56 protein-coding genes and 1 tRNA gene (2 of these 57 running past the window's edge) are annotated in these 56,066 nt (G+C 66.4%); 26 read left to right on the top strand and 31 right to left on the bottom strand.

From position 1 onward, the window contains the following. Positions 1-722, top strand: the 3' portion of a protein-coding gene (locus DI605_RS01970; protein WP_293968437.1) for a Bax inhibitor-1/YccA family protein. The gene continues 34 nt to the left of window position 1, outside the view; only the last 722 of its 756 coding nucleotides appear in the window; its start codon lies beyond the left edge, outside the window; it ends in the stop codon at positions 720-722. 102 nt (positions 723-824) lie between these two features. Here the strand turns inward: DI605_RS01970 and ruvB are convergent, their stop codons facing one another. Next, positions 825-1,850 carry a Holliday junction branch migration DNA helicase RuvB gene (gene ruvB, locus DI605_RS01965; protein WP_293968435.1) on the bottom strand — a complete coding sequence of 342 codons (1,026 nt, stop codon included), beginning with the start codon at positions 1,848-1,850 and terminating at the stop codon, positions 825-827. A gap of 153 nt (positions 1,851-2,003) precedes the next feature. On the opposite strand from ruvB, the gene DI605_RS01960 reads away from it, so the two are divergent. Next, positions 2,004-3,404 (top strand): pyridoxal-dependent decarboxylase, encoded by a 1,401-nt coding sequence (locus tag DI605_RS01960; RefSeq protein WP_293968433.1) that lies wholly within the window; start codon positions 2,004-2,006, stop codon positions 3,402-3,404. On the opposite strand, the gene ruvA is transcribed toward DI605_RS01960, so the two are convergent. From ruvA to DI605_RS01945, 3 genes are read right to left on the bottom strand one after another with little or no spacing between them, the layout of a single operon-like run. Beyond that, a complete protein-coding gene (gene ruvA, locus DI605_RS01955; protein WP_293968431.1) occupies positions 3,385-3,984 on the bottom strand; it encodes a Holliday junction branch migration protein RuvA in 600 nt (199 codons plus the stop codon). The genes DI605_RS01960 and ruvA overlap by 20 nt on opposite strands. Before the next feature lie 18 nt (positions 3,985-4,002). Beyond that, positions 4,003-4,500 (bottom strand): crossover junction endodeoxyribonuclease RuvC, encoded by a 498-nt coding sequence (ruvC, locus tag DI605_RS01950; RefSeq protein WP_293968429.1) that lies wholly within the window; start codon positions 4,498-4,500, stop codon positions 4,003-4,005. A 25-nt stretch (positions 4,501-4,525) separates the two neighbouring features. Next, positions 4,526-5,269, bottom strand: a complete 744-nt coding sequence (locus DI605_RS01945; protein ID WP_293968427.1) for a YebC/PmpR family DNA-binding transcriptional regulator — start codon at positions 5,267-5,269, stop codon at positions 4,526-4,528. A gap of 216 nt (positions 5,270-5,485) precedes the next feature. On the opposite strand from DI605_RS01945, the gene DI605_RS01940 reads away from it, so the two are divergent. The 8 genes from DI605_RS01940 to tgt all read left to right on the top strand — a co-directional run bounded on the left by DI605_RS01940 (position 5,486) and on the right by tgt (position 12,056). Further along, positions 5,486-6,148 (top strand): DUF1013 domain-containing protein, encoded by a 663-nt coding sequence (locus DI605_RS01940; RefSeq protein WP_293968425.1) that lies wholly within the window; start codon positions 5,486-5,488, stop codon positions 6,146-6,148. Positions 6,149-6,206: 58 nt separating this feature from the next. Then, the gene (locus tag DI605_RS01935) at positions 6,207-6,452 is read left to right on the top strand and encodes an exodeoxyribonuclease VII small subunit (RefSeq protein ID WP_293968423.1); all 246 of its coding nucleotides are present in this window, start codon (positions 6,207-6,209) and stop codon (positions 6,450-6,452) included. 19 nt (positions 6,453-6,471) lie between these two features. Next, positions 6,472-7,362 (top strand): polyprenyl synthetase family protein, encoded by an 891-nt coding sequence (locus DI605_RS01930; RefSeq protein WP_293968421.1) that lies wholly within the window; start codon positions 6,472-6,474, stop codon positions 7,360-7,362. Further along, on the top strand, positions 7,359-7,844 hold the full coding sequence (gene coaD / locus DI605_RS01925; protein ID WP_293968419.1) for a pantetheine-phosphate adenylyltransferase: 486 nt from the start codon (positions 7,359-7,361) through the stop codon (positions 7,842-7,844). The genes DI605_RS01930 and coaD overlap by 4 nt, the downstream gene beginning before the upstream one ends. 21 nt (positions 7,845-7,865) lie before the next feature. Next, complete coding sequence (locus DI605_RS01920; RefSeq protein WP_293968417.1) at positions 7,866-8,594, top strand: peptidylprolyl isomerase; 729 nt, start codon at positions 7,866-7,868, stop codon at positions 8,592-8,594. A gap of 23 nt (positions 8,595-8,617) precedes the next feature. Continuing rightward, on the top strand, positions 8,618-9,643 hold the full coding sequence (queA, locus tag DI605_RS01915) for a tRNA preQ1(34) S-adenosylmethionine ribosyltransferase-isomerase QueA (RefSeq protein ID WP_293968415.1): 1,026 nt from the start codon (positions 8,618-8,620) through the stop codon (positions 9,641-9,643). A 266-nt stretch (positions 9,644-9,909) separates the two neighbouring features. Beyond that, complete coding sequence (locus DI605_RS01910) at positions 9,910-10,818, top strand: helix-turn-helix domain-containing GNAT family N-acetyltransferase (protein ID WP_293968413.1); 909 nt, start codon at positions 9,910-9,912, stop codon at positions 10,816-10,818. 119 nt (positions 10,819-10,937) lie between these two features. Further along, positions 10,938-12,056: a tRNA guanosine(34) transglycosylase Tgt gene (gene tgt, locus DI605_RS01905; protein ID WP_293968411.1), complete on the top strand. Its 1,119-nt coding sequence runs from the start codon at positions 10,938-10,940 to the stop codon at positions 12,054-12,056. Here tgt and DI605_RS01900 read toward each other — a convergent pair. Continuing rightward, entirely contained in the window at positions 12,047-13,069 is a 1,023-nt protein-coding gene (locus tag DI605_RS01900) for a phosphatase PAP2 family protein (RefSeq protein ID WP_293968409.1), read from the bottom strand. The genes tgt and DI605_RS01900 overlap by 10 nt on opposite strands. A gap of 184 nt (positions 13,070-13,253) precedes the next feature. Between DI605_RS01900 and DI605_RS01895 the strand changes: the two genes are divergently transcribed. Next, the gene (locus tag DI605_RS01895; protein WP_293968407.1) at positions 13,254-15,116 is read left to right on the top strand and encodes an ABC-F family ATP-binding cassette domain-containing protein; all 1,863 of its coding nucleotides are present in this window, start codon (positions 13,254-13,256) and stop codon (positions 15,114-15,116) included. Between the two features lie 20 nt (positions 15,117-15,136). Here DI605_RS01895 and DI605_RS01890 read toward each other — a convergent pair. Next, positions 15,137-15,213: transfer RNA gene (locus tag DI605_RS01890), tRNA-Met, on the bottom strand. A 121-nt stretch (positions 15,214-15,334) separates the two neighbouring features. Here DI605_RS01890 and DI605_RS01885 point away from each other — a divergent pair. After that, positions 15,335-15,742 carry a DUF3775 domain-containing protein gene (locus tag DI605_RS01885; protein WP_293968405.1) on the top strand — a complete coding sequence of 136 codons (408 nt, stop codon included), beginning with the start codon at positions 15,335-15,337 and terminating at the stop codon, positions 15,740-15,742. Positions 15,743-15,766: 24 nt separating this feature from the next. Here the strand turns inward: DI605_RS01885 and DI605_RS01880 are convergent, their stop codons facing one another. The 3 genes from DI605_RS01880 to DI605_RS01870 form a co-directional block, all read right to left on the bottom strand. After that, a complete protein-coding gene (locus DI605_RS01880; protein ID WP_293968874.1) occupies positions 15,767-16,285 on the bottom strand; it encodes a 2'-5' RNA ligase family protein in 519 nt (172 codons plus the stop codon). Positions 16,286-16,310: 25 nt separating this feature from the next. After that, positions 16,311-18,257 carry a potassium transporter Kup gene (locus DI605_RS01875; RefSeq protein WP_293968403.1) on the bottom strand — a complete coding sequence of 649 codons (1,947 nt, stop codon included), beginning with the start codon at positions 18,255-18,257 and terminating at the stop codon, positions 16,311-16,313. 165 nt (positions 18,258-18,422) lie between these two features. After that, positions 18,423-19,796, bottom strand: coding sequence for an L-serine ammonia-lyase (locus DI605_RS01870; protein ID WP_293968872.1), 1,374 nt, complete (start codon positions 19,794-19,796; stop codon positions 18,423-18,425). A 341-nt stretch (positions 19,797-20,137) separates the two neighbouring features. Between DI605_RS01870 and DI605_RS01865 the strand changes: the two genes are divergently transcribed. Beyond that, the gene (locus DI605_RS01865) at positions 20,138-20,377 is read left to right on the top strand and encodes a DUF2312 domain-containing protein (protein ID WP_293968401.1); all 240 of its coding nucleotides are present in this window, start codon (positions 20,138-20,140) and stop codon (positions 20,375-20,377) included. A 90-nt stretch (positions 20,378-20,467) separates the two neighbouring features. On the opposite strand, the gene DI605_RS01860 is transcribed toward DI605_RS01865, so the two are convergent. Further along, positions 20,468-20,866, bottom strand: a complete 399-nt coding sequence (locus DI605_RS01860) for a rhodanese-like domain-containing protein (protein WP_293968399.1) — start codon at positions 20,864-20,866, stop codon at positions 20,468-20,470. Positions 20,867-20,909: 43 nt separating this feature from the next. Continuing rightward, complete coding sequence (locus tag DI605_RS01855; protein ID WP_293968397.1) at positions 20,910-22,346, bottom strand: MATE family efflux transporter; 1,437 nt, start codon at positions 22,344-22,346, stop codon at positions 20,910-20,912. A gap of 128 nt (positions 22,347-22,474) precedes the next feature. Between DI605_RS01855 and DI605_RS01850 the strand changes: the two genes are divergently transcribed. Further along, positions 22,475-23,233, top strand: a complete 759-nt coding sequence (locus DI605_RS01850; RefSeq protein ID WP_293968395.1) for an SIMPL domain-containing protein — start codon at positions 22,475-22,477, stop codon at positions 23,231-23,233. A 4-nt stretch (positions 23,234-23,237) separates the two neighbouring features. Here the strand turns inward: DI605_RS01850 and DI605_RS01845 are convergent, their stop codons facing one another. Further along, the gene (locus DI605_RS01845) at positions 23,238-23,498 is read right to left on the bottom strand and encodes a hypothetical protein (RefSeq protein ID WP_293968393.1); all 261 of its coding nucleotides are present in this window, start codon (positions 23,496-23,498) and stop codon (positions 23,238-23,240) included. 75 nt (positions 23,499-23,573) lie between these two features. Between DI605_RS01845 and DI605_RS01840 the strand changes: the two genes are divergently transcribed. Then, positions 23,574-24,089 (top strand): biliverdin-producing heme oxygenase, encoded by a 516-nt coding sequence (locus tag DI605_RS01840; protein WP_293968391.1) that lies wholly within the window; start codon positions 23,574-23,576, stop codon positions 24,087-24,089. 13 nt (positions 24,090-24,102) lie between these two features. On the opposite strand, the gene DI605_RS01835 is transcribed toward DI605_RS01840, so the two are convergent. Then, complete coding sequence (locus tag DI605_RS01835) at positions 24,103-26,271, bottom strand: histidine kinase dimerization/phosphoacceptor domain -containing protein (protein ID WP_293968389.1); 2,169 nt, start codon at positions 26,269-26,271, stop codon at positions 24,103-24,105. A 431-nt stretch (positions 26,272-26,702) separates the two neighbouring features. On the opposite strand from DI605_RS01835, the gene DI605_RS01830 reads away from it, so the two are divergent. Then, entirely contained in the window at positions 26,703-27,311 is a 609-nt protein-coding gene (locus DI605_RS01830; RefSeq protein WP_293968387.1) for a YoaK family protein, read from the top strand. 211 nt (positions 27,312-27,522) lie between these two features. Here the strand turns inward: DI605_RS01830 and DI605_RS01825 are convergent, their stop codons facing one another. Beyond that, the gene (locus DI605_RS01825; protein ID WP_293968385.1) at positions 27,523-28,614 is read right to left on the bottom strand and encodes an acyltransferase; all 1,092 of its coding nucleotides are present in this window, start codon (positions 28,612-28,614) and stop codon (positions 27,523-27,525) included. A gap of 237 nt (positions 28,615-28,851) precedes the next feature. On the opposite strand from DI605_RS01825, the gene DI605_RS01820 reads away from it, so the two are divergent. After that, entirely contained in the window at positions 28,852-30,186 is a 1,335-nt protein-coding gene (locus DI605_RS01820; RefSeq protein ID WP_293968383.1) for an acetyl-CoA hydrolase/transferase C-terminal domain-containing protein, read from the top strand. A gap of 105 nt (positions 30,187-30,291) precedes the next feature. Continuing rightward, complete coding sequence (locus DI605_RS01815; RefSeq protein ID WP_293968871.1) at positions 30,292-30,723, top strand: nucleoside deaminase; 432 nt, start codon at positions 30,292-30,294, stop codon at positions 30,721-30,723. Positions 30,724-30,736: 13 nt separating this feature from the next. Here DI605_RS01815 and DI605_RS01810 read toward each other — a convergent pair whose 3' ends face one another. The 9 genes from DI605_RS01810 to ctrA form a co-directional block, all read right to left on the bottom strand. Further along, positions 30,737-31,126, bottom strand: coding sequence for a response regulator (locus DI605_RS01810; RefSeq protein ID WP_293968381.1), 390 nt, complete (start codon positions 31,124-31,126; stop codon positions 30,737-30,739). Between the two features lie 19 nt (positions 31,127-31,145). After that, entirely contained in the window at positions 31,146-33,590 is a 2,445-nt protein-coding gene (locus DI605_RS01805; protein ID WP_293968379.1) for an ATP-binding protein, read from the bottom strand. Between the two features lie 350 nt (positions 33,591-33,940). After that, the gene (locus DI605_RS01800; RefSeq protein ID WP_293968870.1) at positions 33,941-34,969 is read right to left on the bottom strand and encodes an EAL domain-containing protein; all 1,029 of its coding nucleotides are present in this window, start codon (positions 34,967-34,969) and stop codon (positions 33,941-33,943) included. A gap of 247 nt (positions 34,970-35,216) precedes the next feature. Further along, positions 35,217-36,833 (bottom strand): M20/M25/M40 family metallo-hydrolase, encoded by a 1,617-nt coding sequence (locus tag DI605_RS01795; RefSeq protein ID WP_293968377.1) that lies wholly within the window; start codon positions 36,831-36,833, stop codon positions 35,217-35,219. A 115-nt stretch (positions 36,834-36,948) separates the two neighbouring features. Continuing rightward, positions 36,949-37,764 carry a transglutaminase family protein gene (locus DI605_RS01790; protein ID WP_293968374.1) on the bottom strand — a complete coding sequence of 272 codons (816 nt, stop codon included), beginning with the start codon at positions 37,762-37,764 and terminating at the stop codon, positions 36,949-36,951. A gap of 111 nt (positions 37,765-37,875) precedes the next feature. Further along, positions 37,876-38,811, bottom strand: coding sequence for an alpha-E domain-containing protein (locus tag DI605_RS01785; protein ID WP_293968371.1), 936 nt, complete (start codon positions 38,809-38,811; stop codon positions 37,876-37,878). Beyond that, the gene (locus DI605_RS01780) at positions 38,811-40,292 is read right to left on the bottom strand and encodes a circularly permuted type 2 ATP-grasp protein (protein ID WP_293968369.1); all 1,482 of its coding nucleotides are present in this window, start codon (positions 40,290-40,292) and stop codon (positions 38,811-38,813) included. Before DI605_RS01780 ends, DI605_RS01785 begins: the two co-directional genes overlap by 1 nt. Before the next feature lie 166 nt (positions 40,293-40,458). Next, complete coding sequence (locus DI605_RS01775; RefSeq protein WP_293968366.1) at positions 40,459-42,930, bottom strand: PhoX family phosphatase; 2,472 nt, start codon at positions 42,928-42,930, stop codon at positions 40,459-40,461. A 237-nt stretch (positions 42,931-43,167) separates the two neighbouring features. After that, a complete protein-coding gene (gene ctrA, locus DI605_RS01770) occupies positions 43,168-43,863 on the bottom strand; it encodes a response regulator transcription factor CtrA (RefSeq protein WP_293968363.1) in 696 nt (231 codons plus the stop codon). Between the two features lie 147 nt (positions 43,864-44,010). Here ctrA and DI605_RS01765 point away from each other — a divergent pair, with 147 nt between their 5' ends. Genes DI605_RS01765 through DI605_RS01750 form a run of 4 tightly spaced genes read left to right on the top strand, consistent with a single transcriptional unit; the run spans position 44,011 to position 45,825 of the window. Beyond that, the gene (locus DI605_RS01765; RefSeq protein ID WP_293968359.1) at positions 44,011-44,706 is read left to right on the top strand and encodes an RluA family pseudouridine synthase; all 696 of its coding nucleotides are present in this window, start codon (positions 44,011-44,013) and stop codon (positions 44,704-44,706) included. Continuing rightward, positions 44,693-45,103, top strand: a complete 411-nt coding sequence (gene arfB / locus DI605_RS01760) for an alternative ribosome rescue aminoacyl-tRNA hydrolase ArfB (protein WP_293968356.1) — start codon at positions 44,693-44,695, stop codon at positions 45,101-45,103. The genes DI605_RS01765 and arfB overlap by 14 nt, the downstream gene beginning before the upstream one ends. 11 nt (positions 45,104-45,114) lie before the next feature. After that, positions 45,115-45,603, top strand: a complete 489-nt coding sequence (locus DI605_RS01755; protein ID WP_293968353.1) for a GAF domain-containing protein — start codon at positions 45,115-45,117, stop codon at positions 45,601-45,603. 45 nt (positions 45,604-45,648) lie between these two features. Continuing rightward, positions 45,649-45,825, top strand: coding sequence for a hypothetical protein (locus DI605_RS01750; RefSeq protein WP_293968351.1), 177 nt, complete (start codon positions 45,649-45,651; stop codon positions 45,823-45,825). A gap of 45 nt (positions 45,826-45,870) precedes the next feature. Here the strand turns inward: DI605_RS01750 and DI605_RS01745 are convergent, their stop codons facing one another. The 3 genes from DI605_RS01745 to DI605_RS01735 all read right to left on the bottom strand — a co-directional run bounded on the left by DI605_RS01745 (position 45,871) and on the right by DI605_RS01735 (position 48,229). After that, positions 45,871-46,542, bottom strand: coding sequence for a glutathione S-transferase family protein (locus DI605_RS01745; protein ID WP_293968348.1), 672 nt, complete (start codon positions 46,540-46,542; stop codon positions 45,871-45,873). 118 nt (positions 46,543-46,660) lie between these two features. After that, positions 46,661-46,846, bottom strand: a complete 186-nt coding sequence (locus DI605_RS01740; RefSeq protein ID WP_293968346.1) for a hypothetical protein — start codon at positions 46,844-46,846, stop codon at positions 46,661-46,663. A gap of 195 nt (positions 46,847-47,041) precedes the next feature. Then, the gene (locus DI605_RS01735) at positions 47,042-48,229 is read right to left on the bottom strand and encodes a phosphatidylserine/phosphatidylglycerophosphate/cardiolipin synthase family protein (protein WP_293968343.1); all 1,188 of its coding nucleotides are present in this window, start codon (positions 48,227-48,229) and stop codon (positions 47,042-47,044) included. Positions 48,230-48,280: 51 nt separating this feature from the next. On the opposite strand from DI605_RS01735, the gene rpoZ reads away from it, so the two are divergent. The 3 genes from rpoZ (at position 48,281) to DI605_RS01720 (ending at position 52,040) form a co-directional block, all read left to right on the top strand. Further along, the gene (rpoZ, locus tag DI605_RS01730; protein WP_293968340.1) at positions 48,281-48,622 is read left to right on the top strand and encodes a DNA-directed RNA polymerase subunit omega; all 342 of its coding nucleotides are present in this window, start codon (positions 48,281-48,283) and stop codon (positions 48,620-48,622) included. Positions 48,623-48,825: 203 nt separating this feature from the next. Further along, the gene (locus DI605_RS01725; protein ID WP_293968338.1) at positions 48,826-50,949 is read left to right on the top strand and encodes a bifunctional (p)ppGpp synthetase/guanosine-3',5'-bis(diphosphate) 3'-pyrophosphohydrolase; all 2,124 of its coding nucleotides are present in this window, start codon (positions 48,826-48,828) and stop codon (positions 50,947-50,949) included. Further along, entirely contained in the window at positions 50,946-52,040 is a 1,095-nt protein-coding gene (locus DI605_RS01720; RefSeq protein WP_293968335.1) for an MBL fold metallo-hydrolase, read from the top strand. Before DI605_RS01725 ends, DI605_RS01720 begins: the two co-directional genes overlap by 4 nt. On the opposite strand, the gene nusB is transcribed toward DI605_RS01720, so the two are convergent. From nusB to hisG, 3 genes are read right to left on the bottom strand one after another with little or no spacing between them, the layout of a single operon-like run. Next, positions 52,041-52,499, bottom strand: a complete 459-nt coding sequence (gene nusB, locus DI605_RS01715) for a transcription antitermination factor NusB (RefSeq protein WP_293968332.1) — start codon at positions 52,497-52,499, stop codon at positions 52,041-52,043. Next, on the bottom strand, positions 52,496-53,782 hold the full coding sequence (gene hisD / locus DI605_RS01710; RefSeq protein ID WP_293968329.1) for a histidinol dehydrogenase: 1,287 nt from the start codon (positions 53,780-53,782) through the stop codon (positions 52,496-52,498). Before hisD ends, nusB begins: the two co-directional genes overlap by 4 nt. Next, positions 53,772-54,437: an ATP phosphoribosyltransferase gene (gene hisG / locus DI605_RS01705; RefSeq protein WP_293968326.1), complete on the bottom strand. Its 666-nt coding sequence runs from the start codon at positions 54,435-54,437 to the stop codon at positions 53,772-53,774. The genes hisD and hisG overlap by 11 nt, the downstream gene beginning before the upstream one ends. Before the next feature lie 48 nt (positions 54,438-54,485). Between hisG and DI605_RS01700 the strand changes: the two genes are divergently transcribed. Next, positions 54,486-55,553: a DUF2332 family protein gene (locus tag DI605_RS01700; RefSeq protein ID WP_293968323.1), complete on the top strand. Its 1,068-nt coding sequence runs from the start codon at positions 54,486-54,488 to the stop codon at positions 55,551-55,553. Between the two features lie 21 nt (positions 55,554-55,574). Here DI605_RS01700 and DI605_RS01695 read toward each other — a convergent pair whose 3' ends face one another. Both DI605_RS01695 and DI605_RS01690 read right to left on the bottom strand, forming a co-directional pair. Beyond that, positions 55,575-56,024, bottom strand: coding sequence for an NUDIX domain-containing protein (locus tag DI605_RS01695; protein ID WP_293968320.1), 450 nt, complete (start codon positions 56,022-56,024; stop codon positions 55,575-55,577). Continuing rightward, positions 56,021-56,066: the final stretch of a BolA family transcriptional regulator gene (locus tag DI605_RS01690; RefSeq protein WP_293968318.1), read on the bottom strand. It continues 242 nt past the right edge of the window; 46 of the gene's 288 nt are visible here — the last part of the coding sequence; the start codon falls outside the window, past its right edge; its stop codon occupies positions 56,021-56,023. The genes DI605_RS01695 and DI605_RS01690 overlap by 4 nt, the downstream gene beginning before the upstream one ends.

The following is a 56,066-nucleotide window of genomic DNA, read 5'->3' as shown; positions in this document are numbered from 1 at the left end:
CCCAGTCGACCAGTGTCGGCATCGGCGCAGGCGCGCGCGACGCGGGTCTTCGGTCGTACATGCTTTCGGTCTACAACTATATGTCGTCGGCGGTGCTGCTGACCGGCATCGTTGCCCTGCTGTTCGCGTATAACACCGCGACCGACGGCGGGAACAACAGCTATGCCGCCCAGATGGTGATCAACGGCGGCCCGCTGAAGTGGATCGTCATGCTTGCCCCGCTCGGCCTGGTGATGTGGCTGAGCTTTGGCATCAACCGGATCACCGAGAGCACGGCAAAGGCCCTGTTCTGGGGTTATTCGGTGCTGATGGGCCTGTCGCTCTCGACGATCCTGCTCGTCTACACCGGCACCTCGATAGCGCAGGCCTTTTTCGCGACGGCCGCCGCCTTCGCGGGGCTCAGCCTGTTCGGCTACACGACAAAGAAGGATCTGTCCGGTTTCGGCACCTTCCTGATCATGGGTGTGGTTGGCCTCGTCGTCGCGAGCCTGATCAACCTCTTTCTGAAGTCGTCCGCGCTCGATCTGGTGGTGAGCTTCGTCGGTGTCCTGCTGTTCGCGGGCCTGACCGCTTATGACACCCAGCGCATCAAGAGCATGTACTTCCAGGTGCAGGGCTCGGAGATGATCGGCAAGACCGTGATCATGGGCGCGTTGCAGCTCTATCTGGACTTCATCAACCTGTTCCTGTTCCTGCTGCGCTTCATGGGCGATCGCCGCTGAGCGAGGCAGCCTTCGGGGCTGAAACGAGAAAGGCCCGGCGGAGCGATCCGCCGGGCCTTTTCCTTTGTCACTTCGTCATGTCGGCGAAGGCAGGCATCCATTTCAACCGTCGAACAAACCGTCCTGCGCGCCCGTCGGAGGGGGCAGGCCCAGATGCGTCCAGGCCCGGCCCGTGAGGCAGCGGCCACGCGCAGTGCGCGCGACGAGGCCGAGCTGGATCAGATAGGGCTCGATCACTTCCTCAATCGTGTCGCGCGGCTCGCCCAGTCCGGCGGCGAGCGTTTCCACGCCGACAGGGCCGCCGCGATAGATATCCGCGATCATCAGCAGGTAGCGCCGGTCCATCGCGTCGAGGCCGAGCGCGTCCACCTCCATCCGCGTGAGCGCGGCATCGGCGGCAGGCGCGTCGACCGTCTTGTTGCCTGCGGCGTGCGCGAAATCGCGGACGCGCCGGAGCAGGCGGCCGGCGATGCGCGGCGTGCCGCGCGACCGACGCGCCACTTCGTGCGCGCCATCCGAGGTGAGGGGCAGGCCGAGCAGACGCGCGGCGCGGGAGACGACCTGCTCCAGTTCATCGACATCGTAGAATTGCAGGCGGACGGGAATTCCGAAGCGATCGCGCAGCGGCGTGGTCAACAGGCCCTGGCGCGTGGTGGCGCCGACGAGCGTGAAATGCGGCAGATCGATCCGCACGGATCGGGCCGAGGGGCCTTCGCCGATCATGATATCCAGCGCACGATCCTCCATCGCCGGATACAGCACCTCCTCCACCGCAGGCGCGAGCCGGTGAATCTCGTCGATGAAGAGGACATCGCCTTCCTCGAGATTGGTGAGCAGGGCAGCGAGATCGCCGGACTTGGCGATCACCGGGCCGGAGGTTGCGCGAAAACCCACCCCCAGTTCGCGCGCGATGATCTGGGCGAGCGTGGTCTTGCCGAGCCCGGGAGGACCGAAGAAGAGCACATGATCGAGCGCTTCGCCACGCGCCTTGGCGGCATCGAGAAAGACGCGAAGATTGTCGCGCGCCGCCTTCTGCCCCACGAATTCGGCGAGCGTTTTCGGGCGGAGAGCCGCGTCGGCATCGTCGGCCAGGCGCGCGGGGGTGAGCAGGCAATCTTCGTCCGACATTTGTTCCGTCTATCGCCGGATCGTTCGGGGTGGAAGCGCTTCGCGTGCTCGGCCCCGAGGCACGCGTCTTTTTCAGCGCAAGCGGCGGGATGCGCCATGCTTTCGCCACGCTAGAGCGCAGAAAGGAGCAACGGCGGACGGAAGGTGGGCGCGATGGGCAGCGAGACGGGGTGGGATGCGATGGGCAAGGCGGCGGAGGCGGCGATCGCCTATCGTCGCGCGATCGCGGCGGCGGAGACGACGCCCACCGTCGGTTATGGCGAGATGCTCGCGGCGTTTGCGGCGCCCTTGCCGGACAAGGGCGCCGAGGCTTCGGCCATCCTCGAGGAACTGGTGGCGAAAGCCACGCCGGGAATTCGTGCCTCCACCGCGCCGCGCTTCTACGGCTGGGTGATCGGTAATTCGCATCCGACCGGCGTGGCGGCCGACTGGCTGACGGCGGCCTGGGGCCAGAATGCGGGCAATCTGCTGGCGGCGCCTGCCGCGTCCGCCGTCGAGGCGGTCGCGGCCGGGTGGCTGCTCGATCTGCTGGGGCTTCCGGGTGACGCATCGATGGGCTTCGTGACGGGCGCCACGATCGCCAATTTCGTCTGCCTGGCGGCCGCGCGCAGCGAGGTGCTGCGGCGTGCGGGCTGGGATGTCGAGGCGGATGGCCTGTTCGGTGCGCCCGTCATCAACGTGCTGATCGGTGCCGATGCGCATGCGACGGTGTTTTCGGGCCTGAAGTTTCTCGGGCTGGGGGCGCAACGCGTCACCACGATCGCGACCGATGCGGCGGGGCGGATGCGGCCGGATGCGCTGGCCGAGGCCCTGTTCGTGGCCAAGGGCCCGACGATCGTGATCGCGCAGGCGGGCCAGATCAATACGGGCGCCAGCGATCCTTTCGCCGAGATCGTGCCGCTCGCGCGGGCGGCGGATGCCTGGCTGCATGTCGACGGCGCCTTTGGCCTCTGGGCGCAGGCGAGCCCTTCGCTCCGCCATCTGACGGCGGGCGTCGAGGGGGCGGACAGCTGGGCGACGGACGGGCACAAATGGCTGCAGACGCCCTATGATTGCGGCTATGCGATCGTGCGCGATACGGCCGCGCATCAGCGCGCCATGGCCTTTTCCGCCAGCTATCTGCCGCCTGCCGCCGATAGCGAGCGGGAACCTTCCGCCTTCGTGCCCGAACTGTCCCGTCGTGCGCGCGGCTTTGCCACCTGGGCGATGATCCGCCAGTTCGGCCGGAGCGGGATCGCGGAAATGGTGCAGCGTTGCTGCGCGGTGGCGGGCCGGATCGGCGAGCGTTTGGAGGCCACGCCCGGCATTACGATCGTCGCGCCGATCGAGCTCAACCAGCTTCTCCTCCGCTTCGGCAACGATGATGCCGCCACTCTGGCCACGATCGCGCAGATTCAGGAGGATGCGGTGCTGTTCGCCGGCGCATCGAGCTGGCGGGGCGAATGGGTGATGCGGATCTCGGTCAGTTCGTCCGCGACGACGCTGGAGGATGCGGACATCACGGCCGATGCGATTGCGGCCGCCTGGGAGAAAGTCAGCGCGCGGCTTTCCTGAGTGCGAGGCGGACGAGCGCATCGAGGCTGGCGCCCTCGCCCAGCTCCTCGATCGCGGCATCGACCGCGCGCGAGGCATCGGCCGGGCGGAAGCCAAGATTGGAAAGGGCGGACAGCGCATCCGCGGCAGCGCTTCCTTTCGGTGCGGGCGACGTGGAAGCCGCTCCTCCCAGCGCCGGCGTGCCGGCCTTGTCCTTCAACTCCATCACGATGCGCTGGGCAAGCTTGGGGCCGACGCCATTGGCGCGCGCGACCATGGCCTTGTCGCCCGCCGCGATCGCCCGCGACAATTCGGCCGGATCCAGCACCGAGAGTATCGCCAGCGCGACGCGTCCGCCGACTCCCTGAACCGAAGTAAGCAGGCGGAACCAGTCGCGTTCGGCCGCCGATCCGAACCCAAACAGGGTGATCGCATCCTCGCGCACCTGCATTTCGGTGAAGAGGATGACGTGGCCGCCGTGAGGGGGCAGGGCCGACAATGTCCGGGTGGAGGCCTGCACGAGATAGCCGACGCCGCCGACATCGAGGACTGCGGCGTCGGCTGTGGATTCGACGAGGGATCCGGCGAGGCGTGCGATCATCCGTCCGACCTACGGGAATCAGGAGCGGCTGGGAATGAGGCGACGTGCCGTTGCGACGTGATGCGCGTGGGTGATGGCCACCGCCAACGCGTCCGCCGCGTCCGCTCCGGTCAGCTTCACGCCCGGCAGAAGCCGCGCGACCATCGCCTGCACCTGCTTCTTTTCCGCCCCGCCCGTGCCGACCACCGCTTTCTTGACGATGCTGGGATGATATTCGCCGATGACGAGATCGGCCTGCGCGGCGGCGAGCAGGGCCATGCCGCGCGCCTGACCCAGCTTCAGCGTGGATTGCGCGTTGGAATTGCCGAGCACTTCCTCCACCGCCGCACCTTCGGGCCGGTGCGCCCGCACCACCTCGACGATCGCGCCATGCAGCAGGGCAAGCCGGCGAGGCAGCGCCATGGAGGCATCGGTGCGGATCTGCCCGTTGGCGATGTGCGTCAGCCGGTTGCCATCGGCGCGGATGACGCCCCAGCCAGTGGTGCCAAGGCCCGGATCGAGGCCGAGGATCAGCATCGCCGCTTCCGGGCGTCCGGCTGGATCAGCCCAGCTTCTCCATGATCTCGTCGGGCACGTCATAATTGCCCCACACGGTCTGGACGTCGTCATCGTCCTCGAGCGCGTCGATCAGCTTCATCAGCGTGCCGGCGGCATCCTCGTCCACCGTGACCTGCGTCTGCGGGCGCCAGGCGAGCTTGATGCCTTCCGGTTCACCCAGAACGGGCTCGATCGCCTTGGCGACTTCGTGGAGCGCATCGGTCGAGGTCCAGATGGAATGGCCATCGTCATTGCTCTCGACATCATCGGCACCGGCTTCCAGCGCCGCTTCGAACACCTTTTCGGCATCGCCGGCGGACACGGGATAGTTGATCAGGCCCAGCCGATCGAAGCCGTGGCTCACGGCATTCGGCGCGCCCAGATTGCCGCCATTCTTGGAGAAAGCGAGGCGCACATTGGTGGCGGTGCGGTTGCGATTGTCCGTCAGCGTCTCGACGATCAGCGCGACACCGCCCGGGCCGAAGCCTTCATAGCGGATCTCTTCGTAATTCTCGCCCTCGCCGCCGGCCGCCTTGTTGATGGCGCGCTCGATATTGTCCTTGGGCATGCCATCCTTGCGCGCGGCGATCACGGCCGAACGCAGGCGCGCATTCATGTTGATGTCGGGCAGGCCCGCGCGCGCCGCCACCGTGATTTCGCGGCTGAGCTTGGAGAAGAGAACGGCACGCTTCTTATCCTGCGCGCCCTTCCGGTGCATGATGTTCTTGAATTTGGAATGGCCGGCCATGGCGGCTGCGTCTCGCTTGTCTCGCTGATGGGATCGGCGTCCCTCTAGCGTGGTTCGTTGCCCGTCGCCAGCCGGCGCATTCGGGGGCGTGGCGGCGTTGCCGATCCGGTCCGTCCCGCCAGAGACTTGCCTGCAAGCCCCGCTCCATCTACATCTGATGCCATATTCAGGCCGCTCCGTTGGGGCGGCCCTTTCTTTATCTGGAGGATGCCGCTCGTGGCTCAGCCGCTCATGCCCCATGCGACCGCCTCGTGGCTGGTCGACAATACGTCCCTCAGCTTTCAGCAGATCGCCGAATTCTGCGGGCTCCACATCCTGGAAGTCCAGGCCATCGCCGATGACATGGCCGCCACCAAGCTCACCGGGCGCGATCCGCTCCGCGCGCACGAACTGACGATGGAGGAGATCGAGAAGGGCCAGAAGGACCCGAACTATCGTCTCCAGATCCTGAAGGGACCGGAGCAGCAGCGCCGCACCAAGGGGCCGCGCTACACGCCGGTCTCCAAGCGGCAGGACAAGCCGGACGGCATCGCCTGGATCATCCGCAATCATCCGGAAGTGTCGGACGGCCAGATCTCGCTGCTGATCGGCACGACGCGCACCACGATCGCCGCGATCCGCGATCGCAGCCACTGGAACATCGCCAACATCACGCCGAAGGACCCGGTGACCCTGGGCCTGACCAGCCAGCGGGAGCTGGATGCCGTCGTCGCCAAGGCCGCGAAGGCCGCCGGCATCGAGGCGCCCACCGACACGCGCCTGGAGGGTGATCGCGAGGCGCTGATCGAGCAGCTGCGCAACGAGCGCGACAATGTGCACACGGGCGGCACGGATTCGGTGATATCCGACGTCGACGCCCTTTTCGGCAAGCGGAGCTGAGCGGGGGTCCGGATCGCTTGACCCCCAAGCGGCCCCTCGCCACAACCCGGCCCGCCCGATGACCGATCCCGCCACTCTCGCCGATCTTTCCTTCGAGGATGCGCTCAAGCGCCTGGAGGCGATCGTGCATCGCCTCGAAAGCGGCGAGGCGAGCCTCGAGGAATCGATCTCGCTCTATACGGAGGGCGCGACGCTTCGAGCGAAATGCGAGGAGCGGCTGCAATCCGCGCAGGCCCGCATCGAGAAGATCACGCTTGGCCCCGATGGCGCGCCGCGCGGCACCGCCGCCTTCGACGCCGGCTGAGTTGGGGATGGGAGCGGGCATGGAGCTTGGTCTGAAAGCGGCGATGAACCAGGTCGCTGAGGATGTCGACCGGGCGTTTGATCGCCTGCTGGCGATTCCGGCCGATCCGCGCCGCAGCCTTTATGAGGCGATGCGCCATGCCGCGATCGGCGGCGGCAAGAGATTGCGCCCGCTGCTCGTTCGGGCCTCTGCCGATCTGTTCAAGGTGGATCCCGCCTGCTCTCTGCGCGTCGGCCTCGCGATCGAATGCGTCCACGTCTACAGCCTGATCCACGACGACATGCCGTGCATGGACGATGACGACATGCGCCGCGGCCGCCCCACCGTGCACCGCGCCTTTGACGAGGCGACGGCGGTGCTGGCCGGTGATTCGCTGCACGCGCTCGCCTTCGAGGTTCTCGCCGAGCCGGAAACACACGCCGATCCCTTCATCCGTGCCGAGCTGGTGAGCGAGCTTGCGCGGGCGAGCGGCCCGGCCGGCATGGCCGGCGGGCAGATGATGGATCTCGTCGCGGAAACCGAAACCTTCGATCTGCCGACCGTCACGAAGCTCCAGCAACTGAAGACCGGCGCGCTGATCAGCTTCTGTTTGGAAGCGGGGGCGATCCTCGGCCATGTTCCGCCGGAAGGCCGTCGCCCCTTGCGCGGCTATGCCCGTGATATCGGCCTTGCTTTCCAGATCGCGGATGATCTGCTCGATGTGGAAGGCCAGGAAGAGCTGACCGGCAAGGCTGTCGGCAAGGATGCGAATGCCGGGAAGGCGACGTTCGTTTCGCTGCTCGGCATCGATCGGGCGCGCTCCCAGGCGCGGATGTTGGTCGATCAGGCGATCGGCCATCTCGCCAGTTTCGGTGCGGAAGCGGATCTGCTTCGCGCTATTGCCCGCTACGTCGTCGAGCGTGACCGGTGAGCCGCATCGCGGTTTATCCCGGCACCTTCGATCCTCCAACGCTCGGCCATATGGACATTATCGGGCGGGCGGCCCTGCTGTTCGATCGGCTGGTAGTCGGCGTCTTCACCAACGCTGCGAAATCCCCGCTGTTCACGCTGGAGGAGCGGTTGGCACTGCTCGCGCGCGAGGTGGCGTCGCTGCCGGGGGCGATCGAAGTCATCGCCTGTTCAGGCCTGCTCGTGGATGTCGCGGCGGATGTGGGGGCGAGCGCGATCGTGCGCGGACTGCGCAGCGGCACGGATTTCGATTATGAGGCGCCGATGGCGGGCATGAACCGGCGGCTGGTCGCGAATGTCGATACGGTGTTTCTCGTCGCGGAGCCGGCCTTGCAGCCCATCTCCTCGACGCTCGTCAAGGAGATTGCGCGCGGCGGCGGCGACATATCCGGCTTCGTCACGCCCGCCGTCCGTGCCGAGACGCTCGCGCGTATCGGTCGCTGATCATCTGAAGAGGTTCCTCGCATGCGCGTGTTGGTGAAATGGATAGCCTGTGCGGTCGCGATGATGTCCGCCGGCCCCCTGCTGGCGCAGGCGACCGGGCCGTCGGGCCTCGCCGAGCCCAAGGCGCCGCCCGTCACCAGCGTGAACGCGGCCGCGCCGAAGGCCGATCCGGCCAATATCCTCAACATCCAGCTTTCCACCGGTGGCGTCGTCTCGATCCTGCTGCGCCCGGACAAGGCGCCGCTTGCCGTGGAGCGGCTGAAGACGCTGGCCGAGCGTCATTTCTATGATGGGCTGACTTTCCATCGCGTGATTGACGGCTTCATGGCGCAGGGCGGCGATCCCAAGGGCACGGGCGAGGGCGGCTCCGACCTCCCCGATATCAAGGCCGAATTCAACGATCTGCCGCATGTGCGCGGCGTGATGGCAATGGCGCGCGCCAGCGATCCGGATAGTGCGAACAGCCAGTTCTACATTATGCTTTCGCCTAATCTGACGCTCGACATGAAATATACGATCGTCGGCCGTGTCTTTCAGGGCATGGCCTATGCCGACGGGATCGAGAAGGGCGAGCCGCCGGCGAACCCCACCAGGATGGTGCGCGTCTGGGTCGGCGCGCCGCCGGAAGACCCCGCCACGCCGCCCGTGGCCTCGGCGCCCGCGCCTGATCTCGCGGCCAAGCTTGGCCTGCCGACCACGCTGCCTTCCAAGGGCACCCCGCCTGCCAAGGCGCCCGCCCGCCAGCAGTGACGGCCGCACGCCGGGCGTAGCGGATGCGCGTCGACCTCTTCGATTTCGATCTTCCCAATGATCGCATCGCCCTGCGTCCCGCTTCTCCGCGGGATGCGGCGCGGATGCTGGTGCTCGATGGCGCCGGAACGGCTGATGCGATCGTGCGCGATCTGCCCGGCCTGCTCCAGCCCGGCGATTGCCTGATCTTCAATGATACGCGCGTGATTCCCGCCCAGCTGGAGGGGCGTCGAGGGGATGCGCGGATCGGGGCCACGCTCCACAAGCGCGAAGGGCCGCGCAGCTGGATCGCCTTCGTTCGCAACGCCAAGCGCGTCCGCATTGGTGACCGGATCGAATTTGGCGAAGGCGTCGCGGCCATTGCCGAGGCGCGTCACGCGGATGGCTCGATCCTGCTGCATTTCGAAGGCGATGAGCCGGTGGAGCTTCTGCTCGGCCGCGCCGGTCGGATGCCGCTGCCGCCCTATATCGCCGCCAAGCGGCCGACCGATGCGCGCGATGCGGATGATTATCAGACGATGTTCGCCAACGAGCCCGGCGCCGTCGCCGCGCCGACCGCGGCGCTGCACTTCACGCCCGCGCTGATGGCGGCGCTGGAGGCGCGGGGGATCGGCCATGCCACGCTGACGCTGCATGTCGGCGCGGGCACGTTCCTGCCGGTAAAGGCAGAGGATACGGGCGATCATGCGATGCACGCCGAATGGGGCCGGATCGACGCCGCCACCGCCGATCGCCTCAATACGGCCCGCGCCGGTGGCGGCCGCCTGATCGCCGTCGGCACGACCAGCCTTCGCCTGATCGAAAGCGCGGCCGGCGAGGACGGGATCATCCGGCCGTTCGAGGGCGACACAGCCATCTTCATCACGCCGGGTTATCGCTTTCGCGGCATCGATGGCCTGATGACCAATTTCCACCTGCCCAAGTCCACGCTTTTCATGCTCGTGTCCGCGCTGATGGGGCTGGATCGGATGCAGGCCGCTTATGCCCATGCGATCGCGCAGGAATATCGCTTCTATTCTTACGGAGACGCGTCTCTGCTGCTGCCGTGAGGCAAGCAGGCCAGTCGCCAAACGGAGCCGACTGGAACCGTTTTTTCGGAAAATGATGCCCATGTGCTCCGGCTGTCGCCGGGCATGGGTGGCAATATGCTATCGAGATGGGCACGGGGCGAGCGATGGCCGGTCGTCGGATCGGCAGAATGGGTGGAGCACGGGTTCAATCCCCATCATCATCCCGCCGATGGCCATCACGGCAAGCCGATGAATGAACGATAATATTTGACTAAATCAACTATTATCGTTCATTCATCGGCCTCATGGATCAGATCGAAACCGTTCGCGCCTTCAGCCGCTTCTACACCCAGCGCATCGGCGCGCTGGCACCGCGCTTTCTGGATAGCGAGATGGGGCTGCCCGAGGCGAGGCTCCTGTTCGAGATCGCGCACGCTGCCCGGGCGCCACTGGCGACCGATCTCGGTGCGGCACTGGGCATGGATGCGGGCTATCTCAGCCGGGTTCTCGCGCGCTTCGAAAGCCGCGGCTGGATCGAGCGGTCGCGCGATGCGGTGGATGCGCGCCGCCGGCCCATCGTGTTGACCGAGGTGGGGCGCGCCACCTTCGCCGATCTGGATCGGCGCCAGCGGGATGCCGTGCTCGCCATGCTGGAGCCGCTGGCGCCGGCGGCGCGGACGATCGCGACCGATGCGCTGGGGCAGGCGCAGGCGCTGTTGGTGGCCCCTCGCCCCTCTGCCACACTCCGCGCCTTTCGCCCGGGAGACATGGGGATGATCGCCGCGCGACAGGCGATTCTCTACGACGAGGGATGGGGTTGGGGCCGCCCGATGGAGGTGCTGCTGGGCGAGGTGACGACCGGCTTCCTGCGCGATTTCCGGCCCGGCCGCCAGCAATGCTGGGTGGCCGAGGTGGCGGGCCGCATGGCGGGCTCGGTCTTCTGCACGGATGGCGGCGCACCCGGCCTGGCCAAGCTTCGGCTGCTTTATGTAGAGCCGTTCGCGCGCGGGCTCGGGCTGGGCGAAATGCTGGTGGATGCGTGTCTCGGCTTCGCAAAGGAGGCGGGCTATGAGGCGATGGAGCTCTGGACCCACACGATCCTGGCAAGCGCGCGGCGCATCTATGCCGCCAAGGGTTTCCGTCTGATGCGGACCGAGATGCACGATCATTTCGGCGAGCCGGTGCAGGGCGAATATTGGCGAGTGGAGTTCTGATCGGGGCCGCAAGGGCGAAGTCTTCGCGCGAGGCGCTCGCAGCTCCGCATCACAGCGTTCGCAGGAAGAGGCTGGCGTCGAAACGTGACGCCCCGCGCATGCGCGGCTAAGGGGCCGGAATGAGCGCCACCCCCCGTTTCGCCTTCACGATTCACAAGACCGACGGCAAGGGCCGCCTTGGCGAGATCGCCATGCAGCGCGGCACGATCCGCACGCCCGCCTTCATGCCCGTCGGCACGGCGGGCACGGTCAAGGCGATGAAGCCCGCCGATGTGCGCGCAACGGGCGCGGACATCATCCTGGGCAACACCTATCATCTGATGCTGCGCCCCGGCGCGGAACGTGTCGCGCGGCTGGGCGGGCTCCATGCCATGTCCGGCTGGGATCGCCCGATCCTCACCGATAGTGGCGGCTATCAGGTGATGAGCCTCTCCGCGCTCACGAAGCGGAGCGAGGAAGGCGTGTCCTTCAAGAGCCATCTCGACGGATCGGCGCATATGCTGAGCCCGGAGCGCTCGATCGAGATACAGCGCCTGCTGGGATCGGATATCGTGATGGCCTTTGATGAGCTCGTCCCCACCACGGCGACGCGTGAGGTGCAGGCCGCCGCCATGGCGCGTTCGATGCGCTGGGCCGAGCGTTCGCGGGCGGCGTTCGATGCCGGCACGGAGCACGCCGCCCGTGCCGCGATCTTCGGCATCCAGCAGGGCGCACTCGATCCCGAACTGCGTGCCGCATCGGGGGCCGCTCTTAAGAAGATCGGCTTCGATGGTTATGCGGTCGGCGGCCTGGCCGTGGGCGAGGGGCAGGAGGCGATGTTCGCCTGCCTCGATCATGCGCCTGCGGCGCTGGACGAGGCCAAGCCGCGCTATCTGATGGGGGTCGGCAAGCCCACGGACATAGTGGGCGCGGTGGAACGCGGCATCGACATGTTCGATTGCGTGCTACCGACGCGATCGGGCCGGAACGGGCAGGCCTTCACCTGGAATGGCCCCGTCAACATCCGCAATGCGAAATGGGCCGAGGATCTTTCGCCGATCGATCCCGAAAGCCCGATTGCGGGCTGGAGCCGCGCCTATCTCCATCATCTGGTGAAGGCGGGCGAAATGCTCGGTGCGATGCTGCTGACCGAGCATAATCTGTGGTTCTATCAGCAGCTCATGGCCGGCCTGCGCGGTGCCATCGCGGAAGGGCGGCTGACGGCGTGGGCGACGGAGTTCCGAAGGCGCTACGGCTGAGGAGCCGTCATCCCTTCGCCGATGTTGGCCGTAATGGTGGTCGTGCGCCGTCCGGCCAGCCGCGCCAGCGCCGCGCCGCTGCCGAGCGCGAAGAGCGCCACGAAGGTCCCGGCGATCAGATCGGCGAAATAGTGCGTACCCTCCACCGGCGTCGCCACGAGCATCGCCACGTTCAGCGTCGCGAGTGGCCAGCGGAGCGTGCCCGCGCGCCAGGCGGTGGCGATGAACAGGGTCGCGCTCGCCGCATGGAAGCTCGGCGCGCAGACGAGGCCGCGCAGCTGGCCGGGATCGATGCTGTGCATGGCATGATCGCGCAGCGCCGGGATCAGCTCGGCCTGATAGAGCGCGCTGATCGGCATATAGGGCACTGGCCCGCGCCACAGAAAGGCGAGGGGGCCTTGTGCCGGCATCAGGCTGAACAGCGATAACGTCAGCACCGCTGCGATCCAGAAGGAGAGGATGAACTGTCGGGCATCACCCTGCCGGCCGGTCGCGGCGAAATAGCCCAGCAGGATGGCAGGCGTCACGAAGATGCTGTCATAGACGCCGCGTCCCAGCCACTGCAGCGAGGGATGGGCGGCCACCATATCGTACCAGGCGATCCAGTCGAAGCGCAGCTCATGATCGATCGCGGCGAGGCGCGCGTCCGCGAAGCCATGGTTGATCGTCGCGATCGGATAGCTCGCCATCGCGCCCAGCAGGCAGATAGCGCCGAACAGGCCGACATATTCGCTGAAATCGCGCGCGGCGCGGGGCCAGCCCGAGGCGGCATCGCGAAAGCCGTAGCGCACCGCCACGATGATGACCGCCGCCGCGCAGATCGTGCCGGTGCCCGTCGCGAGCGGGCTGACAGTCTCGTTCGTCCAGACCATCAGCCAGATGAAGGCGACGAGGCTGAAGCTCAGCGCGCCGATCAGCCAGTGGCCCGGCAGGATCGCTGCGGAGGCTACATCCGGCAGGTTGCGGCGGATCGGGAGTGTCGGCGTTGCTTCGGCGGTGTCACGAAACGGCATCTGGCGGATGGAACCCCTGATCGACCGGGCCTGGTTGCCGGTTCTGTCACGTCATCGTCATCTTTCTGCGGCTGCCCGGCTTAACGGCACGTGTAGGATGATTGATGGACGAAGCGGGATGCCGGGAGCCGCAATCGGCCGGAGCCTCTCCCCTCCCGCGCCGCACCATGCTAGGCGCGCGGCCATGCTGAACCTGAATGGCATCACCGTGCGCCTTGGCGGGCGCACGATCCTCGACAGCGCCTCCGCCACGCTTCCGGCCAGGGCCCGTGTGGGCCTGATCGGCCGCAATGGCGCGGGCAAGTCCACGCTGATGAAGGTGATGATGGGGATGCTCGATCCGGATAACGGGTCGATCGAGATGCCGAAAGGCACGCGCATCGGCTATATCGCGCAGGAAGCACCGCACGGCAGCGCCACGCCGATCGAAACGGTGCTGGCCGCCGATACGGAACGCGCGGCCCTGCTGATCGAGAGCGAGACGTGCGAGGATCCCGATCGGCTGGGCGATGTCTATGAGCGGCTGATCGCGATCGATGCCTATACGGCGGAGGCCCGTGCCGCCACGATCCTCGTCGGCCTTGGCTTTGACGAGGAGATGCAGAAGCGTCCGCTCGACAGCTATTCGGGCGGCTGGAAGATGCGCGTGGCGCTGGCAGCCCTGCTCTTCTCCAATCCCGATCTGCTGCTGCTGGACGAGCCTTCGAACCATCTGGATCTGGAAGCGACGCTCTGGCTGGAAAGCTTCCTCAAAAACTATCCGGCGATGATGGTCGTCATCAGCCATGAGCGTGATCTGCTCAACAATGTGGTGGATAACATCCTTCACCTGCAGGGCGGCAAGGTGACGCTCTATGCGGGCGGCTATGATGCGTTCGAGCGTCAGCGTGCCGAGCGTGCCGCGCAGGCCGCCGCCGCCCGCGCCAACCAACAGGCCCAGCGCGAGAAACTGCAGGGTTATATCGCGCGCAACTCCGCCCGCGCCTCCACCGCCAAGCAGGCCCAGTCGCGCGCCAAGATGCTGGCGAAGATGCAGCCGATCGCGGAACTGGCCGATGATCCGTCGCTCAGCTTCGATTTCCCGGATCCGGAGGAACTTCGCCCGCCGCTCATCACGCTGGATCTGGCCAGCGTCGGCTATGGCGACACGCCGATCCTGGAGCGGCTCAATCTGCGGATCGATCCGGACGATCGCGTCGCGCTGCTGGGCCGCAACGGCAATGGCAAGACCACGCTCGCCCGGCTGCTCGCCGCGCAGCTCGCGCCGATGGACGGGGCGATGAATGCGTCCGGCAAGATGAAGGTCGGCTATTTCACCCAATATCAGGTGGAGGAGCTGGACAGCCACGATACGCCGCTGGCGCACATGACGCGCGTGATGAAGGGCAAGACACCCGCCGCCGTGCGCGCGCAGCTCGGCCGATTCGGCTTCTCGGGTGATCGGGCGACGGGCGCGGTCGGCAAGATGTCCGGCGGGGAGAAGGCCCGGCTCGCGCTTGCGCTCATCACGCGGGATGCGCCCCACATGCTGATCCTCGACGAGCCGACCAACCATCTCGACGTGGATGCGCGCGAGGCGCTGGTGCAGGCGCTCAATGGCTATAAGGGCGCCGTGATCCTCGTCAGCCACGATCGCCACATGGTGGAGATGACGGCCGATCGCCTCGTGCTGGTGGATAGCGGGCGTGCCAACGAATTTGACGGCAGCCTGGAGGATTATACCGCCTTCATCCTCTCCAAGGAGGGAGGCGGCAAGGGCGGCGCTAAGAGCAAGCCCAAGGACAAGCGCGCGACCGCCGAGGCGCGCGAAAAAACGCTGGCCCTGAAGAAGCGCGTCACCGAGGCGGAGGCGAAGATGGCCAAGCTCTCCGCTGAGAAGTCCGCGCTCGATCGCGCCATGTTCGATCCCAAGAGCGCCGAGCCCGTTTATGCGAAGCTTTCCATGGGCGATCTGATGAAGAAGCATGCCGACATAGCGGCGGCGCTCGAGCAGGCCGAAGCCGGCTGGATGGCGTTGACCGAGGAGCTGGAGGCCATTGCCGCCTGAGCGGCGCGATCCGGAGGAAATGGTAGCGGGAGAGGGACTTGAACCCCCGACCCCAGGATTATGATTCCCGTGCTCTAACCAGCTGAGCTACCCCGCCACTTCCTCGACGGAGGCGCGCCTATAGGAAGGGGTCGCGCCGCGGTCAACATATCCGATGCGATCAAGGAACCGGAGCGCCGCCACCTCGTTCGCGCCTCGTCCGGATATGGAGGCCAGGGATGGATTTGCTGACGCCGCTGGAAACGATCTGTCGTCTTATCATCCGCGCGCGCGAGCTGGAGGCGCAGGTGCCTTCCAACGACACCGAGGATGAGGAGGATCCCACCGATTCGGACGACGAATTCGCGGTGATGGACGATGATGCCAACGAGGCGATCGAGGAGGAGGTTTCCGCCCTGCTCGATGATCTGGGCGAGGATCAGGTCCAGGAAATTCTCGCGCTCGCCTGGGTCGGGCGGGGGACGTACGATGCTAGCGAATGGGACGACGCGCTGGAAGAGGCGCGCGAGTCGGATTCGGAAAGCGCGATCGATCAGCTTCTCGAAATGCCGGCGCTGGCGGGGCTGCTCGATGCCGGCCTCGCGGCGTTCGATCTCAGCTGCGATGGGATCGGCCAGATCGATTGAAGCGGGAGGTCTTGGGGCAAGAGGTCAGCGCCCGGCGAACATGTGGCGCGACAGCGGCTCCCACGGGCCGCCGCGATAGAAATAGGTCGCGATGCCCGCGATCCCGACGGGCCGTTCGCGGAAGCCCGCGCGCAATTCGGTGAGCAGCGTGCGGGCCGCCTCGGGCGAAGCCTTGTTCTGGATGGTCACATGCGGGCGCCAGCCGGCCTGATCCTGTGGCGTCAGCAGCCCGGCGAAGTCTTCGGCGAGATCGCCCCGAATCCGTTCCAGATCGGGGGAGGTGATCCGGATCGCCACGCCGCGCCCCAGCGGGATCAGGCCCGAAGCGCGTGCCACCGGGGGCGGTGATGCGCGCGCGAGGCGGGCGATCCTCTGCCGGGCTTCCGCCGAGATGGAAGGCGGCAGATGATGGAAGAGCGTGAGATGCGCGGGCAGCATGTTGCGCTCTGGCGGGAAATGCGCGCGGCGCAGGCCATCGAGCCAGGCGAGATCGGCAGGCGCGAGCAGCGCTGCGACGATGATCGGCGCGGGATCGGCGGGGATCAATAGGCTCTCCCGCTAAAGGTCGTCAGATCTCGACCTGGCTGCCCAGTTCCACCACGCGATTGGTGGGCAGGCGGAAGAATTCCATCGCGCTTTCCGCGTTGCGCAGCATCCAGGCGAACAGCTTCTCCCGCCACAGCGCCATACCCGGCCGGGAGGAGGCGATCAGCGTCTGCCGGGCGAGGAAGAAGCTGGTCTCCATCATCTTGAAGCTCGGCCCGCAATCCGTGGTCCGCGCGAGCGCCGCCGGCACGTCGGGATCGTCCATGAAGCCGTAGCGGACGACGAGGCGCCAGAAGCCCTGGCCCAGATCCTCCAGAAAAAGCCGCTTCGAAAGATCGAGATAGGGCACGTCCTCGATCTTCACTGTCAGCAGGATCACGCGCTCGTGCAGCACCTTGTTGTGCTTCAGATTGTGGAGCAGCGCGTGGGGCACGCCATGCGCGCTTGATGTCATGAACACGGCCGTTCCGGATACACGCGTGGCGGATCCCGCGGCCGAGCGCACGAACACGTCCACCGGCATCGTCGCCTCGCGCATCCGCGCGATCATCAGCGCGCGGCCGCGCGCCCAGGTCGTCAGCAGGGTGAAGATCATGAAGCCGATCAGCAGCGGGAACCAGCCGCCATCGGGCACCTTGGTGAGATTGGCGGCGAGATAGGCAAAATCGACGAGCAGCAGCGCCGCCAGCACGGGGGCGCCGAACCACGGCTTCCACTTCCACAGGCTGAAGAGGACGACGCCGATCAGGCAGCTGTCGATCATCATCGCGCCGGACACGGCGATGCCATAAGCGGCGGCGAGGTTGGACGAGCTGCGGAACATCATCACGAGCACCATGACCATCACCATCAGCGCCCAGTTGATGCTGGGGATGTAGATCTGGCCGGCGGCGCTGGAACTGGTGTGGATGATGCGCAGGCGCGGCATGAAGCCGAGCTGGATCGCCTGCTGGGTGACGGAGAAGGCCCCCGAAATCACGGCCTGGCTGGCGATGATCGTCGCCACCGTGGCGAGGATCACGAGCGGCAGACGGACCTGTTCGGATGCCATCAGGAAGAAGGGGTTGTGAACCAGCGCCAGCGCCTGTTCGGGCGTCGCCGCCAGGATCATCGCGCCCTGGCCCAGATAGTTGAGCATCAGGGCGGGCAGCACGAAGACGAGCCAGGAAACCCCGATCGGCTTGCGCCCGAAATGGCCCATATCGGCATACAGCGCCTCCGCGCCCGTCACCGCCAGCACCACCGAGCCCATGGCGAGGAAGGCGCGGACGCCGTCATCGAGGAAGAAGCGGACGGCATGCCAGGGGTTCAGCGCAAAGAAGACGCCGGGCTGCGCCACGATATTCACGATGCCCAGCACCGCCAGCACGATGAAATACAGCATCATGACGGGGCCGAAGAGCAGCCCCACCTTGCCCACGCCGCGCGACTGGATCGTGAACAGGCCGAACAGGATGGCGAGCGCGATCGGCAGCACGAACGGGGCGAAACCATGATTGACGACGGCAAGGCCCTCCACCGCCGTCAGCACGGACATGGCCGGCGTGATCATGCTGTCGCCGTAGAAAAGCGCTGTGGCGAACACGCCCAGCAGCACCAGCCCCTTTGTCCAGCGCGCCTTGGTGGAGCCCGATCGCGAGATCAGGGCGAGCAGGGCGAGGCTGCCGCCCTCGCCCTTATTATCCGCCCGCATGATGATGATGACATATTTCAGCGTCACCACGATCATCATCGACCAGAAAATGAGGCTCAGCACGCCCAGCACGTTTTCGGGCGTCGGCGCCAGCTGATGGTGGCCGGCGAATGTCTCGCGGAAGGCGTAGAGCGGGCTGGTGCCGATATCGCCGAAGACGATTCCGATCGCGCCCACCGCGAGGCGCGCCAGCCCTTCCTTATGGGCGTGCGTCACCGCGCCGAGCGACGGCTCCAGCGGATCGGCAGTGGCTTGAACGGCGACGTCGTTGGACATCCGGAACGAGATCCTGACTGGCCCGCTGCGTGTCCGCAGGCGCCACCGGGAAAGGCCCCGGAGGCAGCGCGCGGCGCGGTATCACGCACGTTAACGCGCCGCAACCGCGACGGGGTGCCGCCCTCCCTCAGAAGGGGGCGAAGCGCGGTCTGCCGTCGTGCGCGCTCAGCATTCCACCACGTTCACCGCGAGGCCGCCGAGGCTCGTTTCCTTATATTGGGAACGCATGTCCTCGCCGGTCTGGCGCATCGTCTCGATCACGGCATCGAGGCTTACGATGTGGCGGCCATCGCCATGGAGCGCGAGATAGGCGGCATTGATCGCCTTGATCGCGCCCATCGTGTTGCGCTCGATGCAGGGTATCTGGACGAGGCCGCCGATCGGATCGCAAGTGAGGCCCAGATTATGTTCCATGCCGATCTCGGCCGCATTTTCGATCTGGGCATTGGTGGCGCCGAGCGCCGCCGCCAGCCCGGCGGCCGCCATCGAGCAGGCGACGCCCACTTCGCCCTGGCAGCCCATCTCGGCGGCCGAGATGGAGGCGCGCTTCTTGTAGAGGAAGCCGATCGCCGCCGCCGTCGTCAGCAGCAGGCGACTGCCCGCGCGGGTGGGGGCAGCCGAAAAGACCTCATAATATTTGAGCACGGCGGGGAGCACGCCGGCGGCGCCATTGGTGGGCGCGGTCACGACACGCCCGCCGGCGGCATTCTCCTCGTTCACGGCGAGCGCCCAGAGGCTGACCCATTCGAACACCGCTGAGGGATCGCTGCGCGGCCCGCGCGCGAGCAGGCGGGCGTGGAGATCGCGCGCGCGACGGCGGACATTGAGGCCGCCGGGCAGGATGCCCTCGCCCTTCAGCCCGCGATCGATGCAATCGATCATCGCCCCGCGCACCGCGTCGAGAAAATTCTCGGTTTCGGCGGCGGGCCGCCAGGCCAGTTCGTTCGCATCCACGATCTGGCCGATCGAAAGCCCGGTCTTCTCGCCGATCCGGAGCAGTTCCTCGGCCGAGCTGAAAGGATGCGGCAGCGTGAAATTCACGCGCAGCGGCGGCTCGCCCTCGCGCAGGATCACGCCGCCGCCGATCGAGAAATATGTCGCCGCCTCGCTGCTGCCGTCCGCATGGTTGGCGGTGAAGCGCACCGCATTGGCATGCCCTTCGAGGAAACGGCCCTTGTGGAACAGCAGATCGCTCGATTCCACGAAAGGGATCGGCCGGGTGCCGCCCAGCAGCAGGCTCCGCTCTTCGCGAATCGCGGCAACGTCTTGCGCGATGCGATCGGGATCCACCGTCTCGGGCGCTTCCCCGCACAGGCCCAGCAGCACCGCGATATCGGTCGCGTGGCCGTGCCCGGTAAGTGCCAGCGATCCGAACAATTCGGCGCGGACGCCGGTCACCTCGCCTGCCGCGATCGCCCGCTCCGCGAAATCGCGCGCTGCCCGCATCGGGCCTACGGTGTGCGAACTCGAAGGCCCGATCCCGATGGTGAACAATTCGGTGAGGCTGATCGCCTGGCCCACGTCGATCCGCTCGATCACGCGCGGCGCGCGCTCTTCATCGGGCGAGGGCAGGGCGCTGGGCAAGGTCACACGGGTCCGGTCGAGAGAGAGGCGGGGCGGTCATCTCCGCCGTTCAACGCACATGAGCCGCTCGCCCCCCGGCCGTCAACAGTGGCGTGGCGAAACCGGTGCTGCGATCGGAATATTTGACGGTATCTCGCAGGGTGGTGGTATTTCTTGCCCGTATCCTGCAAATTTGATGTCGGCTGCTCCCGGTGCGGCGGCATGTCGATGATCGTGCCCGAAGCTTGCGCAGCGGCCACGACATGCTTAGTCGCCGCCGCTCGCCTGAATTACAGCCATTAGGGATTCGCATCATCATGTCCGACCTCATCGCGGCAGAGCAGCTTCGCCTGTTCATCGAGCGCATCGAGCGCCTCGAGGAAGAGAAGAAGGGCATGGCCGACGATATTCGCGACGTTTACAACGAAGCGAAGAGCCAGGGCTATGATGCCAAGACTATGCGCGCGATCGTGCGTCTCCGGAAGATGGAGAAGCATGCGCGCGACGAGGCCGAGGCGCTGCTGGATACGTACAAGGCCGCGCTCGGCCTTTCCTGAGATCGCTGATCGCCTCGCGCAAAGGCCGCATCGCCGGCCGCGCGTGGCGATCATGTCATTCCGCCGGATGATCTCCGGCGAAAGCGTGCCTCAGGCTTCACCCTCCGCCAGGGCGAAACCTTCGTCGATCCAGCCGGTGATTCCGCCGGCCATGATCTTCACCGGCCGCCCCAGCTCCGCCAGCCGCAGCGCGCCGCGCGCGGCGCCGTTGCAGTGGGGGCCTGCGCAATAGGTGACGAACAGCGTCTCGGCGGGCCACTCGCCCAGCTTCGACGCGATGATCTTGCCGTGCGGAAGATTGATGGCGCCGGGAACGTGTCCCTTCGCGAACAAGGCCGGCGAGCGCACGTCGAGCAGCACGAAGTCCGGATACCCGGCCAGGGCGTCATGCACGTCCCAGCAATCGGTTTCGAACGAGAATTCGGACGCGAAATGCTCCTTCGCGATCTCGCTCGGGGCGGCGGGGATCTTGCTGACGCTGGACGGCATGATCGACGATTCCGATCGCTGGAAGGGTTGCGCGGGGGGCGGTCTATCGGCCGGCATCGGAAACGGCCGGCTGATCCGCCGCCGCCTCGGCCTGCACGGTCCGAGCGATCATGCCCTGTGTTCGCCAGTTGCCGAAGCGATAATAGAGCAAGGCGAGCGCCACCGTCACCGCCGATCCCACGGGAAAGCTCCACCACAGCATATCCTGCCCGTAAGGCAGCAGGGTCCAGGCGAAGCTCACCCGCACGATCAGGATGCCCAGCGTGAGGATCAGCAGCGGCGCGATCACCGCGCCGTTCGCGCGCACCGTGGCGAACAGGACAAGCGTGATCCCGAACAGGATGAAGCTCCAGCTTGCGATGAACTGGATGTGCCGCGCGATCGGGATGGCCGGGCTGCCCGATCCGAGGAACAGCGCCAGCGCCGGCCTGTCGAACAGCAGCAGCAGGGCTACCACGCCGCCCGTCAGCAGCAGGTTCACCATCAGGCCCGATCGTGTGATCGCATCCACCCGGCTCCACGCGCCCGCGCCGATATTCTGGGCGGCCATGACGGAAACCGCTGCTCCGATCGCCATGGCCGGCATCTGCACATAGGTCCACAGCAGCTGCGCCACGCCATAAGCGGCGGCGACGTCCACTCCCTGCCGGTTGATGAGACCGACCAGGACGAGGCCCGAAAGCGTCATCACCAGCATCTGGACGCCCATCGGAAAGCCCTTGACCGCGATCACCTTTAGCAGCGTCGGATCAGGGATCAGGAAGCGCAGCTCCGGTCCCCGCAGCCGGATCCCGATATCCTTGGCGTAGATGTAGGCGACGATGCCGATCAGCACGACATAATTGGCGATCAGCGTGGCCGTGGCGGCGCCGGCGACGCCCATGCGCGGGATCGGGCCATATCCCAGGATGAAGAGGGGGTTCAGCCCCGCATCCAGCACCACGTTCAGGATCATGAAGCGCAGCGGCGTGATCGCATCGCCGATGCCGCGCAGCCCCATCGTGACGAGCAGCGTCAGGAACATGGGCGGCAGCGCGAGGAAGATCACGCGCAGATAGGCAAGCGCCAGCGGCAGTGCGTCCGGCGGGGTGGCGAGGGCATGCAGGATGGCGCCCGCGCTGAACCAGCCGATGATCGCGATCAGCACGGAAATGGCCGCGAAGATGCCGATGCCGGTGCCCAGCGCGCGGCGCGCGCCCACGATATCGCGCGCGCCCATGCTCTGGCCGATCAGGATCGTCGTCGCCATGCCGAAGCCGAAGCCGAGCGAAAACATCAGGAACATCACGATATTGGCGTTGCTCGATGCCGCGATCGCCGCCTCGCCCAGGAAATGCCCGATCCAGATCGTGTTGATCGATCCGTTGAGCGACTGGAGGATGTTCGCGCCCAGCGTGGGGAGCGAGAACAGCAGGAGCGTGCGGGTGATCGGCCCCAGCGTCAGATCCCGTGGTGCAGCTGCGCCTCTTCCGCCGGCCATATTTGGTTCCCCCTGAGAGAGTCCCATTGGCGGAAGGCGCCGCGAGCGTCCACAAAAGTTGCATGAACGCGCGGCAGACCTAGACTTCGCATGTTTGGGATTTCGCGTGCCTGCGGGAGATTTTCGTCGTGAATTTTCGCCACTTGCCTTGCCTGTTCCTGCTCCCCCTGGCGGCCGCGCCGGCGCTGGCGGCGGAGGATCCGCAGCCCCGCATCATCGTGGCGGGGACCGGCACCGCTTCGGCCGCTCCCGATCGCGTGACGATCGCCTATGGCGTGCATGGGGAGGGCACGACGAGTGACGAGGCGGTTTCGGCGATGGTCGCGAGGCGCAAGGCGATCGAGACGGGGCTGGGCGGCTTCACGGCGAAGGCGCAGTCGCGCGCATCCCAGGTCTCGATCGCGGAGGTGCGTGGTCGCGATTGCAACCGCAATTCCTATGGCACGCCACGCCTGTCGGTCGGGGAATGCGCGATCATCGGCTATACGGCGGATCTCACGATGGATGTCCGCACCGATGCGGTGAAGGATGCCGGCACGATCGTGGGGCTGATCGGCCGGCTGGGGGGCAGCAACCCGCGCATCGAGCGCTTCTTCCTCGCCGACGATACCGATGTCCGCCGGAAGGCCACGGCAGCCGCGCTCGCGGATGCGAAGCAGCAGGCGGAAGCGATCGCGGCCGGCACGGGAGTCAGGCTTGGCCGGCTGCTGAGCGCGTCGAACAACGGCTCCAACGGGCCGGGACCGTATGACGAGATCATGGTGACGGCCCAGCGCGTCGCGGCTCCCCCGCCACCTCCCCCGCCGCCGCCGATCGCGGTGGACATCATGGCCCGCCCGATCGAAACGCAGGTGCGCGTTCAGGTGGTCTACGCGATTCAGCCCTGACGTCTCATTCCTCTTCGGATGCGGCGGCCAGATCCATGAAATCGCGCGCCGCCTCCCGATCTGCGGGATCGGGAAAGGCGACGTCCAGATCCGGGGCCGCACCCAGCAGATAAAGGAGCGTCCAGAGCGCGAAGCGGCGGCCTTTGTCCCGCTCCAGCCCGAGATCCACTCGCATCCGGGCGGCCGCGTCCTGCAGGGTTGCCGGCGGGATGGCCGCGATGTCGGTGGTCCCGAAATAGCGGAGAAGCTGGTCGTCGAGTTGCATGCCGCTGATTCTACATCGTTCGACGCTCTCTTGTCTCGGCTGGACGTCACGGTGCCGCGGGGGCATGGCGGCGCGATGAGTGCCGTCCAACAGCTCCGCGCCACAACCGCTTCGGATCATGATCTGGTCGATGCCGCATTCGGTGTCACCGATTTCGCGGATCGCGAAGCTTATGGGCGCTTCCTCGCCGCTCACGCGCTGGCATTGCCCGCGGTGGAGGCGGCACTGGAGTCGCTTGCGATATTGCCGCCGCTCCGCCCCCGTGCGCCGCTGATCGAAAGCGATCTGCGGGCGCTGGGGCTCGATCTTCCCGCGCCCTTGCCGTTCGATCTGCCACGGACGGGCGCGTCGGGCTTCGGGGCGGCCTATGTGATCGAAGGATCGCGTCTGGGCGGCGGCCTGCTCTCCCGCCGCGTCGCGCCGGGCCTGCCGGCCTCTTATCTGTCCGAAACGCATCTGCCGGGCGAGTGGCGGGGCTTTCTGGCGGCGCTTGATGCGGCGGCGGCGGGCGACGCCTGGATCGCGGAGGCGATCACCGCCGCCCGCGCCACCTTCGATCTCTATCGCCGGGCGGCTGTGGCCACTCTCTGAGGGTTGAAAGCCCTCACTGGTCGATGGGGGCGCTCACGATCACGCGCAGGCCGGGCCGATTGTCGAACTGCTCGATCGTGCCGTCGAGCCGCGCCACCATCGCGTTCATCATTCGCGTGCCGAAGCCTTGCCGTCCGCCGGCCTGCGGCTTGCCGCTGCCCTGATCGGCCACGATCAGCCGGAACATGTTGCGATATTGCTCCAGCGTCACGTCGATCGGTCCGGGCTGGCCGGCATAGGCATATTTGTTGGCGTTGATGATGAGCTCGGTCAGGATCAGGCCGATCTGCACCGCCCGATCGGCGGAAATCAGCATCGGGGAGACGCTCAGCGTCAGGCGCGCCGCCCATTCGTCGCCCATCGCCCCGCGCATGTCTCCGATCAGTTCGTCCAGATAGCGCGACAGATCGACCGATTCGAGATGATCGGCCTGGTAGAGGCGGCGATGGACCAGCGCGACGGCAGAGATACGCCGCTGCGCCTCGTTCAGCGTATCTTCCAGGCTCGTCTCCACGCCGCCGCGCGCCTGCAAGGCGAGGAAGGATTGCACGAGCTGTAGGCTGTTCTGGACGCGGTGATTCACTTCACGCAGCAGATGGTCCTTCTGCTGGATCAGGCCATCCTTTTCCGCGAGCGTCATGGTCAGTTCGCGGTTCAGGTCGCGCAGGCGGCGGCTCTGCCGCAATTCCAGAATATGGCTCCGCAGCCGCGCCGCCGCCTCGATTTCGGCGCGCGTCCAGCGGCGCGCATAGCCATGCACTTCCTCTACCCAGGCCTCGAATGAAGTGCGGGGCGTCAGGATCGCGTCCGGATCGCTCGTGCTGCCCTTGTGGGGGTTGCCCGCCCATTCGACGAGCGTCTTCTCTTCGGCGCGAAACCAGATGAGCAACATGCGCGTCTCGCCGGACAGGGCCACGGCCAGAACACCGCTGGCGATATCGCGATACAGCGCGCCCTGGGGATATTGCCCGGCAAGGCGCTGCGTGGCGAACGGCTCCGCCACCGTACGGGTCGAAAGCCAATCGGCCAGATCCATGAGGGCGACGCCGGGCGGGCAGACGCCTGCGGTGGAGAGCGATCGCCCCTGGGCCACCGCGAAGCCGTCCGCGCCCAGCAATTGTCGGAGATCGTCGGCATATTCCGCGAAGAAGGACTCCACCGAAAGATGAGGTTCGATGCCGGCGAGGATCGCATCCTCTCCGCTGCGCAGCCGGATGCGCTCACGGAATATTTCGGATTCCTCCTTCGCGCGGATATAGCGGGCAAGCTCGCCCGCCAGGGTCTGGCAGATCGCGCGGGTCTCGTAGCTCAGGGTCCGTGGCGTTGCGTGATGGCAGGCGACGAGGCCCCACAGCAGGCCATCCTTCACGATCGAGATCGAGGCGGAGGCGCTGACGCCCATATTCCGCATATATTGCAGGTGGATCGGTGAAACGCTGCGCAGGTTCACATCGCTCAGGTCGATCGATTTCAACTCGGTCGGGCGGATCGGCGCCGGCGTGTAGCCGATGTCGGGAATAACGCGGACCGGTGTTCGCACGTAGAGCGCGCGCGCCTGCTTCGGAATGTCGCTCGCCGGGAAATGGTGGTTCAGGAAAGAATGGCGCTCCGGATCCCGGTCCTCGGCCAGCACCTTGCCCGCCCCGTCATCCAGAAAGCGATAGATCATCACATGATCGAAGCCGGTTACCGTCCGGAAGGCCGCAGCCGCCCGCTCGCACAGCGACTGGAGATCGGAGGCGCGTTCGAATTGCGCGCCCATCCGGTCGAGTTCGGCCAGCGCCGTCGCGGCCGAGCGGGGATCGGCCGGAGCCGGCTCCAGTTCCACCAGCAGCCTGTCCCCGGCCCTATGCAGCGATGCGTCGAACGTTTCGCTGCGACCCGGAACGACGGCCAGCGTCACCACCGCATCATCGGCCTCCAGCACGGCCGGATCGATTGGCTGGGCAAGCAATGCCTCGATCGACCGTTCCATCCAGATCGGGGTCAGCCGCCCCTCGATGTCGCCCGCGCCGCCCACCACCCGCAATGTCGCGCGGTCGGCGATCAGCAACAGGCCGTGCGGCTGGATCGCGCCGGGAACGTGGATGGGCTCGCGATCGCAGGCCGTCAGGTCAAGCGGATCCGTTGCATGCCCGGAAGCCGCGGGGGGATCGATGATCGGCTTCGACGACAGTTGCACTCTCCCGGCGGCGTGAACGCGTAACGCACGCCGGCCGCCGGAGGTGCGCCTAAGCAGGAAAGAACCTCCTGCGGAAGCGGCCCCGGGCGTGCTGCGCGACGAGATAAGCTATGATCGCGGCAGATGGTTCCCAACGGCGGATACGAATTTTCCGCCGGCGCGTGATGATCGGGATTTCTTGAGAAATCATTGCGCCGAAAAGAAAAAGTCCGGCGCGCCGGGTGCCGTTCGCGGGATCCGCCAAGCCGGTTAGTCCGCCGCAGGCATCGCCGGGATGCCTCCGCGCGTCGATGGCGGGCGGTGTGGCACGGGCCGTGGCGGAATCGGCCTGCAACAACCGCTTTGTTCATCCAGCGGCGGTCGTCCATATTCCCGTGCCAGCGAAGAAAGGCCCGGAAAACGTGCACTCACATGATCGGACGGAGCAGCGATTGGCGATCGGCCTGTCCATGCTGGCGGGATTCGTGGACGCGCTCGGCTTCCTGAGTCTGGGCGGATTGTTCGTTTCGTTCATGAGCGGCAATTCCACGCGCTTCGCGGTTGGCGTCACGCAATCCGTTTCCGTTCAGGTCGCCCTGCTGCCGCTGGCCATCATCGCCCTGTTCGTTTTCGGCGTGATGATCGGGAAGGGGATACGGCATTACGCCCGCCGCCGTGCATCATCATCGGTCCTCACCTTCATGGCGCTGCTGCTCGGAATGGCGGCCTTGTGCCATGCGTTCCGTATCGATGCGCTCGCGATTCCGCTGATGGCGGTGGCGATGGGCGCTGCAAACAATGTGTTTGTCCGCGAGGGCGAGGTCGCCATCGGCGTGACCTACATGACGGGTACGCTCGTGAAGTTCGCCCAGAGGCTCGCCGGCAGGCTGCTTGGCGAGCCGGGAGGAGGCTGGCTTCCCTATTTTCTGCTCTGGCTGGGCCTCGTCGGCGGGGCTGTGACCGGGGCGATCGCCTTTGCCCATATCGGGCTCGCCAGTCTGTGGATCGCGGCGGCGTGGGCCGCATGCCTCATGGCCACCGGGCGAAGATCGGGCCTCTGAAGCAAGGCCCGTCGCCGGGCATGAAGAGGATCGAACCTGCGGCCCTCGCGATCTCAACGTGGCCGGCCCGTGCGGGCGTGCGGCCCATCACGCAGGAAAATGCTTCAGAACAATATCGTAAGGCGTTTCTCAAAATCGAGCACGGGCGCCGAAAGGCGCTCCGCCAAAGGAATCGATACACCAAAATCGCATCAGCAAAGGGGCGGATCCGTCAGCCTGCAACGCTCGTCGTCGCCCGGGCGGCCGGCTTGGAACGTATCCACCGCATGACCGGCTTTTCGAGAGCGAACCAGCTGATCGCGCCCGCCAGCGCGGCGAGAAGCCATGTCACGCCGGCAAGCACGAACAGGTTGTCGGAAAAGCGCCAGAGAATCAGCAGTTTCTCTATCGGCCAGCCATAGAGATAGAGGCCGTAGGATATATCGTCGCGATTGTTCACATGGGCCAGCACGGTGCCCGATCCCAGCGCCGCGACCGCGAACAGGACATAGGATCCGAAGAGCGCGACTCCGAAATTCGCCAACACCGGAAAGAAGAGCGAGAGGCACAATGCGCAGAAGGCCAGGATCGCGTTCCGGCCGGTAAGCGAGATATGCTCCCGCAACAGATAGAAGGCGGTCCCCGTGAGGAACATGCCGAAAAGCCTGGGAAGATCCCGCGGGTCGCCCGGGAGGAAATAGCTGTGGAGCGGCAATCGGGCCGCTGCCGGTATGATCGCATCCGGAAGGATCGCCGTGAGGAGGATGCAGCCGAACGCCAGCGCGCCGATCAACCTTGGCGCGCGCAACAGCCCGGACCGGCCGAGAATGACCACCAGCAGATAGCAGTAGAATTCGATCTGGAGCGTCCACGCGGCGCCATTCAGATCCGCATGATGGCTGCCGGCGAAAACGCCCCTCGCCCCGGGCGGCGACAGAATGACGATATTCGCCAGCGTGGACAGGATGGGATGGCGCGCGGGCTGGCCCCCGCCGAGCGGCGCCACGACGAAGACGCAGATCACCGACATCAGCGCGAAGGCGGGATAGATGCGGGCGATGCGTTTGCGCAGATAGGACAGGGCGCTGCTGCTGTTGAGGAAGCTCGCGCTGATGAGAAAGCCGCTGATGATGAAGAAGCCGTCCACGGCGAGCTCGCCGAAGGACAGGCTGCCGAACAGCATCACCAGGATTTCGCGCCGTCGATCTCCATCGACGAGATCGGCGGTATGGGAAATGATGACGAGCGAGGCCAGCAGCAGACGGAGGAAACCAAAGGCGTTGTGATGATCGCCAAATCGCTTCGGCGGCTGCCCAATATCCACGCAATGCTCCCCAAGACGGCGCCGGGCGACTTGTCGCGCGCGCGCGCGGGATGGTCAACCAGAGCGGGATCGGAGCAAAATTCCGCTGCGATGCGGCCTAATTCGCGCGCCGTCAGCATGATGCGAAGGACGGCCGGATTAGAGCCGGAATCGGGAATATGACCGGCCCGGCCGCCCTTATGGCAATGGACGTTTCCGCTCTTTCCCGGTCATGTGGCGGAAGAGAGGACAAGAACAATGCCGGTCGACCATCGAGGGCTCTATCGCGAACGCCTCCGTACGGCGGAGCAGGCGGCAGCCCTCATCCCATCGGGAGCCAAGGTGGCAATGGCGCTCGGCGCCGGGCAGCCCCCCGCCATCCTCGCCGCGCTGGCCGGGCGGGCGCGGGCCGGTGCGGTCGCGGAGGTGCGGCTCTATTATCTGCTGTGCACCGGCATTGCGGGCGGCAGCGTCTTCGATTTCGATCTGGCCGATCGCCTGATTCCGATGAGCTATTTCCACGGCGGCGTGGAGCGGGCGCTGGACAAACGCCGACTGGGCGAAAAGCTGCCCGCCGTCGATATCGTGCCCTGTCATTTCAGCCAGGTGCCCCGTTCGCTGGTGGAGCATGTCGGCGTGGATACGCTGATCGCGACCGTCTCCCCCATGGATGCGCAGGGCCATTTCAGCCTGGGCACCAGCACAGATTATTCGCTGGCGGTCGCGCGGAAGCCCGGCACCCGGCTGATCCTGGAGGTCAATCCGCGCATGCCCTATGTCCGGGGCAATTGCATGATCCCGGTTTCGGACGTGACGGCCCTGGTGGAGCATGATGCGGGCCTTCCCCTTCTCCCGCCCGCGCCTCGCACCGACATTGATGACAGGATCGGCGCGATCATCGCCGGGCTGGTGGAGGATGGCGATTGCCTGCAGATGGGGATCGGCGCGCTGCCGGATGCGGTATGCGCGGGGCTTTCCGGGCATCGTCATCTGGGCATCCACACGGAGATGATGACGCCGGGCCTGTCCGCCCTGGTGAAAGCGGGGGTGGTCGATAACAGCCGCAAGCAGACCCATGTCGGCCGCTCGATCTTCACCTTCGCGCTGGGCGATCAGCCTCTCTACGATTTCCTCCACGATAATCCGGCCGTGGAGGCGCATCCGGTCGAATATGTGAACAATCCCTTCGTGATCGCGCAGAACGACAGGGTCGTTTCCGTCAATGCGACGCTCCAGATCGATCTCAACGGCGCCTGCAATTCGGAATTTGTGAATGGCAGGCAGTTCAGCGCATCGGGAGGGCAGGTGGATTTCGTGCGCGGCGCCTATGCCTCGCGCGGGGGGCGATCGATCATCGCCTGTCATTCCACCGCCGCGAAGGGAAGCATCTCCCGCATCGCGCCGCATCTGACCGGGCCGGTGACGACGCCCCGGAACGACACGCACATCGTGGTGACCGAATATGGCTGGACGGTCCTGAAGGGCAAATCGGCGGCGGAACGGGCCAAGGCCCTGATCGAAATGGCGCACCCGGCCTTTCGCGAGCAGCTCGACAAGGCGGCCTACGAGGCCGGGCTCTACGCGCGGGCCTGACGTAGGCGCGGCGGGGATGCACCCCGTCGCCCGCCATCGTCTTGCGCTTTCGCCGGGCATGATCCCGCTCTAGGCAGGCGCGTGGCCTTTCCGCTTCCAGCTCCCATGCGCCTGGCGCTCGATCTCGCCGCGGCCGCGGCCGATGACGGCGAGGTGCCCGTGGGCGCCGTGATCGTGCACGAGGGAGCGATCGTGGCGACGTCCGCCAATGCGATGCGCGGCGATTCCGATCCGACCGCGCATGCCGAGATCGTTGCCATCCGGCGCGCGGCGGCGGCACTCGGCACATCGCGGCTCGACGGGTGCGATCTGTGGGTCACGCTGGAGCCATGCGCGATGTGCGCGGGCGCGATCGCCCTCGCGCGGCTCTCCCGGCTCTATTATGCGGCGGAGGATCCGAAGGGCGGGGCGGTTGCCCATGGGCCGCGCCTGTTCGCGCAGCCGACCTGCCATCACCGGCCCGAAATCTATGCGGGCATTGGTGCCGTGGATGCGGCCGGGCAGCTGCGCACCTTTTTCGCCTCCCGGCGCGATTGAATGGGCCAGCCGCTCAGGCGAGCATGATCGATTGGTTGCCGCGCGCGATCAGACGGCCGATCGCGTCGAACAGCTTGCTCATCGCCACCGGCTTCAGGATCACTTCGTCGGCGCCCTGATCGACGCAGCTCTGACAGATGTCGACCGCCGTATCGGCCGTGACGACGATGACGGGCAGGCTGGCCTTGGCATCGGGGCGTGCGCGCAGATGGCGGATCGCGGTGAGCCCGTCCATGCCGGGCATGCGCAGATCCATCAGGATGATATCGTAATCGCGCTCGTCGATCATGCGCAGGCCGGTTTCGGCGTCGGGCGCCTCATCCATGTGGGCGCCGGCCACGGTGAGCATGTCGCGCACCACGCGGCGGTTCATCGCATCGTCCTCGACGAACAGGATATTCATGATCTGGCGTCCGTTCCGGTCATGCGGCGATGCCGGCGGGGGAGGGGGTGCCCACCATCAGACTGGTCAGTCTCGCCACGAGATCGGTGGCGTTGATAGGCTTGGCAATCAACAATTCGACTCCCTGGGCGGCCGCCGCTTCTTCAATCTCCCTATCGGGCGAGGGCCACAAGAGCGCAAGTCGCGCGCCGGCCGCATTTCCCGACAAGGCGAGCCGGCCCGCCTGGGACATGTCCGATCCCAGCGTGGCGGCGTCCACCAGAATCAGGTCCGCCTCCCCGGAATCGATGATGGCGATGGCCTCGTCCACATTCGATACGGCGGCCAGCGATGCGACATGCGGGGTCAGCACCGCGCGCATCACGCTCTGGCTGAGGGGATTGGCCTCCACCAGCAGCAGCCGGGCAGAAGGCAGCCGCTTTGCCTGGCCTTCGGCCATGACGGCGCGGGTGGGCTTGGTGACGATCTGGAGAGGCAGATCCAGCGTGAAGGTGGCCCCCGCACCGAGGATGCTGGTTACGGTGACGTCGCCGCCCATGGCGCGCGCGAGATTGCGGCAGATGGCAAGGCCGAGGCCCGTTCCGCCATGGCGACGCGTGGTGCCGCCATCGATCTGGCGGAAGGATTCGAATACGTCGTCCAGCCGGTCGGCCGGAATGCCGATCCCGGTGTCGCTCACGCTGATGCGCAGGCGGCCTTCCGATTCGGGGCCGCCATCCCGCACCACGGATGCGGCTAGGCGCGCCTCGCCACGATCGGTGAACTTCACCGCATTGGACATGAGATTGAAGACGATCTGGCGCAGGCGCACCTCGTCCTCGACGATTTCCTCCGGCGCGTCTTCCGCGGAAAGCGCCACCTTGATGCCCTTGGTCGCGGCCTGCCCCTCCCACACGCGGACGGCATCGCGCAGCAGCGCTGCGAGATTCATCGGCGCCTTTTCGATGCGGATCTCGCCGCTCGTCATCTTGGCGACATCCAGAATGTCGTCGACCAGCGCCTTCATCGTCTGGCCCGCGCCGTGGACGAGCTGGATCTTCTCGCGCACGGGAGGATCGATCGCGCGATCGGCGAGCAGCACCTGCGTCATGCCGAGAATGCCGTTGAGCGGCGTTCGTATCTCGTGGCTGGTGGTAGCAAGGAATTCGGTGCGGGCGGCGAGCGCCTTTTCCAGTTCGACGTTCGTGGTGCTGAGTTCCTCGTTCGCGGCGCGCTCGCGATCCCGGCTGCGGCGGATGGAGACGAAACCGAACAGCAGCAGCGACGAGACGATCCCGGTGACGACCAGCAGGCCGCCGAGAATGATGGATCGCGTGCGCGCCCGGCCCTGCTCGATCGTGGCCTGCTGGCGGACTTCGTTCGCTCGGAGCTGGGCGATGCGCGATTGCTGGTTGGCGAAATCGAAGCGCGCAGACATGAGCGCGGCGTTGGCGGACGCGGCCAGCGAACGGGCGCGATCGTCAACAACCTTATAGGCTTCCAGATATTCCAGCGCGCGCGCGTCCGTGCCTTTGGCCTTGTTCGCGGTATAGCCGGTTTCGAGGAATTCCCGCATTTCGGCGGGCGTTTTGGAGAGATCGGCCGAGCCGAAGACGCGTTCGACCAGGCGGGCGGCTTCGTCATGCCTGCCGCTCCGCTCGGCCAGTTGCGCCTTCGCGCCCAGCAGGAACGGAACGAATGCCTTGTCGCCGCTGGTGTTGAGCAGCGAAAGGCCCTGATCGACGGAGCGCTTGGCCTGCGGAAGGCGACCGGCGCGGATCTGCGTCGCGGCAAGATCGCCAAGGATGCGGGCCTGGAGCATGGGGCTGCCCTGCTGCCGGGCGACGGCGAGGCCACGCTCGAATTCCGCTTCCGCCGCCGGATAACGGCCAAGCTCCTTGAGCGCTACGCCGCGATTGCCATAAGCCGCGACCAGCAGCGCGGCATCGGCGCGATAGGCATCGGCGGCTTGCGCATAATAGCGCAGCGCGTTCGGATAATCTCGTGCGACCAGATAGATGGAGCCGATGCTGGAAAGGGCGATCGCCCGGCTGCGATCCTGGCCGGTGGCTGAGAATATCTCATAGGCCTTGAGCGAATCGGCCAGCGCCACCTCGAGATTGCCGCTGCTGCGGGCCGAGATTGCGCGCATCACCAGCAGATTGGCATATTCCACCGAATCCGGGGCCAGCTTCGCGATCGGGCCGCGAAGCGCGCTGTTGGTGATGGCGGTCGCATCGGCGAGGCGATTGAGGTTGATGAGGGCAGCGATACGCAGCCAGTCCGATGCGGCCAGCGCGAGAGCCTGATCTCTTCGGAACGACACATTGAGGCTCAGCCGCCGTGCGGTTTCGCCTTCCTGCAGGGCCTGCTCGGGTGTGGACAGCAACGCCGCGCGGCCACGTTCGAGATGTGCGGATATGTCCCTGGGGATGGCGGCTTCGGCCACGCCGATCCCCGCCCCCGTGAGGGCCAGAAGGATCATGTAGAATCGAAAAGCCGGCCTCATTTCTGTCTCGCGCTCACCCTTAGGCGGGTAAGGTTAACAGAATCTAGCCGGCTATCATAAGCAGAATGAAACCCGATCCCGGATCGAAAGCGCGGCATACTGCAGCCAGCCGCACTTATGATCCAACTGCGATGATTATATGGCCACCGCGTGCCGGGGTAAGATGTTGATAAGGTCCTCGAAATGCCATCGAGGTGGTTGCTTTGCATGTCAGCAATCAGAACGGGTTGTACATCGAGGCCTCCCTGTCGAAGGCACAACCGCGCCTTCGACTCGGGATATAGCCCGGCCGGCACCGATGGTAAAGTGGAAAAGTTAAATTGAAATTAAGCTTGTCTCTTAGCCGTCCCCTCCTCGGCTTGCGTCTCCATTCCTGACACCCCCGCCGCAGACTTGGCCCACGGGAAGGCGACAGGCATTGCGGGTTCCCCCGCTGCGTCGCGTGTGTCGAGAAATGCCCTGAGTTCGCCGAGCGGCATCGGCTTGGCGATGAGATAGCCCTGCATCAGATCGCAGCCCATGACGCGCAGCAGCGCCATCGTGGAGGCTGAATCGACGCCCTCCGCCGTGACTTCCATTTCCAGCGCATGCGCCAGATCGATCGTCGAGCGGACGAGCAGGGGATCGCGGTGACTGGTCGAAAGACCCGAGATGAACATCCGATCGATTTTCAACTCGCGCGCCGGCAACTGCTTCAGATAAGCGAGGCTGGAAAGGCCGGCGCCATAATCGTCGATCGCGACATGCACGCCCGCATCCGCGAACAGATGCAGGTTGCGAAGCGCGCCGGCTGGATCGGCGATCATCGCCGTCTCGGTGATCTCGATGCCGATCGGCGCGCTCGCCGTGCGGATCGTATCGAGCATCCACTGCGCGAAATCGCGATCGGCCAGCAGATAGGCCGAGACATTGATGTTGAACGGCAGGGGATGCCCGCAGGCGCTGAGGCTGCGCTGCTCGTTGATCGTCTGGCGCAGCACCCATTCGGTGATCCGCCGGATCTCGCCGCGCTGTTCGGCCACGCCGATGAAATCGCTGGGGCTGACAAGGCCATGCTCCGGATGGCGCCAGCGGACGAGAGTCTCGATCGCCTCAATCGTGCCGGTGCGCGCGCGCATCTTCGGCTGGTGGACCAGGAAAAGCTGGCCGCGCACGATCGCGGCATCCAGATCGTCTGCGAGTTGTTTCTGGCCGGTGCCCGAATCGGTCGCGGCAGCAGGCGCCTCGTCTTCCCGAAGCTGGATCTGCCGCGCGGACCGGCCGCCAAGGCGCACGCCCAGCACGCAAGCGCCGAAGATCGCGGCCATCATGGCCGCGAAGATCGCGATTGCCGAAGGAGGATCGAGCGAAATCACCAAGCGATTTTGTCCACAGTTGGTGAAGAAAGCCTTAAGCCGGCGCTAACCATGTCCATAGGGGCCACCTTAAGGATGGTTAACAAAGATTGGGGCCGGAATCAAACGTTTCGACGGTTTCCATTTTGTTAAGTATCTGAAATCACGTCTCCGGGAGCGGGAAAGCTGCCTTCCCGGACCGGCCGGACCGGGGTCCGGCCATGCCGTAACGGAGGCGGAATATCCGTTCCCCTTCGCCTCCGTTCGCTCAATCGTCGGTCGGATTGCGGTAGCGGAATGGATCATTGTCCAAAGGTGTGGTGGGCAGGGGCGAGGGCGGGATCGCCTTGTCCGAATTGGCGGCCGACCACAGCACGCTCGCCAGAATGAGCGCCGCCTGCCGCATATCCTGCGCGCGCAGATGATCGTAGGTGTCCACGCTGGAATGGTGGGTGCGGCTGCCATAATCCAGCGGATCCTGGATGAACTGGAAGCCGGGCAGACCCACCGTCTGCATATAAACATGGTCGGTGCCGCCGGTCTTCGCCGCGACCACCGTCGTCGCATCCAGCCCGGCGAGGGGCGAGAGCCATTCCTTCAGCATCGGCACCGCCGCGAAATTGCCCTCGGCATAAAGCCCGCGCAGCCGTCCGCCGCCATTGTCGATGTTGAAATAGCCGGCGAGGTCGCCATAGCCCGGCAGCTTCGTGATCGGATAGGTGCGGCTGTTGAAGCTCGGCCCCAGCGCCGCTTTCTCGGGGTCGGGATTGAGTGGCCGGCTCGCCAGATGCTGGCGGACATAGGCGTCGGAGCCGTGAATGCCCTGTTCCTCGCCCGCCCACAGGGCGAAGCGGATCGTCCGCCGGGGCGTGCCCATCGTCTTCAGGATGCGCGCGGCCTCCATGATGATCGCGCTGCCGGCCGCGTTGTCGGTCGCCCCGTCGGCGGCGATCCAGCTGTCGAGATGCGCGCCGGCCATCACATAGCCGGCCTTCGCGTCGCTGCCCGGCAGATCAGCGATCACATTATAGGCGTTGCGGTCGCCATCCTCGAAATGGACGTTGGAATTGATCTCCAGCGTGACCGGACCGGTCCTGGCCAGGCGGGCGAGGCGGCGATAATCCTCCTGCGCGATTTCCACCGCCGGCAGCGCCGCCGTATCCCCCACGGCATAGCGATAGCCGGTGCCGTGGACGAGGCCGCCCGGCCGTGCCGACATGATCGCATAGCCGACGGCACCCTCGGCCTTCAGGAAGGCGTCCAGCTTGCGTGGCCAGATGGTGCGATCATAGCGGGGCTTGTCCCAGTCCGGATCGAAGCTTGGCTGCTCCACCTTGTCGAGTTTCGCGATGTCCCCGCTTTCCAGCCGCTTGAAGGGGGCGGTCGTCTCGTCGATCGCGGGGGCTGGCCAGGTGACGAGCACGATCTTTCCGGCCAGCTTGCCGCGCCATTCGGTGAAATCGCGTTCCCTGTTCATCGGCGCCACGATGATCGGCGCGGTCAGCGCGCCGCCGGTGCCGGGTGTCCAGGCGATCGGGATCGATCGCAGCATGATGGGGCGGGGCGCCACCATCCGCACACTGGCGCTCTCGATCCACCAGCCGCGTCCGAAATCGAAGCCTTCCTTGTGAACGTTCGAGAGCCCCCAGGCCTTGAACTGGTCCTGGGTCCACGCCTCCGCCGCGCGCATCGCGGGTGAATTGGTGAGCCGGCCGCCGATCCGGTCGGTCAGATAGGCTGCGGTCTGCATCACCTGGCTATGCGCGAAGGCCTGATCGGCGATCCGGTTGACGGTCTGCGGATCGGGCGCAGCCGCGGCGCCGGGTGAGGCGATGGCGGCTGCGCCCGCCAACAGCATCGCCGGAAATCTAAGCTGATCGCGCATATCGTTCCCCCTGTTTCGGGGAAGCTAGAGCGATTTCGCAGCGGGTGGAATCACCTGTCGATCGGAAAAGATGCGGGGAGCGGGCGCCCCTCGCCGGCGATCCCGAAGCCGCCGGTCAGTCCTGGCGCGCGGGCTCCGGGCCGACATGGACGTCGATCGCCAGCGCCTCGTGGCCACCGCCCGTGCGCAGGCCCGATATGGGCGCGGCCTCGCGATGATCGAGGCCGATCGCGACGCGCACATGATGTTCGCGCGGGCAGCACCCCTCGAAGGAATCGAAGCCGATCCAGCCATAGCCGTCGACCCAGATTTCCGCCCAGCCGTGGGCGGCATGGCCGCCTTCCCCGCCGGGGCGGTAGAGATGGCCCGCCACGTAGCGCGCCGGCAGGCCGGCGCTGCGGGCGGCGGCGATCAGCACATGGGCATTGCCCTGCGGATCGGCAGCGCGCGCGGCAAAGCGCGCCGCGGCGGAATGATCGGTGGCGGGGTCGGCTTCGGCGGGCTCCATCCAGTCCGCAACGGCTTCGGCCAGAGCGTGCGCGCGGGGCTGCGCCTCGGCGGGCAGGGCCAGTGCCGCGATATGATCGGTCAAAGCCTCGTCCGCGCGGGTGAGCGGGGTGGACTGAAGATAATAAGCGGGCGGCAATGTCTCGACGGTGCCGATCACCATGCCGGCGCGATCGTCGGTCAGCACCTCGCCCGAAACCTCGATCGCGATCTGCGCGAGCGGGCCATCGAGATAGAGCATCGTCGTTTCGTTGCCATAGCCGTCGCGCGCGGATTTCAGCCGCGCATCGCGATCGACATCGATCCGCCACGAAACGATCGACTGCCCGGCATGATTGCCCGGCGTGAGCCGAAGGAGCTGGACGAGCCGCGCCTGCGGCTCCGAGAAGCGATATTCGCTGCGATGTTTGACGAAGAGGCGCACGACTCAGGCTTTAGGCGAGCCGGTGTGTCGCGGACAAGCGGGCGAAAGGTCTTGCCCGGCCGTCATGCCGCGAAAGGCGGGCCGCGTGGCGATCTGCCGCCCGGCCGGGGATCATCCGAAGCGGAACTGCGCGGCGATGGCGCGATCCAGCCGCGCATTCTCGATCAGGAACGCTTCGAGATATTCGTGCAGGCCCTGGCCAAACACGCCGTCAATGTTCGTGCGCGCGAGCATGGCCTGCCGCTGGCGTGCAAGCCGGTCGGCCTCGCCCTGCCGCCCCAGCCGCTTGCCGATGAAGGCGAGATGCCCGAGCACCTCGTCCGCCGATCCGGAAAGACTGCGCGGCAGCTCCGATTTCAGGATCAGCATGTCGGTGACGAGCCAGGGCTTGAGCTCGTCATGATAGAGCCAGCGATAGGCGGTATTGGCCGAAACGGTGTGAAGGATGGTCGTCCATTGATCGCGATCGATCACGCCGCCCACCTTCTCGCCTTCCGGCAGCAGCAGATGATATTTCACGTCGATCAGCCGCGCGGTGTTGTCCGCCCGCTCGATCGCGGCGCCCAGCCCCAGGAAGGCATAGGCCTCGTTGCGGAGCATCCGGTGGAGCGCGCCCTCGAATCCGCGGGTTTCGGCACGGATGCGCTCGATCACGGACAATGTCTCGCGCGTGTCGCCCATGTCGATCACGTTGCGCAGGCCCAGCCACGCGCGGTTGACGGTTTCCCAGGCATCGCGGGTCAGCGCCGTGCGCACCGATTTGGCGTTCCAGCGCGCGGCATCGAGGCAGGCGCGAATCGAACTGGGATTGTTCGCCGCAAGCGTCAGGAAGTTCGAAACCTCGCGCGGGCGCAGATCCGCGCCGGTGGCGGCGAAGCCCCGGTCGGCGCCCACCACCAGCAGCGCGCTTTCCCAGGCGGTGGCGCCGGCCGGGCGCGCGGAAAGCGCATCCAGCCGCACGGTCGCCTCGATCAGGCGGGCGGTGAACTCGGCGCGTTCCACATAGCGGCCGATCCAGTAAAGCGAGGCGGCGGTGCGCGAGAGCATCAGCCCTGCCCCTGCGACTGGCCCGTCGAGCGCGGAAGCGAGCAGATATCGGGCGTGTCACTCAGGATCAGGCTGTCCTTCGTGCCGCCCCCCTGGCTGGAATTGACGACCAGCGAACCCTCCTTGAGGGCGACCCGCGTCAGCCCGCCCGGCACGATATGCACGCCATCCGATCCGCTCAGCACGAACGGGCGGAAATCGACATGGCGGGGCGCGATGCCCTTTTCGGTGAGCGTCGGCACGGTGGAAAGCGCAAGCGTGGGTTGCGCGATATAGCGGTGCGGCTCGGCCTTCAGCGCGGCTCGGAAATCCTCGATCTGCTGCCTCGTGGCGGTGGGGCCGACGAGCATGCCATAGCCGCCCGATCCGTCCACCAGCTTCACCACCAGCTTCTCGAGATTGTCGAGCGTGTATTTCAGTGCCTGCGGCTCGCGGCAGCGATAGGTTTCCACATTGGGCAGCTTCGCCTCGCCGCCCGAATAATATTTCACGATTTCCGGCATATAGCTGTAGATCGCCTTGTCATCGGCGATGCCGGTGCCCGGCGCGTTCACCAGCGCCACATTGCCCGCCAGATAGGCCGCGATCAGCCCCGGCACGCCCAGCAGCGAATCCGGCCGGAAGAAGAGCGGATCGATATAATCGTCGTCGATGCGCCGGTAGATCACATCCACGCGCACGCGCCCGTCGATCGTGCGCATCCACACGATATCGTCGTCCACCTCCAGATCGGCCGGCTCCACCAGCTCGATCCCCATCGAATCGGCGAGGAAGCTGTGTTCGTAGAAAGCCGAATTGAAGTGGCCCGGCGTCAGCAGCACGCAGACGGGCTCCGATCCGCGCCCGCGCGGGGCGACCGAACGCAGCGTATCGCGCAGCAGATCCGGATAGCGATCCACCGGGCAGACGTTGAAGCGGTGGAAGATTTCGGGGCACAGGCGCAGCATCGCCTCGCGATTTTCCAGCATGTAGGAAACGCCGGAAGGCGTGCGCGCATTATCCTCCAGCACCCAGAAATCGTCCGGCCCGGTGCGGACGAGATCGATGCCACAGATATGCGCGAACACGCCGTGGGGCGGCTTCTGGCCGGCCAGGAAGCCCCGGAACTGGGGATTGGCGAGCACCAGTTCCTGCGGCAGCACGCCATCCGCCAGGATCTTGCGCGGGCCATAGACGTCCGCAAGGAAGGCGTTGATCGCCTCCACGCGCTGGACGAGCCCTTCCTTCAGCCGCTCCCATTCGGGCGCGGTGAAGATGCGCGGCACGATATCGAAGGGGATGATCCGCTCGGCGCTTTCCTCATCGCCATAGACGGCGAAGGTGATGCCAAGCTGGCGGAAGGCCGCCTCCGCGGCCTTCTGCCGGCGATCCAGTTCGCTGTCGGGCGTTTCCTCCAGCCACGCCCCCAAGGCGGAAAACTCCGCTCGGGGCTGGTCGCCGCCATTCCCGAAAATCTCATCAAAAGCGGCCGGAGAGGTCATCGGGCTCCTTGGTCTCGAAGGACGACGGGCAGACTGCAACGCCTCGCGGCGCTGCACAAGTGCCTAACGGTGCACCTGCGAAAAGCGTTGCGCCGGGCGGGATTTCGTCCCCCCGGCGCAGCATTTCGGCAACTGCCGCCTCCATCGTGGCCCGTTGCGGCGCGGGTCAGAGGCCCACCACCCCGCCGTCATTCTTGGTGATGACGATCGTGGCCGATCGCGGGCGCACGCCCGGTGCCGCAGTGCCGCTCTGGTTGGCCGGCCAGTTGCTGGTGATGTTGCTGGGCGATCCATTCTCGCCGGGATGCTGGATGTTCACAAACAGCGAGCGGCCGTCCGGCGTGGTGTCGATGCCCGTGATCTCGCATTCCTTGCAGCCGACGAGGAAGCGGCGCAGCGTCGTCCCCGGCGCCTTGCCGATGCGCGTCGCCTGCGTGGCGTTGGCCGTGCCGATCGTGTTGGTGATCGTGCGCGTGCCGCCATCGCCGACAGTGCCGGGCTGGGCGGCCAGCAGCATGCAGTTGGTGACGTCCGTATAGGCGCCATCGTCCGTCTCGATCCACATCACCGGGTTGACGAGGCCGGATGCGTTGGACGTGCGGCCGAACCAGAGCCCGTCCGGCGACGAGAAATCATTGGTCGCATCGAGGCCGGAAAGGTTGATGTTCGTCGGATTGAGATCGGATCCCGCGCCGAATGCGTAGATATCCCAGGCGAAGGTGGCCGCCTCGGTCGTGTCGGCTGTTTCGCGCAGGCGGATGATGTGGCCGTTGGCATTGCCGTTGGTGACGGTGCCGTTGGTGCGCGGATCGGTATAGGCGCGCGGGTTGGCCGCATCCGTATTGGCAACGGTGCGCGAACTGTTGTTGGTCAGCGTGCAATACATCTCGCCGGTCGAGGGGTTGATCGCCGTCCATTCCGGCCGGTCCATCTTGGTGGCGCCCAGCACGTCCGCCGCGAGGCGGGCGTTGACGAGCACGTCCGCCTGATCGGCGAAGGCATAGGTGGCGTTGGTCGCGGTCAGGCCGCCCTGGCCGAAGATCAGCGGCAGCCACGTGCCGGTGCCGTCGGCGTTGAACCTGGCGACATAGAGCGTGCCCGTGTTCAGATATTTGTCGCCCGTCGCCAGACGATCGCTGGGGCTCGCATCGGCCGCGACCCAGGGCGTGGCCGAGACGAACTTGTAGATATATTCGTTCTGGGCATCGTCCCCCATGTAAAAAGCGGGCTTCACGCCGATCACGGTGCGGCCCGCCCAGCAGCCCTCATGATTCATGCGGCCCAGCGCCGTGCGCTTGCGCGGGGTGGAGGTGCTGGTGAAGGGATCGATCTCCACGCACCAGCCGAACTGGTTGGCCTCATTGCGGAAATCGCCCGTGCCGTCGGCGGCGGCGCCGGCCAGCGCGGTGATGTTCCAGCGGCGGTAGAGAGTGCTCGTCGTATCGGCGGGCGCAACGGTCGCCCAGCCATAATTGCCGGCGCGCCCTTCGGGGATTCCATAGCGGGCAAGGGCGACATTGGCCTTGGCGGTCGATCCGCCGCGCGTGGCGACATCGCCCGTCTCGCGGCGGAAATAGCCGGCCCAATTCTCCTCGTTGGTCATGTACGTGCCCCAGGGCATGTAGCCGTTGGCGCAATTGTTGATCGTGCCGCGCCCGGCGGCGCCGGTGGGGGAGAAAGCGGTGCGCAGCGCGGCGTTGCCGGCCACGGGCCCCGCGAAGCTCGTTCCCGTCAGCGGCGTGACGCGCCGGTTGAGTGTGCCCGCCTGCACATAGCTCCACGCGCCGCCGGAGGAGGCGCGGACGATCTCCACCACGGAGATGCCGTGGCATTCCATCTCCTTCAGCGCCTCCGCCTCGGGGCGCACGCCGCCGGTGCTGGTCGCGCCGCTCGGGTGCAGATAGGCCTGGGTGATATTCTCGTGATTCAGCACGAGCAGGCCGCGCAGGCTGTTTGTGGGATCGGGCGACGTGCCGGTCGCGGCGAGACCGAAATAGGACATGCCATCATGATGATCGCCGGCGCGGCCCGAATAGCCGCTGTCCGTGCCGTTGTTCGCGAAGGCGGAGGTGGCCGTGTTGATCGGATCGCCCAGGCGATACAGCACCGTCACGGAATAGCCGTCCGGCACCTTCACGATATCGTCGAGGCTCTTGGGAACGGCCGTGAAATCGATCTGCGCGGGCTGAACGGTCACGGTCGTGTCCGCGGTGACGGCGCCGCCGCTGCCGCTCGCGCTGTAGCGGAAGGTGAGGATCGTCGATGCGGAGACGCTGGGCGCGATGAAGGTCGCGGTCGTGCTCGTCTTCGTGTCGAAGGTCACGGCCGGGCCGCTCACCTGCGTCCATGCGTCGGCGCCGGCGGTGGCGTTGGCGGTGGATCCGGAAAGCGTGACGGCCTTGCCCGATCGCGTCGTCATCGCGGCGCCGGCATTGACGACGGTGCCCGTGCCGGAAGCGAGCGTGCTGCCATCGCCGCCGCAGGCGGAAACCATGCCGCCGAGCGTTGCCACCGTCAGCGCGGAAATCCCGCCGAACAGGGTCTGCCGGCGCGAATAACGCTGGTCGATAATGTCGTGGATGCTGGGATTGGCGCTGACGTTCGCATCGATCAGTCCGTCATCATATCCGTTTGTCATCGTAGCCCCCTAAAGCTCCAGGTGGCTGCGCCTCTGAAGGCGTTGGATGACTCGTACATGACGGATGGAAGACGTCTGTGCGTCACGGGCGGATCGGCGATCGAATATCGCCCGTCATTCCGGAATTCGGTGCCGGTGCGTGTTGCGCGCTCCGGCCACATGAACTCTCCGACAAGGCCCCGCCGGATCCGCGATGAAGCGGATCAGGCGAGGGCGCTGTCGAGTGCGTTCATGATATCAGGCGACTTTCGAAACCTCTTCGGGTTCGCGCAGCACATAGCCACGGCCCCAGACCGTCTCGATATAATTCTCACCGCTGCAGGCGAGGCTCAGCTTCTTGCGAAGCTTGCAGATGAAGACGTCGATGATCTTCAGTTCGGGCTCGTCCATCCCGCCATAGAGATGGTTGAGGAACATTTCCTTGGTCAGCGTTGTGCCCTTGCGCAGCGAGAGCAGCTCCAGCATCGCATATTCCTTGCCGGTCAGGTGGACGCGGCTGCCATCGACCTCGACGGTCTTGGCATCGAGATTCACCGCGAGCTTGCCGGTGCGGATCACGGATTGGCTGTGGCCCTTCGAACGGCGCACGATCGCATGGATGCGGGCAACCAGCTCTTCGCGGTGGAAGGGCTTGGTCACATAATCGTCGGCGCCGAAGCCGAGCGCGCGCACCTTGGCGTCCGTCTCGGAGGTGCCGGAAAGGATCAGCACAGGGGTCTGCACGCGGCTGACGCGGAGCTTCTTGAGCACCTCATAGCCGGTCATGTCCGGAAGATTAAGGTCCAGCGCGATCAGGTCGTAATCATAGAGCTTGCCCAGATCGAGGCCTTCTTCGCCCAGATCGGTCGTGTAGACGTTGATGCCTTCCGCGCCGAGCATCAGTTCGATGCTGCGTGCCGTGGTGGGATCATCCTCGATCAGCAGAACCCGCATGTGCCTAACCCTTCGTTATCATACCCCCGACGGAGCCCCTCCGCCTGTCGTTCATACTTATTACCGGAAAAAGTTAATGTTCGTTTAAAAACGATACCAGCTCGTCAACGATCGTAAACGGCGGTGGTGTCCCGCACAGGGTTTTTCATGAACATCGCATGCTACAATGGTCGAATGCCGCCACTTAACATCCTTTATGAAGACGCAGAATCCCTGATTATCGACAAGCCGGCGGGGCTCCCCGTCGATCGTCCCCGCACGGGTGGCGAATCGCTCGAGGGGCGGCTCGATGATCTGAGATTCGGGTTCGCCCGGCCGCCCGTGCCCGTTCATCGGCTGGATCGCGATACGTCCGGCTGCCTGCTCCTCGCGCGCAATCCCAAGGCGCTGCGGCGGTTCGGGGTGGCCTTTGAGGAGCGGCAGGTCGCCAAATCCTATCTCGCGATCGTCGCGGGCGATGTCCCGTCGGAAGGGGAGATCGACCTGCCCCTCGCCAAGACGAGCACGGCGGAGCAGGGCTGGCGGATCGTGCCGGCGCGTTCCGGCAGGCCCGCGCGCACCCGCTGGCGCCTGCTCGCCCGGTCCGGCGCGCAATCCCTGCTCCTGCTCCTGCCCGAAACCGGGCGCACGCATCAGCTGCGCGTCCATCTCGCCAGCGGGCTCGATCGGCCGATCATCGGTGACCCCGTCTATGGCGCGGCGTCTGCGGATGGCATGATGCTTCACGCGTGGCGGCTCCATGTTCCGCGCGCGAACAAGCCGCCGATCGATGCGCAGGCGCCGCTGCCACCCCGCTTCGCCGCGCATGGCTTCGGTCCGGAGGCGCTGGATGGCCTCGCCTGAGCCGCCGCCTCTGCCCGAAGGCGCGCTCGAGGAACGCTTCCTCGCCGCGACCGGGCCGGGCGGGCAGAATGTGAACAAGGTCGCCACGGCGTGCCAGCTGCGGCTCGACGTCTATGCGCTGGGTCTCGCGCCGGATGTGTTCGCACGGCTCAAGATGCTGGCCGGCAGCCGCTGGTCGGCGGGATCGATCCTCGTCACGGCCCGCCGCTTCCGCACGCGCGAGGCCAATCGCGAGGATGCGCGCGCGCGGCTCGCGGAAATGGTCGCGCAGGCCCATATCCGCCCGGAACGACGCGTGAAGACCAAGCCCAGCAAGGCGGCCAAGGCCCGCCGGGTGGAGGCGAAGTCCCAGCGCGGCGCGATCAAGCAGGGCCGGGCCAAGCCCCGGATCGAATAGGACGGGCCTTCATGTATCAGTTCGATATCGCCGCCGCCGACAAGGCATCCCTCTATCGGGATCTGGAGCAGGCGCTGGACGCGCTCACCACCGGTGAGCCCGATCCGATCGCCAACATGGCCAATGCCGCCGCGCTGCTGTGGGAATATCTGCCCGATCTCAACTGGGCGGGCTTTTACCGCAACGTGGCGGGGGAGCTGGTGCTCGGCCCCTTCCAGGGCAAGGCGGCCTGCATCCGCATCCCGTTCGGCAAGGGGGTTTGCGGTGCCGCCGCCGCCACGCGGGAAACGCAGCGCGTGGAGGATGTGCACGCCTTTCCCGGTCACATCGCCTGCGATGCGGCGTCCGCGTCCGAACTGGTCGTGCCGATCCTGCACGATGGCCGGCTGATCGGCGTGCTGGATCTCGACAGCCCGATCGTGTCGCGCTTCGATGCGGAGGATCAGGCGGGCTGCGAAAGGCTGATGGCGCTGCTCGGCCCTCGCGTCACGACGCGTTAACAGTCCGCAACACACAGGCAATGCGGGTCGCATTATAAGCGGCCCATGACAAGCATCCTGCGTCCGCTTCTGCCGCTCCTCATGCTGATCCCGCTGATCGCGATCACGGGTGTTGCGCGGGCGGCCGCGCCTGTGGCGGCCACCGCTTCGGCCCGGCCGGCATCGGCGTCGCCGGCCCCGGTGCTTCGCTGTGCCCGCACCGGTGTCCGGATGATCTGCTGAAGCGCCTTCCGCTTTGATCTTATGGGCGCGCCGGTCCGCCGCGCGCTAGAAATCCAGCTTGTCGTAATGGTCCGGCGGGCCGATCACTTCCATCCTCTCGGCCAGCAGCGGCCGGAAGCTCGGCCGGCTCTTCATGCCGGAATACCAGTGGCGGGTCCGCTCATGCCCGCGCCAGTCGATCCCGCCGAGATAATCCGCCACGGATATGTGCGCCGCCGCCGCGAGATCGGCCAGGCTGAAGAGCGGCCCCGCGATCCAGCGGCGATGATCCAGCATCCAGTCGACATAATCCAGATGGCTGTTCGCCGCCCGCATCGCCTCGCGCAGGATCTTCGCGTCAGGTGACAGGCGGTGGACGAGCCGTTTCTCCATCCGCTCGAACATCAGTGGACGCACCACCTCGTCATGGAATTTGTGATCGAACCAGGCCGCGAGCCGGCGGATCTCGGCGCGGTTGGCGGCCGTACCCGGCAGCATCGAGGCGCGCTCGATCGTCTCTTCCAGATATTCGCAGATGGCCGACGAATCGATCAGCGGCAGGCCGGAACTCTTGTCGATCAGCACCGGCGTCTGGCCGGCGGGATTCATGTCGACGAATTCGTCGCGCTGCTCCCACGGGCTTTCGCGGATCAGCTCGCAGCCTTCCCCCTTCTCGCCGAGCAGCAGCCGGACCTTGCGCGAGAACGGACACAACGGAAACTGATAGAGCTGCCACATATTGGCGGTACGTTATGCGCGGGCCGCGCAGGATTCCAGCGCCGCCTTGCATGCTTTTCGGGCTTCGGCGGGAACAGATGGCGAAACCGGGGCCGCATCGCGGCCCCGGCCCCTGGGTTCAGCGGTTGCGATCGCCACCCTGCTGATCGCCGCGCCCGGCCTTGTCGCCATCCTTCGAATCGCGATCGTGCTGATCGCGATTCTGCTGGTTCTGCTGGCGATCGGCCTGCTGGTTGCGATCCTGCTGCTGATTGCGGTCGGCCTGTCCGGGGCGCTGTTCGCCGCCGGCGTTATTGTTCGCCATGATCTACTCTCCTGTGGTTATAACCCTCTGAGGGGCTTGGATAAAACGGTTCCGCTGCTTCGCCGTTCCCGCCGTTGCGACGAATCGAGGGCGAACCCGCCGAACCGATCGATGCCTGCCTGGGGCTGGCCGAAAATCCGCCAACGCCGCTTCGTGCTGCTTCTCTGTCCGGCGGGGCGATCACTGCCGGCCGGCTCAGAACTCCAGTTTCTCCCCGCCGAAGTTCAGTCGGCGGGTCACGTTCGCGTCCAGCACGGCCATCACGAAATAGGCTATGCCCCAGCGAAGCCGGTCGAGCAGGCCTGCCCGCGCCACCAGGGCGGGCGTGATCCGATTCGAATCGGCCACCTCGCCCTCGAAATAGCGGCGCATGTGCGCGGCGAAGGCCGGATCCGAGATGCGCAGCATCAGTTCCAGATTCAGGAACAGGCTGCGCATGTCGAAATTCGCCGATCCGATGTGGACGACCTCGTCGATCACATAGAGCTTCGTGTGCAGGCGCTGCGGCTGATATTCGAACACGTGCACGCCGCGTTTCAGCATGCGCCTGAACAGATGGCGCGCGGCCGCCACCGCCACGGCATGATCGGATCGCGATGGCGTGATGACGCGTGTCGTCCCCCCGCGCTCCGCCACCCGCTCGATCCGCCGCATCATCAGCGGATGAGGCGCGAAATAGGCGGAGATGATGTCCAGCCGGCGGGCATGCTTGATCTCGCGCTTCACGGTCTGTGCCCAGGGGGAAAGCCGCCGCGTGGGGCCGCCGAGCAGCCAGCGCACATTGCCGCCGCGATGCTCGCTCCACCGGCCGAGCGCCGCGCGCAGATCGCGCAGGCGGGGCCTCGGCTGGTGCGTCCATTCCGCCAGCGCGTCGAAATATCCGGTGAGCCGCTTCGCCGCGGGGCCTTCCACCCACAGGCCCAGATCGCGCCAGCCGGTGACGTCCTCGAAATAATCGTCCTGTATGTTGAAGCCGCCGATGATGACGCGCGCTTCGTCCGCCAGCGCCAGCTTCTGGTGGTTGCGGAGCAGATAGCGTCGGCCGAGGCGCGGAAGGAACCGGCAGACATCGGCGCCGGCGCCGGCCACGCCATCGAAGAAATCGTCGGGCACGGAACTGCCGAAACCGTCGACGATCAGCCGCACTCGCACGCCCCGTCCCAGCGCCGCCAGCATCGCCGCGCGCACCCGGCGCCCGGCCGCATCATCGCAATAGATGTAGTAAAGCAGCCTCAGCGATCTTTGCGCGCCATCGATCAGCGCGATCAAGGCCTCCAGCCTCTCGCTGCCGCCGATGAGCGGCCGGAGGCGATTTCCATCGACCTCGAAGCAGGGCGCATCGCCTGCCCCTTCGGAAAGATTGACTTCCGGGGCGTGGTTCATTAGATCGCCGGTCCTTCCGAAAGCCCGAAATTTGAAGAGCGAGGCGTTTCCATGGCGCGCGTAACGGTCGAAGATTGCGTCGACAAGATTCCCAATCGTTTTGACCTCGTGTTGCTGGCCGCTCAACGCGCGCGCCAGATTTCCGGTGGCGCCGAACTGACCATCGATCGCGATCGCGATAAAAATCCGGTCGTCGCGCTGCGCGAGATCGCCGAGGAGACCGTGCTTCCCGACGAGCTTCAGGAGATGGTCGTCTCCAATCTGCAGCGCGTGCAGATCGACGATGAGGATGCGCCCGACGCGGTCGGCTCTCTCGCCGCTTCGGCCGAGGCGCTGCGCCTCACCGCCGCAGCTCCGCCGCGCAACCAGAGCCTCGGCGCGGATTACGAATAAGGCCGGCGCTCCCGCGAAAAGCGGGAGCCCGAAACCCTCGACGGGGCGGCCCACGGCCGCCCTTTTCCGTGCGCGTCCGTGTGCGTGACAACCGGCCGGACTGTGCCTCCCCGGTCACGCCCGTTTCGATCCCGTATCTCCTCCGGCGCGAAAATATGGATCGGCGCTTGCCTTGAGGCGCGCCCGCGCCCCATCTTGGCTGTGTGCTGCGCCAATATGAGCTTGTCGATCGGGTCCTGAGCTACGATCCCGCCGCCGACGAGGCGCTGCTGAATCGCGCCTACGTCTTTTCGATGGCCGCGCATGGCAGCCAGATGCGGGCGTCGGGCGATCCCTATTTCAGCCATCCGATCGAGGTGGCCGGCATCCTGACCGATCTCCATCTGGACGACGAGACGATCGCCACCGCCATCCTCCACGACACGATCGAGGATACGGTCGCCACGCAGGAGGAGATACAGGCGAAGTTCGGGCCTGCCGTTGCCCGCCTCGTCGATGGCGTCACCAAGCTTTCCAAGATCGAGGCGCAGAGCGAGAGCGAGCGCGCCGCCGAAAATCTCCGCAAGTTCCTGCTGGCGATGTCGGACGATATCCGCGTGCTGCTCGTGAAGCTGGCCGACCGGCTTCATAACATGCGCACGCTCCATCACATTCCAAAGCCCGAAAAGCGCCGCCGCATCGCGCGCGAGACGATGGATATCTATGCGCCGCTGGCCGAGCGGATCGGCATGTACAGCTTCATGAGCGAGATGCAGACGCTCGCCTTCAAGGAACTGGAGCCCGAAGCCTATGCCTCCATCACCAGGCGGATGGAGCAATTGCGGGCGGGTGCGGGTGATCGCGTCGCGCGCATCACCTCCGGCCTCAAGCTGCTGGTGGGGCAGAAGGGCATCAAGGCCGAGGTGCAGGGCCGCGAGAAGCAGCCCTTCTCGATCTGGCGCAAGCTGGCCGAACGCCATGTCAGCTTCGAACAACTGACCGACATCATGGCCTTCCGCCTGATCGTCGAGGATATCGAGCAATGCTATCAGGCGCTGGGCATCATCCACCAGCGCTGGCCGACCATTCCGGGCCGTTTCAAGGATTATATCTCGACGCCGAAGCGCAACGGCTATCGTTCGCTGCACACCGCCGTGATCCATTCGGAACGGGTGCGCATCGAGATCCAGATCCGCACGCGGGAGATGCACGAGCAGGCTGAACATGGCGTGGCCGCGCACTGGGCCTACAAGCAGGGCCAGCCGATGCGCGGCGAAAGCTATGGCAGCTGGGTGAAGGATCTGGTCGAGCTGGTCGATACCGCCGCCAGCCCGGAGGAACTGCTCGAAAACGCCCGCATGGCGATGTATCAGGATCGCATCTTCGCCTTCACGCCGGCGGGCGAGCTGATCCAGTTGCCGAAGAATGCCACGCCCGTCGATTTCGCCTATGCGGTCCATACCGATCTGGGCGATCAGACGGTGGGCGCCAAGGTGAATGGCCGGGTCGTGCCCTTGCGCACCACGCTCAACAATGGCGATCAGGTGCAGATCCTGAAATCGAAGGCGCAGGAGCCGCAGCCCGCCTGGGAGAGCTTCGCCGTCACCGCCAAGGCGCGCGCGGCGATCCGGCGCTATGTGCGCCAGAAGGATCAGGCGGAATCGGTGGCGCTCGGCCGGCAATTTTATGATCGGATCGTCGCACGCCTGCCAGCGCAGCTGGGGCCGGATGCGCTCGCGCTCGCTCTCAAGCGGCTGCGCCTGCCCGATGCCGATCGGCTGATGGGCGCGATCGCGCGGCGGCAGATCACCGATGAACAGGTGATGGAAGCGCTGATGCCGGGCTCCACCGGCGAGGGGCAGGCGCCGGCCAAGACGGGGGCGGCCCAGCGCTCCATTTCGATGAAGGGGCTCACGCCCGGCGTGGCCTTCACGCTCGCGCCCTGCTGCACGCCGGTGCCTGGCGATCGCATCGTCGGCGTGCGCCTGCCGCATGCCCCCGTGGAGGTGCATGCGATCGAATGCCCGGTGCTGGCGAGCGCGGCCGAGGAGGATTGGATCGATCTCGCCTGGGGGGATGGCAGCGAGGGCGGCACGGCGCGGCTCCAGGTCGTCGTCCGCAACGAGCCGGGATCGCTCGCCGTGATGGCGGGCATCTTCGGCACGCAGGGCGCCAATATCGTCAATCTCAATCTCGCCCAGCGCGATGCCGGCTTCCACACCTATCAGGCGCTGATCGAGGTTCATGATCTCCAGCATCTGACGCGCATCCTCGCCTCGCTGCGCGCGGCCGATGCGGTGGTGCGCGCCGAGCGGATGGAGCCTGCGGTGGCGGCCGCCGCCGAGTGAGGGTGCGCGGCGGCCGGCGGGGCGACGTCATCCGGCGCGGATCCGCCCTGCTGGCCGCGATTACGCTGGGTGGCTGCGCGGTGCCGAGGATCGCACTCGGCGCGCTTCCTCCCAGCGATCATTTCGATGGCCAGCGCTTCTTCAATCCCGATGGCCGGCAGGGCACGGGCGGAGACCAGAGCCGGCATGGCGTGTCGATGCTGGAGCGGATGATCTCGCCCGGCCATCGGACATGGCCGAAATCATTGCCTGTCACGCCATCACGTCCGCCCGCGCGCGTGCCGGGCAGCGCGATGCTGGTCACGTGGATCGGCCATTCCAGCGTGCTGGTGCAGACTCAGGGGCTGAACATCCTGATCGATCCGGTCTGGGCGCAGCGCTCCTCGCCCGTCAGTTTCGCCGGGCCGAAGCGGGTGCGCCAGCCGGGCGTGCGGCTGGCCGATCTGCCACCCATCGATCTGATCCTGCTCAGCCACGATCATTATGATCATCTGGATACGGGGACGATGAAGCGCCTGTGGCGGCGCGATCGCCCGCTGATCGTGACGGGCCTCGAAAATGATCGCCTGCTGGCGCGATACGGGATCAAGGCGGTCGCGCGGGATTGGGGCGGCCGCGTTCCGTTCCGCCCCGGCATCGATGTGATCGTGAACCGCGCCCATCACTGGAGCGCGCACGGGCCGGGCGATCATGATCGCTCGCTCTGGATCGGCTTCACGATCACGCTGCCCGGCGGCAACCTCTATTATGCCGGCGATACGGGGCCGGGCGACATGCGCTGGGCGCCGGAGGCGCGCGCGGCGGGGCCGGTGCGCTTCGCTTTGCTCCCGATCGGGGCTTATCATTTCACCGGCCCCGTGACCGACAATCATATCGGGCCGGACGATGCGGTGCGGGCGTTCGGCCAGCTGGGCGCGGCCTATGCGCTCGGTGTCCACTGGGGCACGTTCGAACTGACGCCCGAGGGGGTGAACGAGCCGCGCGACAAGCTGGGGATCGCGCTCCGGCGCGAGCGGATCGATCCGGCGCGCTTCCGTGCGCTCGAGGCGGGTGAGACCTGGTGGATCCCGCTCATGCCCGGCGCGGGATGATCAGACGCGGAGCTTCTTGCCGATCTTGTCGAGAATGCCGTTCACGAAGCCGGTCTCGCGCTTTTCGTAAAAGGCATCGGCCACGTCGACATATTCGGTGATGACGGCGGCGGTCGGCACGTCGATCCGCGCCATCAGTTCGTAGGTGCCGGCGCGCAGGATCTGCCGCAGCGGACGATCCAGCCGGGCGAGGTTCCATCCCGAGGCCAGATGCGCCTCGATCGTCGCGTCGATTTCCTCCGCGCGCGCGGAAACGCCGCGCACCAGATCATCGAAGAAGGCGACTTCGGCGCGTTCGTAGCGCTCCTCGTCTATCTCGGCGCCCAGGCGATGCTGGTGGAATTCGTCGAGCAGGCGCGCGAGCGGCGTATTCTCCATCTCCTGCTGGTAGAGCGCCTGCACGGCGGCAAGGCGCGCCGCCGAGCGGGAGCGCGAGCGGGCGTTGGGCGCGCCGCTCACAGCCGCACCGCCACCGAGGCGGCATGGGCGGGTAGCCCCTCCGCATGGGCCAGCGCGACGGCCGCGGGGCCGATGGCCCGCAGGCTCGTCTCCGTGCAGGCGATGAAAGAGGTTCGCTTCATGAAATCCAGCACTGACAATCCCGAGGAAAAACGCGCGCGCCGCCCGGTGGGCAGCACGTGATTGGGGCCGGCCACATAATCGCCCACAGCTTCGGGGGTGTGGCGGCCAAGAAAGACGGAGCCCGCGTGGCGCACGCGGGCGAAAAGCGCATCCGGATCGGCCACGGCCAACTCCAGATGCTCGGCGGCGAGCCGGTCGACGAGCGGCATCGCCGCATCGAGCGCCGGCACCACGATGATCGCGCCGTTCGCATCCCAGGCGGCGCCGGCGGTGGCTTCTGTCTGAAGCCGGGCGAGTTGCGCGTTCACTTCGGCCGCGACGGCATCGGCAAAGGCCGCATCGTCGGTGAACAGGATGGACTGGCTGGTCGGATCATGCTCGGCCTGGCTCAGCAGATCGGCCGCGATCCATGCGGGGTCATTCTGCCCATCCGCCACCACGACGATTTCGGACGGGCCGGCGACCATGTCGATGCCGACCACGCCGAAAAGCTGGCGCTTGGCCTCCGCCACCCAGGCATTGCCGGGGCCGACGATCACATCGACCGGCTTCACCCTGTCCGTGCCATAAGCGAGCGCGGCGATGGCCTGCGCGCCGCCAATGCGGAAGATCTCGTCGACGCCGGCGATTTCCGCCGCCGCCAGCACGAGCGGGTTGATCTCGCCGCCCGGCGTGGGCGTCACCATCGTCAGCCGATCGACTCCGGCCGCCTTGGCGGGAATCGCGTTCATCAGCACGGAGGAGGGATAGGCGGCGCGCCCGCCGGGCACATAGAGGCCGGCTGCGTCCACCGCCCGCCAGCGCGCGCCGAGGCGCACGCCTGCGGCATCCATCTCGTCGCGATCGGCGGGCCGCTGGGCGGCGTGATAGGCTGTGATGCGCTCGGCCGCGAGCTCCAGCGCGCTGCGCAGATCGGGTTCGAGTCCGTCGAGCGCCGCGCGTCGCGTCGCGCGGTCCACCTCCCAGCCACCGGCATCCGGATCATGCCGGTCGAACCGTGCCGTATAGTCGCGCACGGCATCGTCGCCGCGCGCGCGCACGGCAGAGACGATCGCGGCGACATCGCGCGACACATCCTCGTCCGCCTCGCGCCGCGCATTGACCAGCACGTCGAACGCGGCGGCGAAATCGGGCGCTTCCGCATTCAGCCTAAGCGGCACTTTTCGTCTCCACCGCCGCGCGGAAGGCCTCGATCAGCGGGAGGATCTGCGCGGCGCGCGTCTTGAAGGCGGCCCGGTTCACGATCAGCCGCGCGGAGACGTCCGCGATCCGCTCCACCTCGACCAGCCCGTTCTCGGCCAGCGTGCGCCCGCTCGAGACGAGATCGACGATCCGGCTGGAAAGGCCCAGAACGGGGGCGATCTCCATCGCGCCGTTCAGCTTCACGCATTCGGCCTGCACGCCGCGCGCCTCGAAATGGCGGCGGGTGACGTTGGGATATTTGGTGGCCACGCGCACATGGCTCCAGCCGCGCGGATCATCCTTCATGGCCATGTCGGCGGGCTCCGCCACCGAAAGCCGGCAATGGCCGATGTCGAGATCCACGGGCGCATAGAGTTCGGAATAATCGAACTCCATCAGCACGTCCGATCCCACCACGCCCATCTGCGCCGCGCCATGGGCGACGAAGGTGGCGACATCGAAGGCGCGCACGCGGATCAGGCCGATATCGTCGCGATCGGTGGCGAAGCGCAGCGCGCGGCTGCCCTCGTCGCTGAAGGCCGGTTCGGGCCGGATGCCGGCATGCGCGAACAGCGGCATCACCTCGGAAAGGATGCGGCCTTTGGGGACGGCGATGATCAGCGGCTGGCTCATGGGAGCGCGCGCTTTACTCGGCCCCCTCCGGAGGAGCAATGCCGGCGCATGGCCGACGATGCACGCAATCGCGATTCCTTCCGCTGGCAGGCGGAATTCTGCGCCAAGAGCGGGATGCGGATCATCACGCGTGTCTGCTCCGGCCTGGCCGACGCGCTCGATCACACGACGCGCACGGGCGCGCGGGTGCTCGGCTGGCCGGGCGATCCCATCGCGGATGCCTTGCCGCTCCGGCTCGTCGGCGGTGTCCACGCTCTGTATCGCGCGCGGCGCGCGCCGGCGCTGGTGCCGCTGTTCGAGGATGAGGAGCATGATCCGGCGGTGATCGCGGCCGTGATCGCGCAAACGCTGGCGGCGCATGACGACGCGCTTTGGGCGTGGCTCGACGGGCCGCCCCAGACGAACGAGGCGGCGCGCTCCGCCGTGCTGATGTCGGGCCTGCTCGCTCTGGCCGATCGTTTCCGGCACGGGCTGGGCACGCCCGTCCGCTTCGAATTGCTGGAGATCGGATCGAGCGCGGGGCTCAACCTGATGATCGATCGCTACGGCTTCGATCTGGGCGCTGTGCGTGTCGGCCCGGAAAATCCGGAGATCCTGATCGCACCCGAATGGCGCGGCGCGCCGCCGCCCGACGTGCGGATCGAGATTGCCAGCGTGCGCGGCGTCGACAAGACGCCGATCGATCTTTCCAGCGAGGAATCGGCCGAGCGGCTGATGGCCTATGTGTGGGTGGATCAGCAGGACCGGATCGAGCGGACGACCAGGGCGATCGAAATGGCGCGCGCCGATCCGCCGCATCTGGGGGAGGGGGACGCGGCCGACTGGGTGGAGGCGCGCCTCGCCGAGCCGCAGCCCGAAGGTACGGCGCGCGTGCTGATGCACAGTATCGTCTGGCAATATCTGCCGCCGGAGGGGCAGGCCCGGATCGAGGCGGCGATGGCCATGGCCGGCGCGGCCGCGACGCCGGATCGCCCGCTCGGCTGGGTCGCCTATGAAGGCGAGCGCGCGCTGAAGACGCATGGACTCACCATCCGGTCATGGCCGGGCGCGGGCGAGACGGAGCGACTCGGCTCCGCCCATCCCCATGCTGCGTGGATCAGCTGGGAGCGGGGATAGGCCGGCTATCGGCCGCCGCGATCACCATATGCCCCGTTCCGCCAGCATCTCCGGCAGGTCCGCAGGAAAGTAGGGTTCGCCAAGCGCCGCCAGTGCCGCGCGATCGAACCAGCGATGCTCCTGCATCACCGCCCGTTCCAGCGCGGTATGGCCGTCCGTCGCCACGGTGGTATCCGGCGCGCGGACGAGGAAATAGCGCTCGTCGGCGGAGACGGGCACGCCTTCGATCGTGACGAATTCCACCTGCCGTCGCGCGACCTGCGCGCCGCAATCCAGCATGAGCCCGGTCTCCTCGCGCAGTTCGCGCGCCGCCGCCTGCTCATAGCTCTCGCCCGGATCCACAGCCCCGCCCGGCGTGCACCAGAAAGGCGGGCGATCCGAAGGCACGAAGCGGAACATCAGCGCCCGCCCCGCCGGATCGACGAGCAGGATGCGCGAGGCGGGGCGCAGCGCGCGCGGAGCCTCGCTCACGCTTCGGCCGGAGCCTTGGCCTTGATCGCCAGCGCATGGACG

The sequence above is a fragment of the Sphingomonas sp. genome, from assembly GCF_003248515.1.
Lineage (GTDB): Bacteria > Pseudomonadota > Alphaproteobacteria > Sphingomonadales > Sphingomonadaceae > Sphingomonas_I.
This window is presented reverse-complemented; position numbering and strand designations above follow the sequence as displayed.

Coding starts and splice junctions, on each gene's coding strand:
- DI605_RS01900 (WP_293968409.1), bottom strand. CDS start 13,069: ATGCCGTTTCGTGACACCGCCGAAGCAACGCCGACACTCCCGATCCGC.
- DI605_RS01750 (WP_293968351.1), top strand. CDS start 45,649: ATGACAAGCATCCTGCGTCCGCTTCTGCCGCTCCTCATGCTGATCCCG.
- DI605_RS01855 (WP_293968397.1), bottom strand. CDS start 22,346: ATGGCCGGCGGAAGAGGCGCAGCTGCACCACGGGATCTGACGCTGGGG.
- DI605_RS01885 (WP_293968405.1), top strand. CDS start 15,335: ATGGATTTGCTGACGCCGCTGGAAACGATCTGTCGTCTTATCATCCGC.
- DI605_RS01875 (WP_293968403.1), bottom strand. CDS start 18,257: ATGTCCAACGACGTCGCCGTTCAAGCCACTGCCGATCCGCTGGAGCCG.
- queA (WP_293968415.1), top strand. CDS start 8,618: ATGCGCGTCGACCTCTTCGATTTCGATCTTCCCAATGATCGCATCGCC.
- DI605_RS01745 (WP_293968348.1), bottom strand. CDS start 46,542: ATGTGGCAGCTCTATCAGTTTCCGTTGTGTCCGTTCTCGCGCAAGGTC.
- DI605_RS01740 (WP_293968346.1), bottom strand. CDS start 46,846: ATGGCGAACAATAACGCCGGCGGCGAACAGCGCCCCGGACAGGCCGAC.
- DI605_RS01920 (WP_293968417.1), top strand. CDS start 7,866: ATGCGCGTGTTGGTGAAATGGATAGCCTGTGCGGTCGCGATGATGTCC.
- hisG (WP_293968326.1), bottom strand. CDS start 54,437: ATGAGCCAGCCGCTGATCATCGCCGTCCCCAAAGGCCGCATCCTTTCC.
- DI605_RS01860 (WP_293968399.1), bottom strand. CDS start 20,866: ATGCCGTCCAGCGTCAGCAAGATCCCCGCCGCCCCGAGCGAGATCGCG.
- DI605_RS01700 (WP_293968323.1), top strand. CDS start 54,486: ATGGCCGACGATGCACGCAATCGCGATTCCTTCCGCTGGCAGGCGGAA.
- DI605_RS01845 (WP_293968393.1), bottom strand. CDS start 23,498: ATGCAACTCGACGACCAGCTTCTCCGCTATTTCGGGACCACCGACATC.
- tgt (WP_293968411.1), top strand. CDS start 10,938: ATGAGCGCCACCCCCCGTTTCGCCTTCACGATTCACAAGACCGACGGC.
- ctrA (WP_293968363.1), bottom strand. CDS start 43,863: ATGCGGGTTCTGCTGATCGAGGATGATCCCACCACGGCACGCAGCATC.
- DI605_RS01895 (WP_293968407.1), top strand. CDS start 13,254: ATGCTGAACCTGAATGGCATCACCGTGCGCCTTGGCGGGCGCACGATC.
- DI605_RS01795 (WP_293968377.1), bottom strand. CDS start 36,833: ATGCGCGATCAGCTTAGATTTCCGGCGATGCTGTTGGCGGGCGCAGCC.
- ruvB (WP_293968435.1), bottom strand. CDS start 1,850: ATGTCGGACGAAGATTGCCTGCTCACCCCCGCGCGCCTGGCCGACGAT.
- ruvA (WP_293968431.1), bottom strand. CDS start 3,984: ATGATCGCACGCCTCGCCGGATCCCTCGTCGAATCCACAGCCGACGCC.
- rpoZ (WP_293968340.1), top strand. CDS start 48,281: ATGGCGCGCGTAACGGTCGAAGATTGCGTCGACAAGATTCCCAATCGT.
- DI605_RS01810 (WP_293968381.1), bottom strand. CDS start 31,126: ATGAATATCCTGTTCGTCGAGGACGATGCGATGAACCGCCGCGTGGTG.
- DI605_RS01960 (WP_293968433.1), top strand. CDS start 2,004: ATGGGCAGCGAGACGGGGTGGGATGCGATGGGCAAGGCGGCGGAGGCG.
- DI605_RS01820 (WP_293968383.1), top strand. CDS start 28,852: ATGCCGGTCGACCATCGAGGGCTCTATCGCGAACGCCTCCGTACGGCG.
- DI605_RS01840 (WP_293968391.1), top strand. CDS start 23,574: ATGAGTGCCGTCCAACAGCTCCGCGCCACAACCGCTTCGGATCATGAT.
- DI605_RS01815 (WP_293968871.1), top strand. CDS start 30,292: ATGCGCCTGGCGCTCGATCTCGCCGCGGCCGCGGCCGATGACGGCGAG.
- DI605_RS01775 (WP_293968366.1), bottom strand. CDS start 42,930: ATGACAAACGGATATGATGACGGACTGATCGATGCGAACGTCAGCGCC.
- DI605_RS01865 (WP_293968401.1), top strand. CDS start 20,138: ATGTCCGACCTCATCGCGGCAGAGCAGCTTCGCCTGTTCATCGAGCGC.
- ruvC (WP_293968429.1), bottom strand. CDS start 4,500: ATGCTGATCCTCGGCCTCGATCCGGGCCTTGGCACCACTGGCTGGGGC.
- DI605_RS01735 (WP_293968343.1), bottom strand. CDS start 48,229: ATGAACCACGCCCCGGAAGTCAATCTTTCCGAAGGGGCAGGCGATGCG.
- DI605_RS01945 (WP_293968427.1), bottom strand. CDS start 5,269: ATGGCCGGCCATTCCAAATTCAAGAACATCATGCACCGGAAGGGCGCG.
- DI605_RS01930 (WP_293968421.1), top strand. CDS start 6,472: ATGGAGCTTGGTCTGAAAGCGGCGATGAACCAGGTCGCTGAGGATGTC.
- DI605_RS01910 (WP_293968413.1), top strand. CDS start 9,910: ATGGATCAGATCGAAACCGTTCGCGCCTTCAGCCGCTTCTACACCCAG.
- DI605_RS01935 (WP_293968423.1), top strand. CDS start 6,207: ATGACCGATCCCGCCACTCTCGCCGATCTTTCCTTCGAGGATGCGCTC.
- DI605_RS01785 (WP_293968371.1), bottom strand. CDS start 38,811: ATGCTCTCGCGCACCGCCGCCTCGCTTTACTGGATCGGCCGCTATGTG.
- DI605_RS01755 (WP_293968353.1), top strand. CDS start 45,115: ATGTATCAGTTCGATATCGCCGCCGCCGACAAGGCATCCCTCTATCGG.
- DI605_RS01780 (WP_293968369.1), bottom strand. CDS start 40,292: ATGACCTCTCCGGCCGCTTTTGATGAGATTTTCGGGAATGGCGGCGAC.
- DI605_RS01805 (WP_293968379.1), bottom strand. CDS start 33,590: ATGATCCTTCTGGCCCTCACGGGGGCGGGGATCGGCGTGGCCGAAGCC.
- arfB (WP_293968356.1), top strand. CDS start 44,693: ATGGCCTCGCCTGAGCCGCCGCCTCTGCCCGAAGGCGCGCTCGAGGAA.
- DI605_RS01765 (WP_293968359.1), top strand. CDS start 44,011: ATGAACATCGCATGCTACAATGGTCGAATGCCGCCACTTAACATCCTT.